The 57,671-nt window shown below is 48.6% G+C and carries 61 protein-coding genes (1 of these 61 running past the window's edge); 20 read left to right on the plus strand and 41 right to left on the minus strand.

Going from position 1 to position 57,671, the window contains the following annotated elements; genetic code table 11:
• Nucleotides 1–114: 114 nt before the first annotated feature.
• A complete protein-coding gene (locus tag XMG59_RS10745) occupies nt 115–936 on the plus strand; it encodes a response regulator (protein ID WP_173498698.1) in 822 nt (273 codons plus the stop codon).
• Here XMG59_RS10745 and XMG59_RS10750 read toward each other — a convergent pair.
• Entirely contained in the window at nt 933–1,604 is a 672-nt protein-coding gene (locus tag XMG59_RS10750) for a FadR/GntR family transcriptional regulator (protein WP_173494501.1), read from the minus strand. The two genes, XMG59_RS10745 and XMG59_RS10750, sit on opposite strands and share 4 nt — an antisense overlap.
• A gap of 83 nt (nt 1,605–1,687) precedes the next feature.
• On the opposite strand from XMG59_RS10750, the gene XMG59_RS10755 reads away from it, so the two are divergent.
• Nucleotides 1,688–2,836 carry an alpha-hydroxy acid oxidase gene (locus XMG59_RS10755; protein WP_173495475.1) on the plus strand — a complete coding sequence of 383 codons (1,149 nt, stop codon included), beginning with the start codon at nt 1,688–1,690 and terminating at the stop codon, nt 2,834–2,836.
• A gap of 22 nt (nt 2,837–2,858) precedes the next feature.
• Here the strand turns inward: XMG59_RS10755 and XMG59_RS10760 are convergent, their stop codons facing one another.
• The 26 genes from XMG59_RS10760 to XMG59_RS10885 all read right to left on the minus strand — a co-directional run bounded on the left by XMG59_RS10760 (nt 2,859) and on the right by XMG59_RS10885 (nt 26,882).
• Nucleotides 2,859–4,190, minus strand: coding sequence for a hypothetical protein (locus tag XMG59_RS10760; RefSeq protein ID WP_173482064.1), 1,332 nt, complete (start codon nt 4,188–4,190; stop codon nt 2,859–2,861).
• The gene (locus XMG59_RS10765) at nt 4,184–4,915 is read right to left on the minus strand and encodes a hypothetical protein (RefSeq protein WP_173482065.1); all 732 of its coding nucleotides are present in this window, start codon (nt 4,913–4,915) and stop codon (nt 4,184–4,186) included. The genes XMG59_RS10760 and XMG59_RS10765 overlap by 7 nt, the downstream gene beginning before the upstream one ends.
• Nucleotides 4,908–5,894 (minus strand): VWA domain-containing protein, encoded by a 987-nt coding sequence (locus XMG59_RS10770; RefSeq protein ID WP_173482066.1) that lies wholly within the window; start codon nt 5,892–5,894, stop codon nt 4,908–4,910. The genes XMG59_RS10765 and XMG59_RS10770 overlap by 8 nt, the downstream gene beginning before the upstream one ends.
• Nucleotides 5,894–6,868 carry a VWA domain-containing protein gene (locus tag XMG59_RS10775; protein WP_173498699.1) on the minus strand — a complete coding sequence of 325 codons (975 nt, stop codon included), beginning with the start codon at nt 6,866–6,868 and terminating at the stop codon, nt 5,894–5,896. The genes XMG59_RS10770 and XMG59_RS10775 overlap by 1 nt, the downstream gene beginning before the upstream one ends.
• Nucleotides 6,869–6,875: 7 nt before the next feature.
• Nucleotides 6,876–7,202, minus strand: coding sequence for a hypothetical protein (locus XMG59_RS10780; RefSeq protein ID WP_173483491.1), 327 nt, complete (start codon nt 7,200–7,202; stop codon nt 6,876–6,878).
• A complete protein-coding gene (locus tag XMG59_RS10785) occupies nt 7,195–8,097 on the minus strand; it encodes a DUF58 domain-containing protein (protein WP_173498700.1) in 903 nt (300 codons plus the stop codon). The genes XMG59_RS10780 and XMG59_RS10785 overlap by 8 nt, the downstream gene beginning before the upstream one ends.
• A 10-nt stretch (nt 8,098–8,107) precedes the next feature.
• A complete protein-coding gene (locus tag XMG59_RS10790; protein WP_173498701.1) occupies nt 8,108–9,070 on the minus strand; it encodes a MoxR family ATPase in 963 nt (320 codons plus the stop codon).
• 118 nt (nt 9,071–9,188) lie between these two features.
• Nucleotides 9,189–10,589 (minus strand): Si-specific NAD(P)(+) transhydrogenase, encoded by a 1,401-nt coding sequence (gene sthA / locus XMG59_RS10795; RefSeq protein ID WP_173498702.1) that lies wholly within the window; start codon nt 10,587–10,589, stop codon nt 9,189–9,191.
• A gap of 39 nt (nt 10,590–10,628) precedes the next feature.
• Nucleotides 10,629–10,862: a (Na+)-NQR maturation NqrM gene (gene nqrM / locus XMG59_RS10800; protein WP_173482072.1), complete on the minus strand. Its 234-nt coding sequence runs from the start codon at nt 10,860–10,862 to the stop codon at nt 10,629–10,631.
• Nucleotides 10,863–10,865: 3 nt separating this feature from the next.
• Complete coding sequence (locus tag XMG59_RS10805; protein ID WP_173489147.1) at nt 10,866–11,912, minus strand: FAD:protein FMN transferase; 1,047 nt, start codon at nt 11,910–11,912, stop codon at nt 10,866–10,868.
• Between the two features lie 3 nt (nt 11,913–11,915).
• The gene (nqrF, locus tag XMG59_RS10810) at nt 11,916–13,145 is read right to left on the minus strand and encodes an NADH:ubiquinone reductase (Na(+)-transporting) subunit F (protein WP_173498703.1); all 1,230 of its coding nucleotides are present in this window, start codon (nt 13,143–13,145) and stop codon (nt 11,916–11,918) included.
• Between the two features lie 30 nt (nt 13,146–13,175).
• A complete protein-coding gene (gene nqrE / locus XMG59_RS10815; RefSeq protein ID WP_173498704.1) occupies nt 13,176–13,784 on the minus strand; it encodes an NADH:ubiquinone reductase (Na(+)-transporting) subunit E in 609 nt (202 codons plus the stop codon).
• The gene (locus tag XMG59_RS10820; RefSeq protein WP_173498705.1) at nt 13,784–14,443 is read right to left on the minus strand and encodes an NADH:ubiquinone reductase (Na(+)-transporting) subunit D; all 660 of its coding nucleotides are present in this window, start codon (nt 14,441–14,443) and stop codon (nt 13,784–13,786) included. The genes nqrE and XMG59_RS10820 overlap by 1 nt, the downstream gene beginning before the upstream one ends.
• Before the next feature lie 2 nt (nt 14,444–14,445).
• Nucleotides 14,446–15,228, minus strand: coding sequence for a Na(+)-translocating NADH-quinone reductase subunit C (locus tag XMG59_RS10825; RefSeq protein ID WP_173498706.1), 783 nt, complete (start codon nt 15,226–15,228; stop codon nt 14,446–14,448).
• Entirely contained in the window at nt 15,218–16,426 is a 1,209-nt protein-coding gene (locus XMG59_RS10830) for an NADH:ubiquinone reductase (Na(+)-transporting) subunit B (RefSeq protein WP_173482078.1), read from the minus strand. Before XMG59_RS10830 ends, XMG59_RS10825 begins: the two co-directional genes overlap by 11 nt.
• A gap of 13 nt (nt 16,427–16,439) precedes the next feature.
• The gene (locus XMG59_RS10835; RefSeq protein ID WP_173482079.1) at nt 16,440–17,780 is read right to left on the minus strand and encodes a Na(+)-translocating NADH-quinone reductase subunit A; all 1,341 of its coding nucleotides are present in this window, start codon (nt 17,778–17,780) and stop codon (nt 16,440–16,442) included.
• 308 nt (nt 17,781–18,088) lie between these two features.
• Nucleotides 18,089–19,399 (minus strand): Tol-Pal system beta propeller repeat protein TolB, encoded by a 1,311-nt coding sequence (tolB, locus tag XMG59_RS10840; RefSeq protein WP_173482080.1) that lies wholly within the window; start codon nt 19,397–19,399, stop codon nt 18,089–18,091.
• Nucleotides 19,393–20,340, minus strand: a complete 948-nt coding sequence (gene tolA, locus XMG59_RS10845) for a cell envelope integrity protein TolA (protein WP_173483482.1) — start codon at nt 20,338–20,340, stop codon at nt 19,393–19,395. Before tolA ends, tolB begins: the two co-directional genes overlap by 7 nt.
• A gap of 4 nt (nt 20,341–20,344) precedes the next feature.
• Nucleotides 20,345–20,761: a protein TolR gene (gene tolR / locus XMG59_RS10850; protein ID WP_173482082.1), complete on the minus strand. Its 417-nt coding sequence runs from the start codon at nt 20,759–20,761 to the stop codon at nt 20,345–20,347.
• Nucleotides 20,762–20,770: 9 nt separating this feature from the next.
• Nucleotides 20,771–21,448, minus strand: coding sequence for a protein TolQ (gene tolQ, locus XMG59_RS10855; RefSeq protein WP_173482083.1), 678 nt, complete (start codon nt 21,446–21,448; stop codon nt 20,771–20,773).
• A gap of 12 nt (nt 21,449–21,460) precedes the next feature.
• Nucleotides 21,461–21,877: a tol-pal system-associated acyl-CoA thioesterase gene (gene ybgC / locus XMG59_RS10860; RefSeq protein ID WP_173482084.1), complete on the minus strand. Its 417-nt coding sequence runs from the start codon at nt 21,875–21,877 to the stop codon at nt 21,461–21,463.
• Between the two features lie 6 nt (nt 21,878–21,883).
• On the minus strand, nt 21,884–22,897 hold the full coding sequence (ruvB, locus tag XMG59_RS10865) for a Holliday junction branch migration DNA helicase RuvB (RefSeq protein WP_173482085.1): 1,014 nt from the start codon (nt 22,895–22,897) through the stop codon (nt 21,884–21,886).
• 1 nt (nt 22,898) lies between these two features.
• Nucleotides 22,899–23,531, minus strand: a complete 633-nt coding sequence (gene ruvA, locus XMG59_RS10870; protein WP_173482086.1) for a Holliday junction branch migration protein RuvA — start codon at nt 23,529–23,531, stop codon at nt 22,899–22,901.
• A gap of 45 nt (nt 23,532–23,576) precedes the next feature.
• Nucleotides 23,577–24,095, minus strand: a complete 519-nt coding sequence (gene ruvC, locus XMG59_RS10875; protein ID WP_173484071.1) for a crossover junction endodeoxyribonuclease RuvC — start codon at nt 24,093–24,095, stop codon at nt 23,577–23,579.
• Between the two features lie 341 nt (nt 24,096–24,436).
• Nucleotides 24,437–26,200 carry an aspartate--tRNA ligase gene (gene aspS / locus XMG59_RS10880; protein ID WP_173489143.1) on the minus strand — a complete coding sequence of 588 codons (1,764 nt, stop codon included), beginning with the start codon at nt 26,198–26,200 and terminating at the stop codon, nt 24,437–24,439.
• Nucleotides 26,201–26,438: 238 nt separating this feature from the next.
• The gene (locus XMG59_RS10885) at nt 26,439–26,882 is read right to left on the minus strand and encodes an HIT domain-containing protein (RefSeq protein WP_173482089.1); all 444 of its coding nucleotides are present in this window, start codon (nt 26,880–26,882) and stop codon (nt 26,439–26,441) included.
• A 53-nt stretch (nt 26,883–26,935) separates the two neighbouring features.
• On the opposite strand from XMG59_RS10885, the gene XMG59_RS10890 reads away from it, so the two are divergent.
• Both XMG59_RS10890 and XMG59_RS10895 read left to right on the plus strand, forming a co-directional pair.
• Nucleotides 26,936–28,063 (plus strand): GNAT family N-acetyltransferase, encoded by a 1,128-nt coding sequence (locus tag XMG59_RS10890; protein ID WP_173482090.1) that lies wholly within the window; start codon nt 26,936–26,938, stop codon nt 28,061–28,063.
• A 47-nt stretch (nt 28,064–28,110) separates the two neighbouring features.
• Entirely contained in the window at nt 28,111–28,479 is a 369-nt protein-coding gene (locus XMG59_RS10895; RefSeq protein WP_173498707.1) for a hypothetical protein, read from the plus strand.
• An 8-nt stretch (nt 28,480–28,487) separates the two neighbouring features.
• Here the strand turns inward: XMG59_RS10895 and XMG59_RS10900 are convergent, their stop codons facing one another.
• The 3 genes from XMG59_RS10900 to fabV form a co-directional block, all read right to left on the minus strand.
• A complete protein-coding gene (locus tag XMG59_RS10900) occupies nt 28,488–28,673 on the minus strand; it encodes a hypothetical protein (protein ID WP_173482092.1) in 186 nt (61 codons plus the stop codon).
• An 85-nt stretch (nt 28,674–28,758) separates the two neighbouring features.
• Nucleotides 28,759–29,844, minus strand: a complete 1,086-nt coding sequence (gene hemH / locus XMG59_RS10905) for a ferrochelatase (protein WP_173482093.1) — start codon at nt 29,842–29,844, stop codon at nt 28,759–28,761.
• 168 nt (nt 29,845–30,012) lie between these two features.
• A complete protein-coding gene (gene fabV, locus XMG59_RS10910; protein ID WP_173482094.1) occupies nt 30,013–31,206 on the minus strand; it encodes an enoyl-ACP reductase FabV in 1,194 nt (397 codons plus the stop codon).
• A 146-nt stretch (nt 31,207–31,352) separates the two neighbouring features.
• On the opposite strand from fabV, the gene XMG59_RS10915 reads away from it, so the two are divergent.
• From XMG59_RS10915 to XMG59_RS10945, 7 genes are all read left to right on the plus strand, one after another.
• A complete protein-coding gene (locus XMG59_RS10915; protein ID WP_173483480.1) occupies nt 31,353–31,787 on the plus strand; it encodes a MaoC family dehydratase in 435 nt (144 codons plus the stop codon).
• A 141-nt stretch (nt 31,788–31,928) separates the two neighbouring features.
• Entirely contained in the window at nt 31,929–32,414 is a 486-nt protein-coding gene (locus tag XMG59_RS10920; protein WP_173482096.1) for a DUF523 domain-containing protein, read from the plus strand.
• Between the two features lie 79 nt (nt 32,415–32,493).
• The gene (locus tag XMG59_RS10925; RefSeq protein WP_173482097.1) at nt 32,494–34,212 is read left to right on the plus strand and encodes a proline--tRNA ligase; all 1,719 of its coding nucleotides are present in this window, start codon (nt 32,494–32,496) and stop codon (nt 34,210–34,212) included.
• 12 nt (nt 34,213–34,224) lie between these two features.
• Entirely contained in the window at nt 34,225–34,569 is a 345-nt protein-coding gene (arsC, locus tag XMG59_RS10930; RefSeq protein WP_173482098.1) for an arsenate reductase (glutaredoxin), read from the plus strand.
• Nucleotide 34,570: 1 nt separating this feature from the next.
• The gene (wrbA, locus tag XMG59_RS10935; protein ID WP_173498708.1) at nt 34,571–35,149 is read left to right on the plus strand and encodes an NAD(P)H:quinone oxidoreductase; all 579 of its coding nucleotides are present in this window, start codon (nt 34,571–34,573) and stop codon (nt 35,147–35,149) included.
• A gap of 10 nt (nt 35,150–35,159) precedes the next feature.
• Nucleotides 35,160–35,534: a DUF2069 domain-containing protein gene (locus XMG59_RS10940; RefSeq protein WP_173482100.1), complete on the plus strand. Its 375-nt coding sequence runs from the start codon at nt 35,160–35,162 to the stop codon at nt 35,532–35,534.
• Entirely contained in the window at nt 35,534–37,153 is a 1,620-nt protein-coding gene (locus tag XMG59_RS10945) for a SufS family cysteine desulfurase (protein WP_173498709.1), read from the plus strand. The genes XMG59_RS10940 and XMG59_RS10945 overlap by 1 nt, the downstream gene beginning before the upstream one ends.
• Here the strand turns inward: XMG59_RS10945 and dnaQ are convergent.
• The 3 genes from dnaQ to XMG59_RS10960 are packed head-to-tail and all read right to left on the minus strand — an operon-like array spanning nt 37,141 to nt 39,058.
• The gene (gene dnaQ / locus XMG59_RS10950) at nt 37,141–37,860 is read right to left on the minus strand and encodes a DNA polymerase III subunit epsilon (RefSeq protein WP_173482102.1); all 720 of its coding nucleotides are present in this window, start codon (nt 37,858–37,860) and stop codon (nt 37,141–37,143) included. The two genes, XMG59_RS10945 and dnaQ, sit on opposite strands and share 13 nt — an antisense overlap.
• Entirely contained in the window at nt 37,860–38,294 is a 435-nt protein-coding gene (gene rnhA, locus XMG59_RS10955) for a ribonuclease HI (RefSeq protein ID WP_173483475.1), read from the minus strand. Before rnhA ends, dnaQ begins: the two co-directional genes overlap by 1 nt.
• On the minus strand, nt 38,291–39,058 hold the full coding sequence (locus XMG59_RS10960; protein WP_173482104.1) for a class I SAM-dependent methyltransferase: 768 nt from the start codon (nt 39,056–39,058) through the stop codon (nt 38,291–38,293). Before XMG59_RS10960 ends, rnhA begins: the two co-directional genes overlap by 4 nt.
• A 79-nt stretch (nt 39,059–39,137) precedes the next feature.
• On the opposite strand from XMG59_RS10960, the gene gloB reads away from it, so the two are divergent.
• From gloB to ahpF, 9 genes are all read left to right on the plus strand, one after another.
• A complete protein-coding gene (gene gloB / locus XMG59_RS10965) occupies nt 39,138–39,911 on the plus strand; it encodes a hydroxyacylglutathione hydrolase (protein WP_173498710.1) in 774 nt (257 codons plus the stop codon).
• A gap of 121 nt (nt 39,912–40,032) precedes the next feature.
• On the plus strand, nt 40,033–41,634 hold the full coding sequence (locus XMG59_RS10970) for a LysM peptidoglycan-binding domain-containing protein (protein WP_173484075.1): 1,602 nt from the start codon (nt 40,033–40,035) through the stop codon (nt 41,632–41,634).
• The gene (locus XMG59_RS10975; RefSeq protein ID WP_173484076.1) at nt 41,634–41,882 is read left to right on the plus strand and encodes a hypothetical protein; all 249 of its coding nucleotides are present in this window, start codon (nt 41,634–41,636) and stop codon (nt 41,880–41,882) included. The genes XMG59_RS10970 and XMG59_RS10975 overlap by 1 nt, the downstream gene beginning before the upstream one ends.
• Before the next feature lie 69 nt (nt 41,883–41,951).
• Nucleotides 41,952–43,754 (plus strand): extracellular solute-binding protein, encoded by a 1,803-nt coding sequence (locus XMG59_RS10980; RefSeq protein WP_371731515.1) that lies wholly within the window; start codon nt 41,952–41,954, stop codon nt 43,752–43,754.
• The gene (locus XMG59_RS10985; protein WP_173484077.1) at nt 43,754–44,845 is read left to right on the plus strand and encodes a microcin C ABC transporter permease YejB; all 1,092 of its coding nucleotides are present in this window, start codon (nt 43,754–43,756) and stop codon (nt 44,843–44,845) included. The genes XMG59_RS10980 and XMG59_RS10985 overlap by 1 nt, the downstream gene beginning before the upstream one ends.
• Before the next feature lie 3 nt (nt 44,846–44,848).
• The gene (locus XMG59_RS10990; protein WP_173498711.1) at nt 44,849–45,874 is read left to right on the plus strand and encodes an ABC transporter permease; all 1,026 of its coding nucleotides are present in this window, start codon (nt 44,849–44,851) and stop codon (nt 45,872–45,874) included.
• On the plus strand, nt 45,871–47,466 hold the full coding sequence (locus XMG59_RS10995; protein ID WP_173482110.1) for an ABC transporter ATP-binding protein: 1,596 nt from the start codon (nt 45,871–45,873) through the stop codon (nt 47,464–47,466). The genes XMG59_RS10990 and XMG59_RS10995 overlap by 4 nt, the downstream gene beginning before the upstream one ends.
• 115 nt (nt 47,467–47,581) lie before the next feature.
• Nucleotides 47,582–48,148 (plus strand): alkyl hydroperoxide reductase subunit C, encoded by a 567-nt coding sequence (gene ahpC, locus XMG59_RS11000; RefSeq protein WP_173498712.1) that lies wholly within the window; start codon nt 47,582–47,584, stop codon nt 48,146–48,148.
• 83 nt (nt 48,149–48,231) lie between these two features.
• Nucleotides 48,232–49,779: an alkyl hydroperoxide reductase subunit F gene (gene ahpF, locus XMG59_RS11005; RefSeq protein ID WP_173494515.1), complete on the plus strand. Its 1,548-nt coding sequence runs from the start codon at nt 48,232–48,234 to the stop codon at nt 49,777–49,779.
• Nucleotides 49,780–49,988: 209 nt separating this feature from the next.
• Here the strand turns inward: ahpF and adk are convergent, their stop codons facing one another.
• The 8 genes from adk to era form a co-directional block, all read right to left on the minus strand.
• Nucleotides 49,989–50,642 carry an adenylate kinase gene (gene adk, locus XMG59_RS11010; RefSeq protein WP_173482113.1) on the minus strand — a complete coding sequence of 218 codons (654 nt, stop codon included), beginning with the start codon at nt 50,640–50,642 and terminating at the stop codon, nt 49,989–49,991.
• A 260-nt stretch (nt 50,643–50,902) separates the two neighbouring features.
• Nucleotides 50,903–51,724, minus strand: coding sequence for a nucleoside triphosphate pyrophosphohydrolase (mazG, locus tag XMG59_RS11015; protein WP_173482114.1), 822 nt, complete (start codon nt 51,722–51,724; stop codon nt 50,903–50,905).
• On the minus strand, nt 51,724–53,988 hold the full coding sequence (gene relA, locus XMG59_RS11020) for a GTP diphosphokinase (protein WP_173482115.1): 2,265 nt from the start codon (nt 53,986–53,988) through the stop codon (nt 51,724–51,726). Before relA ends, mazG begins: the two co-directional genes overlap by 1 nt.
• A gap of 90 nt (nt 53,989–54,078) precedes the next feature.
• Entirely contained in the window at nt 54,079–54,984 is a 906-nt protein-coding gene (gene cysM / locus XMG59_RS11025; protein WP_173482116.1) for a cysteine synthase CysM, read from the minus strand.
• Nucleotides 54,985–55,055: 71 nt separating this feature from the next.
• Nucleotides 55,056–55,430: a holo-ACP synthase gene (gene acpS, locus XMG59_RS11030; RefSeq protein WP_173482117.1), complete on the minus strand. Its 375-nt coding sequence runs from the start codon at nt 55,428–55,430 to the stop codon at nt 55,056–55,058.
• Nucleotides 55,431–56,174 (minus strand): pyridoxine 5'-phosphate synthase, encoded by a 744-nt coding sequence (gene pdxJ / locus XMG59_RS11035; protein WP_371731474.1) that lies wholly within the window; start codon nt 56,172–56,174, stop codon nt 55,431–55,433.
• Nucleotides 56,174–56,878 carry a DNA repair protein RecO gene (gene recO / locus XMG59_RS11040; RefSeq protein ID WP_173482119.1) on the minus strand — a complete coding sequence of 235 codons (705 nt, stop codon included), beginning with the start codon at nt 56,876–56,878 and terminating at the stop codon, nt 56,174–56,176. The genes pdxJ and recO overlap by 1 nt, the downstream gene beginning before the upstream one ends.
• On the minus strand, nt 56,879–57,671 hold the 3' portion of the coding sequence (era, locus tag XMG59_RS11045; protein ID WP_173482120.1) for a GTPase Era. It continues 110 nt past the right edge of the window; the window shows 793 of its 903 coding nt (coding positions 111–903); its start codon lies beyond the right edge, outside the window — the gene reads right to left on this strand; its stop codon occupies nt 56,879–56,881.

Here is a 57,671-nt window from a genome sequence, read left to right on the forward strand (position 1 = left end):
CGGATAAGAGGATTTAATCTGCTGACCTTGGTGGTCAACAACGTACCGTTCAAGGACGGTGAGCAAGTACAGGATCAATCAGACAGGAATGCCGCCTGATGCCGTACACCAGATTTGACAATATCTCACCTCTGTAACAATGCCATCAAATTTACTGAGCAAGGCAGTGTCACCTTAAAAATAGATCTGCTAGACGATCGAGAAGCGGATATCAGTGTAGAAATCTCTGTATCGGATACTGGCCCAGGCATGGCCCAAAATGACATTGAACGTCTGGCCAAACCCTTTGTCCAACTGGACGACTCGCTCTCACGAAAAGGAACAGGTACGGGGCTCGGGCTCAGCATTGCCTCATCGTTAATCGAAAAAATGGGAGGGCGACTTCACATTGAGTCTACACTAGGTGAAGGCAGCCGATTCAGCTTTAGAATCTCTCTACCCAAAGAGAGAATACCGGTGCACCATCACCAGACACCCAATATAAATGAGCCTGAGGGCACAGCATCAGAACTGAACAACTTTGAGCAACGAGCAAAAGTGATCGTCGCAGAGGACAACCCGATCAACCGAATGGTCATCGATAAGCTACTGCAAAAATTGCCCATTGATCACCTGATTGTTGAAAACGGACAAGAGCTGGTCAATGAAGTTGAACGTCAGTCTTATGATCTGATCATTACCGACATCCAGATGCCTGTTATGGATGGTTTTGAAGCAGCTGCATTAATTCGGACCAAAGGATCAATGGATAGAGTCCCTATTATCGCTCTGACTGCGGCAGCCTTTGAGGATGACATTAAACGCATGCGACAGGCCGGTATGGACGACTACGTTGCCAAGCCGATCGACCAAGATAAGCTAAACTCAGTACTTGAGCTTCATCTAACTCGGGCCATCCGAGGCGAGTCAGTCTCCAATCAACTCGGGGAGAGTTAGCGAGCGAGTTCCAACAGAGAGCGTGTGTAAAGCACATGCTCTCTTGCCGCCTCCTCAGCAGCTAACCGATCCCCCTGTTCAAGAGCCGAGAATATCTGCTGATGCTGGGGATTAATCCGCTCAGGATATCGCCCATAACGTTTAAGTGTTAGATCTAAAGCCTTGTAAATAGAAGAGAAATAACGGTTGTAGAAGAGTTCACTTAAACTAGCGACTACTAAGTTGTGGCTGTATTTAGCGATCAGCATATGAAACTGAAGATCCGCTTTTGCCCGAATCAATGTCGTGTTCTTTTGACTCCGCAGCTGCATCATCTCGAACTCAGATCGAATGATTGCAATCTGCTTTTTCGAAGCGTTTTCAGCACAACATCCAGCGGCCACAGATTCAATAAAAGCTCTTAACTCAAGCACATCCCTAACGTCATTCAATGTCGGCTCCGCTTTCACCGGTAAATTAAGAACCACACTCTCTAAGGGGTTAACCAGACGAGTAAGACGTCCCTGCTGTTTAATGAGCAGACCGGCGGCAAGCAACTCTGACATAGCCTCCCTAATCGCACTTCGCGATACTGAAAAGTGAGCGGCCAACCTCGACTCAGACGGAAGGGTTTCACCTGCTCGAGTGGTATCCATCAATAGCGATAACAGAGAAGAAGTGATCGACATAACTGGTCTGACAAGTGGTGTTTATTTTCTGCAAGAGTACTCTGCAACAGGATAGAGTGCAAAAAAAGTTAAGGAGCCCTTCAATGAGTATCATTTGCGAACTATCTGATCTACGTCGTCTCTACCACAAACGTGTCCCTAAAATGTTCCAAGGCTACTGTGAGTCTGGATCATGGACGCAACAGACGTTGGCAATGAACGACTCTGACTTTAACAAAATTCTGTTCCGTCAACGGGTGGCGCGTGATCTTGCACCCCGCACTCTAGCGACTCAGATGGTAGGACAAGATGTCTCCATGCCGGTTGCGATGGCTCCGGTTGGACTTCTGGGTATGCAGCACGCTGATGGTGAGATCAAAGCGGCACAAGCTGCCGAGGCATTTGGTGTCCCTTTTACTCTGTCTACCATGAGCATCTGTTCTATTGAAAAGGTCGCTGAAGCAACCACCAAGCCTTTCTGGTTCCAGCTCTATGTTCAGAAAGATCGTGAATTCACTAAGAAGTTGATCGAACGCGCTAAAGCGGCAGGCTGTTCCGCTCTGGTCGTTACACTGGATCTGCAGATGATTGGTAAGCGCCACGCAGATCACCGCAACGGTATGACCGCACCACCCCGCCTGACTATCCCCAATATTTTAGATATTTCACGTCGTCCACGCTGGGCATTCGGCATGTTGGGGACTAAAAATCGTGAGTTTGGCAACATTCAAGGCTGTGCGACCGGCGTTGATGACATGAACGATCTTATGAAATGGACCGCTGGATCCTTTGATCCCAACCTAGATTGGGACGACTTGAAGTTCTTCCGTGAACTTTGGGATGGCCCTTTGATCATCAAAGGCATTCTAGAAGCTGAGGATGCGAAGAAATGTATCGAGCTAGGTGCCGACGCCATTGTCGTCTCAAACCACGGTGGCCGTCAGTTAGATGGTGCTCGCTCATCGATCAGTGTTCTCCCAGAGATTGTTGATGCTGTTGGTGATCAGATCGAGGTCTGGATGGATGGTGGCATCCGCTCTGGCCAAGATGTGATTCGTGCTCGCGCACTGGGTGCTAAAGGCGTGTTGGTCGGCCGTCCTATGGTCTATGGCCTAGGCGCTATGGGTAAAGCGGGTGTGACAAGAATGTTAGAGATTTTCCATGAGGAGGCTGAATTGACTATGGCCTTTATGGGACATCGTGACATTGCTTCTGTGTCTAAAGATGACATTGTCATCAAAGGCGAACTCTAAAAAGAGCGATCAATTGGTAAACCTAAAGAGTTAATCGATTGATCAATGCTCGTTTTATCTCTTCAAGAGGCGCTTGATCGCTTTTAGAAAAAGCCAATTGGTTAATGCTGTGAGCTAGCCAAGTCGCCTCTTGATCACCTTGCGCATCGGCCCAGTGTTGTAGGGTTTTATAACGCTCGCTACCCTCTGCCCCAGCACAACCACTCGCTAACACGAGTGATCTAAGCTGATCAGCCGTCGTTGCTGAGTAGATCGCACGTTTAAACGCCTGTACTCTTGCTCTTCTTTGCCTAAATGCTCCCGCTAAAAGAGTCACTTTAATGAGGATAGCGACAGCGATTATCGATAAGAGCACAATGGCGGTCATTGGCAATTTCCAGGGCGCTTTAAGCAGCAGATCAACTGTGTCTAATCGCCCCGTTAGTGTATTAAAGAAAGGGAGTTTTACTGTGACAATCTGGCCAAACGACCAGCGCTTATAGGGGACAAAAAATTCACCCTCAGAATCTATGATTTGATCTGTAGAAATAGCCATCGCTCTGGCTAGCGCACTTCTTACACCCCATAAGGTTTGCGCCGAAGACCCTGCAACCACCTGGACACTGATTCGCCAACCAAGCTCACCCTGCTGTACCTCAATATTCGGCTTGCCGATACTGATGCTGTTTGGCAGATAGCTTGGCAGAGGTAAGACTTCAATAACCTGAGCTGGTAGATAGAAAGTCCACCGGCCACGCCCTCGTTGGATAATGGGTGGTAACTCAATGAGGTAATTTCCAGACTGTTGGGCAGAGAAGCGCCAACACCGTTTTGCGATGAGCTGCTCCTCAAATAAACCTGTTCTGGATAGTGTCTGCACTGCAGAGATTCCCGGAATTTCCAGCGACTCAATCTTAATACGGTTGCGTTGCTCAGATAACGGCATACTCACACAACTCTCAATGGATTCGCCTTGCCAGATCTGTTCCGGCAGTGTGTCCCAGATAGGTGTAATGTCTACATTATTAACCACCGCAGGTGTCACCATCAGATTAAAACGCTGCGATTTAGCCCCACCCAATGCTAGGGGGCCCAAGGTTAGCAGACCTGATTGTCTTGGAAAGAGTGTAAGGCGCTGCTTTACTTCTACCTGCCCATCGGGCAATTCTCTCTCTTTACGATAACCTTTTTCTGTAAACACCTGAGTTTGCCAACGCTTAACATTCAACTCATCTGGCGAGGTGGGGCCAACATAGAGGATATTGACTATCACAGAGCGGCCCTGCTCGATCTGATCTTTTTCAGGCAGGATAGACAAGTTGGCCGCATGAAGCTGCCCGATGCTGAAGACGAGCATCAATAACAGTTTTACCACGGCCGTTCCCCCTCCACTTTGATAGGAGTTGGATCGATGCTATTAGGTAAATCTAACTCAAGGCGCATCACACGACTCAATAACTCTGCAGTCGTTCCGGAGTCGGTCGATTCAGTTCTGATCCAGCGTGGCTGGTACTCCAGCTCGCTCTGCCTGCCTAAATGCTGATCGATGGAGGCCATTAACAGGGGTTTGACCTGATCGGCCGATAGGTTAAGTATATTTTCCGGAAGCTCCTGACTGACACCAAGGTAGACACCTTCGGCCACCTGATCCAAAAGGTCGATCGGTAGGTTACCTGAAGCGTTATGCCAATCGGCTTTATCGGCACTCTTTTGAATATCCAATAACAGCTGCTTCATTGATGCTTCGAGTGAACGCGCAAAGGCTAGGTTCACCGCTATTTTTTTCGCATCCACCCCAAACTCTTCTGCCTCTTGGTAGAGCAACTTAGCTTGTGTGTATTCGCCTCGGTAGAAGTGAGTATTCGCCAGGTTAAACAGTGCAATCCCACGATCAATATTCGATTCAGAGGACCAGACAGCCGACGCAAAATTGAGCTGCGCGCACTCCCAATCTTGCTGACGATAGCAGGCTTCTGCTTGCTGAAACTGTGATTCATATTTCGAAGGTTCAATAAACTGCGGAACCACCCAATAGGTCAGCATCACTAACAGCAAAAGTAAGCCATAACCGAATAGCGCAGCTCGTTTTAGACTAACCATTCGACCACCTCGTTGGTGAACGATGAATGAGAACGACTATGAGCAGAAGTGCTATCAATAGCGGTATCGAAAACCACTCAGACCAGACAACTCGGGCGTAGTTCTCTGGAGTGATACGCCTAGACTCAATATTGAGCCACTTTAGCAAGGGCTGCCCTAACAAGGATTCCGGTGTCCTGTAGCTAAAATCAGGATGCAGTGACGCCAGCGATTTAAGAAAGGTGATGTTCATTTGAGTGTTTGCCGAAGGGTGACCGGGTACTTGAGTAGGCTCTCCACCGCCCAACCCGATTAGATTCAGTGTCATCGGCATAGAGGCATGCAGGGATACTAGAGCGGACTCTATGCTCTCGCTGTTTTCCAGAGCCACATCTCCATCCGTTAAAAGCACTATATGGCTTTTTGTATCAGGCCCCCTTGGCAGAGACCGAATGGCCGACAATGCCTCAACTAGGTTACTCCCAAGAGTGGGCAGATAAAACTCATCACCTTGAGCTAGAAAATGTTGGATTAGATGACTGTCCATGGTCGGTTTTAATAGCCAGTGTGCACTGCCAGAAAAAGCTAATAGACCTGTCTCAACGATCTGTACATCAGGGTCCAGCCAAGAGTTTGCCAGCTCGGTGGCTGCAGTTATGCGAGGCACCACACCCTGAAGACCTCGCGCATCTATCGCTCGCATGGAGTCTGAATAATCCAACAGGATAATGACTCGATCCTGCGCTGATGTAAGATCATTTGGTATGAATTGGGGGGTTCTAGGTCCCGCTAATGAGAGGATCAAAAGCGCCCAAACCGATGACAATAAGAGCGGCTTTAACCCCTCCTGTCCAGAGCGACTGGGTGGCTGAACCCAAGGGAGCAGCTCATCATCGACCAGCTGTGTCAGTCTCCTTTTTTCTCTAACAGTAGAGATAACGAGAATCGCCAATGGCAATAGCATTAGCCATAGCAGAAGAGGTTCGCGCCAATAAACCATCAGACGCTCCTCCTAACAAAGATCAGTATCAGCAGCGTGAGTCCAGACAGAATAAACCAGGGGTAGAGCGGCTCCACCAAGGGCAATGTATTAATCGATCGATTCTGAGTCGTCTGCTCACGTGAAATGGTTTGCAGAGCCTCTTCAAAAGCATCGATGTTCAGAGCGTGAAACATCTTGCCGGCGCCCGCTTTAGCCACTTCATCCAACAGAGCGAGGTCCACGGGATCATAGACAAATCCGGCACGCGCTTTCTGTTCCTGAGAGAGCTCAGTCGAGCCTATCGCAATGACATAGAGGGTATAGCCGGCATCAGCTAGGGCTTTCGCAGCGGCTTGTGGAGAGGTTTCACCCAACTGAATACCACTGTCGGTCACCATCACAACGACAGGATTAAGATCCGTTGGATAGTTGTCACTGACCAGCTTGAGTGACGCCGACATGTCGCTTAAACGCCCGCCGAGTGTCACCCTAATACGAGCAATGGCCTGTGTCACAGCGTCTCGATCATCGGTAAACGGCAACCAATGATAGGGAGGGTTACCCATAATACTTAGGCCAATACGATTACCCTGAAAGCTATTAACGAACTCTGATAAGAGCTCTTTGGTAAGGCTCATTCTTTCAATCGACTGTTGACCGTCAAAATAGTCTTTCAGCACCATCGTGATGTTAGTGTCCACCAATAGCACTAGGTCTACAGGATCTTTCTGATCTGGTAGCTCAATGGTGTCACGGTAGATAACGGGTTGCGCCAAAGCCAATACGAATAATGTCATCGACATCAACAATAGCCGTTCACGACGAGGCTGGTATTGCGATGCTTCCGGCTGTTCATTAGTCAGTTCGCCATAAAGAGGGTAACGAACTCTCTCTCTTTGCAGTAGGTCTGGCCAAGGCGCATCAGAGTCTCTTCGACGCCAAAAGAGAATCAAAATCAGAGGCGTTAGTAACAACCAAAGAGGTTGTAACATTCCCCAATCAGAGAACATGTCGCGCCCTCTTGATCAATGTTTGAACTTCATCAAGTGTCGGTTCAACAGGTTGAAACCGCAACCTGTTCAGTTCCTGTAGTAAGGCAGTGTCAATGACCATGATTCCCGCTAATTGATGACAGCCCTGACGCGGCGTCATTGATTGATTAGATAGTGCGCGCTGCAACTTTGCCAGCGGTGTAAAAAAGCGGTACCAAATTGCAATAAATAGGGTAAATAGTACTGTCAGAGAGAGTATAGCCGTCAGTGCCAGATTGGATGAGTGGTCAACCATTGGCAAAATATCGAACAGCCTTAACGGTGCTTCATTCATGATACTCACCACCTAACAGGCTCAGGGTAAACTGATCGAGCGAACTACAGACCTCAATCAGTGGGATGCCTGATTGTGACATTAGATCCTGAATCTCTAACAACCGATTCGAGTAGGCTTGATGAATACGAGCGATGGACTCTTGGTCATCGACACAGAACCTCTTAGGACCCCAGATCAAATCACGACCTAACAGCGCCTTTGGATCTCTCTCCATGGGGTCTGAAATGAGGAACGCGCTCAATGATCTCTTTTCTGATAGTTCAGTTAAAAGCGCTCGGTGATCTGAGTTCAACGATCTAAAATCTGAAATCAAAATGACTTTAGCACCGGTGGGTGTATCAGAAACAAGTTGCGTTAAAACAGCATCCCAGTTGATCGCTGAATTCTGCGAAGGCGGTGCAGGCGAGACCAAAGCCTCACAGAGAAGGTTGAGCCAGTCATCCCCCACCCTAGAGTCAAACACAGTGGCATTCTGCTCTAATAAAAACGCACCCAGTGCATAATCTTGCTGATGGTAAATACCTGCTAACCAGAGTGACAATCTAGCCGCTTGAGTGACTTTCAGACGCTTCTTTGTGCCAAACCGCATGGTTGAGTTGCGATCAACGACCAACTGAAGAGGTTGCTGAAATTCACTGCGGTAGGATCTAACTAACCTCTCTTGAGATCGAGCAGAGGCGCGCCAATCGATCTTTCGAGGGTCATCCCCAAACTGAAACACCCTTAGGTCATCAAATTCCGTACCACTGCCTAATAATGCTGCTTTATTAGCACCACTGTTTAGACGTTGATTAATCTGACCTACTACCTGTGAAGCCAAGGCAGCGCCAGAGGCAATCAGTTGTGCTATCTCATCAGGAGTCAGCAGTGGTTGGTCAACTAAGCTGTTCACAACAGACCTGTTAAACCGCGGGGAGCGTCTCTAAAAGACGATGAATCACTGCCTCTTCAGTTACCCCGTCGGCCTTAGCCGAGAAGCTGAGTACCAAGCGATGACGAAGTACATCAACGGCAAGCGCATGAATATCCTCAGGTAACACAAAATCACGCTGATTCAGTAGTGCTCTTGCGGTCGCCGCCTGAAGCAGAGCAATCGACGCGCGGGGCGACGCACCCGCTTTCACATAACCACACCACTCTGGGATGTATTGATTTAATCGACGAGTGGCAGAGACCAACTCTATCGCAAACCGCTCTACCCTTTCTTCAATAAAGACACTGTTTAACGTCTCTCTTAAGGCAAGAAGTTCACTGGGTGTCAGTAGGGCCTGCATGTCGGCCTCGACATGCCCCTCCTGGGCGGCACGAGCTCGACGAGTGATCTCGATCTCTTCATCGATGCTTGGGTAGTCCAATACGATCTTGAATAGGAAACGATCCAGTTGAGCTTCAGGCAGAGGGTAGGTACCCGATTGTTCTAGGGGGTTTTGAGTTGCCAACACCATAAAGACAGGAGGCAGAGGATAGGTTTTACCGGCCACCGTGATTTGATGCTCGGCCATGGCTTCCAACAGTGCAGATTGCACCTTAGGTGGCGCACGGTTGATCTCATCAGCCAGTAACACCTCATGAAACAGTGGTCCTTCGATAAAACGGAAGCTGCCACTATTGGCATCGAACACTTCACTGCCAGTCAAATCGGCTGGCATAAGATCCGGTGTAAATTGAACACGCTGAAAACGGGCATTCATTCCCGCGGCGAGAGAATGAACCAGAGTTGTCTTAGCTAGACCCGGTGGGCCTTCAAGGAGCACGTGCCCGCCACTGAGTAACGCAATAAGAAGACGATCGATCACAGACTCTTGGCCGACGATGATCTCTTCGATTTTAGACCTTAACTCATGCAGTGGTGTCAGCTCGCTCACGGTTCAAACCCCTTCGGTGAAGTAATGAACCATTGTAGCTAATTTAGTTATACCGTTATAGATCTTTGGCTTAAACAAAAAGAGCGCCCTAAGGCGCTCTTAACAACCATAGAATAGTTTATTTACTCTCTAATCGGTTTAGGCCCGCAAGAGCAGCAACACGGTAGGCTTCAGCCATGGTTGGGTAGTTGAAGGTGGTGTTTACAAAGTACTTCACAGTATTCGCTTCACCCTCTTGTGCCATGATCGCTTGACCGATGTGGATGATCTCGGATGCTTGGTCACCAAAGCAGTGGATACCCAGAATTTCCAGAGATTCACGGTGGAACAAGATTTTCAGCATACCAACGGGTTCACCGGAAATCTGAGCACGCGCAGTATCTTTAAAGAAGGCTTGACCCACTTCGTAGGGTACCGCTGCCGAGGTAAGCTCCTCTTCGGTTTTACCGATCGAGCTGATCTCTGGAATGGTATAGATACCTGAAGGCACTTCACTGACAAAACGGAAATCATCGGCATCCAACATATCTTCTGAAGCGGCACGCCCTTGATCAAGCGCTGCTGATGCCAGGCCAGGCCAGCCGATCACATCACCTACAGCGTAGATACCATCGACTTCCGTACGGTAGTGATCATCAACATCCAACTGTCCGCGACCGTTGGCTTTCAAACCGACCTTATCAAGATCAAGTTGTGCGGTATTGCCGGTACGACCGTTACACCATAGGAAGGCATCCGTACGAAGGACCTTACCAGACTTCATGGTGATTACGACACCGTTCTCTGTCCCTTCAATCTTGTCATACTCTTCGTTGTGACGAATCATGACGCCGTTGTTGCGTAGGTGGTAACTCAACGCATCAGAGATCTCGCCATCTAGAAAAGATAGAAGACGATCACGATTGTCGATCAAATCCACTTTCACCCCTAACCCACTGAAGATAGAGGCGTATTCACAACCGATAACACCGGCACCGTAGATCACCATATTGCGTGGTGTATGGCAGAGTTTAAGCACAGTGTCTGAGTTGTAGATACGTGGGTGGTTAAAATCAACATCCGGTGGACAGTATGGGCTGGAGCCCGTTGCGATGATGATGTTTTTCGCTTTGAGCGTATCAGCACTGCCGTTATTACCTTCAATACTGACTTCACTGTTTGAAACCAGCTTGGCTTCACCAAAGAAGAGATCAACACGATTGCGCGCATAGAAGTTAGTGCGTAGCATGACCTGATTAGAGATCACCTTCTCGGCACGACTTAACACTTTAGGAAATGAGAACCAGCGTGGTTCACCGATATCACGGAACATTGGGTTGGTGTTGAACTCGATGATCTGTTTAACGGAGTGACGCAGCGCTTTAGAAGGGATGGTACCTTTATGAGTACAGTTACCGCCGACTGTGGACTGCTCTTCGATCACCGCTACACGGCGACCTTTTTTAGCTGCATTCATTGCAGCACCCTCACCCGCAGGACCCGAGCCAATTACCACTACATCGTATTCGTAGGCTGCCATTTAGTACCTCAACTTTCCTTGTCGTTATCGTCGATCGATCTACTTAACTTCGTAAGCTAGATCGTCTTTATTAATCTCTTTCTTTTGGACCGCGTCTTGCTCGCCATCACAATCTTCGGGACGACCGCCACAGATATCACAAACGGTATCCATGCCGAGTGCACTCATGCCACCACAAGAGCCCTTAATTGGCTTATTCGAGAAGATCACGCCTACTGACATACCAACGATGACAACCAGTAGAACAATAAATGTAATGACCATAATTTCCATGGCTTACTCTCCTTCTTGAACAAAGGCTTCAAACTCTGCTGTTGCCTGTTCGATAAATGTATCACCCTGCTCTGACTTATATAAGAAGTAGGCTGCTATCCCCTCTTCTTTGGCGAACTCAAAGCCTCTGTTTTCGCCCATGACCATCAGGGTCGTTGCTAATGCATCCGCCTCAGCACAGGTCGGCGTTAATACGGTTACTGACGCTAAGCGGTGAGTAATCGGTTTACCCGTCTCAGGATTAATGGTGTGCGAAAAACGGACACCGCCTTCCTCAAAGTAGTTTCGGTAATCACCGGATGTAGCAATCGCCGTATCCTTAACATTAATGATTCGTCCGATACTGCGCTCCATCGATGCCGGTGACTCAATGGCAATGCGCCAGTGTGAACCATCTGGCTTCAAGCCTTTCGCTCGAAGCTCACCACCTATCTCAACCAAATAGTTGTGAATACCTTCGGCTTCGAGAATCTCAGCCAACTGATCGACACCATAGCCTTTAGCGATGGCAGAGAGATCAACATACTGCTGTCCTAATTTTCTCAGACGAGAGGGGTCTTTTAAAACCTCGACTTTTTGGTAACCAATACGCTCTTTCAATGAAGCGATCTCAGCCTCGGTGGGTGCCTTTTCGATGCGGCCATTAGGCCCAAAACCCCAAAGGTTAACCAGTGGACCTACTGTGACATCAAACGCCCCGCCCGAACGCTCACTGATCGCTAGTGACTGCTCTACAACCGCCGCTAGCGCATCGGAGACTTCCATCTCACTGCCCGCAGGAAGTTTGTTAAAGGTCGAGAGTTCACTATTAGGAATGTAGGTCGACATCTGCTGATTAACGGTTGCAAGAACCTTACCGGCACGATTGCGAATATCGTTGATTCGATCTTCATTAAGGTCAACCCAGCGCATACTGAAGGTAGTGCCCATGGTTTGACCATCAATGCCAACCACCTTCTCATTTTCAAAAAAGTTACAGCCCGTTAGAACAAAAACGGCCAGTAGCATAGCTACCGGCCATTTAATAAGGCTTTGAAAACCTGAAATCATCTATTAGCCACCGAAGTCGTCAAGCATGATGTTCTCACGTTCAACCCCTAGGTCGAGCAGCATGTCGATCACCGCTGCGTTCATCATTGGTGGCCCACACATGTAGTACTCACAATCCTCTGGTGCTTCGTGATCCTTCAGGTAGTTTTCTAGAAGGACATTATGAATGAAGCCTGTCAGACCATCCCAGTTATCTTCAGGAAGTGGATCAGAGAGCGCTAGGTGCCATTCGAAGTTTTCATTCTCTTCAGCCAACTTATCGAACTCTTCTGTGTAGAAAGCTTCACGAACAGAACGTGCGCCGTACCAGAAAGAGATCTTACGCTTAGAGTTTAGACGCTTAAGCTGATCGAAGATGTGTGAACGCATAGGTGCCATACCTGCACCACCGCCAATGAAGACCATCTCGTTTTCAGTATCACGAGCGAAGAACTCACCGAATGGGCCGTACACATCGATCGTATCACCTGGTTTTAGGTTAAACACGTAAGATGACATGATGCCCGGTGGCACATCGTCACGACCTGGAGGCGGTGTTGCAATACGGATATTGAACTTAACCACACCACGCTCTTCAGGGTAGTTTGCCATTGAATAAGCGCGGATCGTTGTTTCGTCTACTTTAGAGACGTAACGCCAGATATCGAACTTATCCCAATCTGGGTGGTACTCCTCTTCGATCAAGAAGTCTTTGTAGTTGACTGTATGAGGTGGACACTCAAGTTGAACGTAACCACCAGCACGGAAATCAACATTTTCACCCTCAGGAAGACGCAACGTCAGCTCTTTGATGAAAGTTGCAACGTTCGGGTTAGACTCGACCGTACAGGTCCACTTCTTAACGCCGAACACGTCATCTTCAACATGAATCTTCATGTCCTGCTTAACAGGCACCTGACAACTTAGACGCCAGCCCTCTTTCGCTTCACGCATTGTGAAGTGTGACTCTTCAGTCGGTAGCATTGAACCGCCACCCTCATGAACTTCACACTTACACTGGGCACAGGTACCGCCACCACCACAAGCCGATGCAAGGAACACGCCCTTATCTGCCAGTGTATTCAGCAACTTACCGCCTGCAGGGACAGTGATCGTTTTTTCAGGATCACCATTGATTTCAATTGTTACATTGCCGGAGCTAACCAGCTTAGCGCGGGCAGCCAAGATGACAGCAACAAGTGCTAACACCACGACTGTAAACATCACCACGCCTAGGATGATTTCTGCATTCATAGCTAATTCATTCCTCTCCTAGTAGACCAGTTACAGAGACACGCCAGAGAAAGACATAAAGCCTAGTGACATCAAACCAACAGTAATGAAGGTGATGCCAAGACCACGAAGACCCTCTGGGACATCTGAGTACTTCAGCTTCTCACGAATACCAGCCAACGCTGTAATCGCGAGCGCCCAACCGATACCTGCACTTGTGCCGTAGACAACACTCTCACCAAAGGTGTAGTCACGCTCAACCATGAACAATGCCGCACCCATGATTGCACAGTTAACGGTAATCAGTGGTAGGAAGACACCCAGCGCGTTGTAAAGCGCTGGAACGAATTTATCTAGGAACATCTCTAGAATTTGTACAAGGGCAGCGATAACGCCGATGTAAGAGATGTAGCCTAGGAAGCTAAGATCAACCTCTGGGTAACCTGCCCAAGCCAACGCGCCTTCACGTAAAAGGTTGTTGTAGATTAGGTTATTGACGGGAGTCGTGATCGACAATACGACGATGACAGCTACACCCAGACCAAAAGAGGTTTGAACCTTTTTAGAGATCGCCAAGAAGGTACACATTCCCAAGAAGAATGCGAGCGCCATGTTCTCAACGAAGATCGCCTTTACGGCAAGACTGATCATCTGTTCCATTAGTGAGAACCTCCTTTAGTGTTAGCCGCCATCTCAAAATCTGGCGCCTCTACCTGTTTTGGATCCCATGAACGGATGATCCAGATGAAGATACCGATCAGGAAGAAAGCACTTGGAGGAAGCAACAACAGACCGTTGCTCTGGTACCAACCACCGTTAGTCACTAGCGGAAGAATTTCGATACCGAACAGTGACCCTGCACCAAGAAGTTCGCGGAAGAAGCCGACAAACATCAGTACTGCACCGTAACCAAGACCGTTACCAATACCATCTAGGAAGCTTGGCAGTGGTGGGTTCTTCATAGCAAATGCTTCTGCACGACCCATAACGATACAGTTAGTAATGATCAGACCTACGAACACCGAAAGCTGCTTAGAAATATCGTAAGCGAAGGCTTTGAGGAACTGGTCAACGACGATTACCAATGATGCAATGATGGTCATCTGCACGATGATACGAATGTTGCCAGGTATATGGTTACGAATGATCGAAACAAACATGTTTGAAAACGCTGTAACCACGATAACAGCCAATGACATAACCAATGCCGTTGACATGTTTGACGTCACTGCCAGTGCAGAACATACACCCAATATTTGCAGTGCAATTGGGTTGTCCTTAAATATAGGGGTCGTCAAGATCTCTTTTGACTTAGCCATGATTAAGCATCTCCTGCACGAAGGTTAGCCAAGAACGGAGCGTAGCCGTTTTTGCCCATCCAGAATTGAACAAGGTTAGTGACACCGTTAGCAGTTAACGTTGCACCTGATAGACCATCAACTTTGTACTCAGCGTTTACCGTTGAAGAATCAACCTTACCTTTGATTAGCTGAAGCTCAGGCTTCTGCATATCGTCAGCATAGACTTTCTTACCGGGCCAAACGGCTTTCCAAGCTGGGTTATCGACCTCACCACCAAGACCCGGAGTCTCTGCGTGTGAGTAGAAACCTAAACCAACAACGGTATTTAGATCGCCTTCAAGTGCTAGGAAGCCATAAAGTGTCGACCACAGACCGTAACCGTGAACAGGTAGAATGATCTTATCCATACCACCGTTACTGCCCTCTACAACGTAGACCGGCATGTAGTTAGGCTGACGCTTAATCGACGCTTTATCGTCTTCACGTGGAAGTGCTTTCGATAGCGCTGGATCTTTTGCAGCTTTCTGAATATCAAACTTGGCGCCATCTACTGCATCAGTAAATTTGCCTGTTTCAAGATCAACCACTTTAGTTGTGATCTGTGCGAACAGTTCATCAACCGATTTACCGGGTTGAAGAAGACCGGCTGCCGCAAGAATATTGGTCTTACGGTCAAGATCTTTATTGGCAACCTGTTTTGGTTTAAGGATGACAGCCGCTGCTGACACCACAACCGAACAGATTACACATAGCAGAACAGTAACCGTGACTGTTTTACTAATTGTATCGTTATTAGCCGACATTACGTGCGATCCTCCGTTTGATGTTCGCTTGCACCACGAAGTTGTCGATGAGCGGTGCAAAGAGGTTCGCGAATAGGATCGCGAGCATCATACCTTCTGGGAATGCTGGGTTAACCACGCGGATAAGAACAACCATCACGCCGATTAGAGCACCAAAAACCCACTTACCTTTATCCGTCATTGAGCCAGAAACTGGGTCGGTCGCCATAAAGAACATACCGAACGCGAATCCACCCATAACAAGATGCCAGTAGAAAGGAACGCTGAACATTGGATTGGTTTCAGAACCGATCGCATTGAACAGTAACGTGGTCGCAACCATGCCGAGGAAAACACCGGCAACAATTCGCCACGCGGCAACACGAGCAAACAGCAACACTGCACCACCAATCATGATCGCCAATGTTGAGGTTTCACCCACTGAACCTTGAATCGAGCCTAGGAAAGCATCCATCCAAGTCACGTTTGCAGCAAGAACGCCCTCGATACCACCTGCAGCGGCTAGACCAAGCGGTGTTGCACCTGAGAAGCCATCAACTGCGGTCCAGATCGCATCACCTGACATCTGTGCTGGGTAAGCAAAGAATAGGAATGCACGGCCTGTCAGTGCTGGGTTAAGGAAGTTTTTACCAGTACCACCGAACACCTCTTTACCGATAACAACACCAAAGCTGATGCCCAGTGCGACCTGCCATAGCGGAACAGTCGGAGGAAGAATCAGTGAGAAAAGGATCGAAGTTACGAAGAAACCTTCGTTCACTTCATGGCCACGCTTCATTGCAAATAGGACTTCCCAGAAGCCACCTACAATAAAGGTCGTTGCATAGATGGGTAGCCAGTACATGGCACCATGTAGGATGTTATCCCAGGCGCTTGTTGCGTCGTAACCTGCAAGAGCAGAAATTACAGCACCCCGCCAGCCTTCCGCTTCGGTCAGGCCAAGCACTTCCATTGCGCTGTTTGCTTGGAAGCCAACATTGTACAGGCCAGCAAATACCGCAGGGAAGGTACACATCCAAACCAGGATCATCATACGTTTTAGGTCAACCGCATCACGAACGTGTGAGGCTGTCTTAGTCACGGCACCTGGCGTGTAGAAAATGGTATCTACCGCTTCGTAGAGTGCGTACCAGTTCTCGTACTTACCACCTTTGTGGAAGTGAGGTTCTAAAGAATCAAAAAAACCACGTAAGCTCATAATCTTCTCCTCCTTAGGCTTCTTTCTCTATACGAGAAAGGTTGTCACGAAGGATCTCGCCGTACTCATATTTACCTGGGCAGGCAAAAGTACAGAGCGCCAGATCTTCCTCTTCCAGCTCAAGACAACCAAGGTCCATAGCAACAGCGATATCGCCGACAACCAGTGAACGAAGCAGTTGAGTTGGAAGAATATCTAGGGGCATCAAACGTTCAAACTGACCAGTAGGAACCATGGCACGTTCTGAACCGTTTGTTGTTGTAGTAAAGGCAAACTTTTTACCCGGCTTGAACATAGATACAAACATGTTCATCACAGAGAATTTCTCTGTGCCTGGTGCTACCCAACCCATGAATTCACGTTCTGTGCCTTCACGAAGAACGCTTACCTGGTTGGCGTAACGCGCAAGGTAAGCGGTTGGACCAGACGCTTTAGCACCATTCCAAACAGAGCCATTGATCACACGGTTATCGCCAGCTTTAAGCTGACCAGCCGTCAACTCATCAAGTGACGCACCAACACGTGTTTTAAGCAGCGTAGGCACCTCAACTTGGGGACCCGCTAAAGATAGGTAACGCTCAGTGCTCAAACGACCCGTTGTAAATAACTTACCGATCGCGATCACATCTTGGTAACCCAAGTACCATACCTGCTTGTTACGGTGAACAGGATCAAGGAAGTGAATGTGTGTACCTACGTTGCCGGCAGGGTGAGTACCTTCAAAGGTTTCTGTTGTAACACCAGATACGGAAGGTAGCTCTGTACCTGGAGCTGCACAGAGATAAACGTTGTTGGCTTGGATGCGAGTCAGAACGGTTAGACCCTGTTCAAACGCCTCTTTTTCGGCACTTAGAACAACGCTAGGGTCCATCGCTAATGGATTGGTGTCCATCGCAGTCACAAAGATCGAACTTGGTACCGCATCGACTGCTGGTACCTTACCGAAAGGACGAGTTCTTAGAGAAGCCCACAACCCTGAAGCAATTAGGTTTTCACGAACCTGAGACTCTTCCAAAGAGGCAAGCTCAGAAGCTGCGTAACTAGAAAACTCAACTGCGTCTTCGTCTGAATCCAATTCAATGACGACTGACTGTAGCACTCGACGTTCACCGCGATTAATCGCAGTAACAACCCCTGCACCAGGAGCTGTGAATTGAACGCCATCATTCTTCTTATCAGTAAAGATCACCTGACCGAGTTTTACTCGATCCCCTTCCCGAACCATCATTGTTGGTTTTAGACCAACGTAATCGGCTCCTAGAAGCGCCACAGTTTTAACATCAGCTGAAGGGGATACCTTCTGTTCTGGTGCACCTGTGATAGGCAGATCTAGACCCTTTCTGATCTTGATCATTCGCTTTATTCCAATCCGCTAAAAATTTTTAAAGCCTCGTACTGAAACCATCTCGCTCTTTTGAAGCTCAATCGTACAGACGGACCTTTCCCAAAATCGCGCAAATTATACCTGACAGAGGTTTATTGCCGCTACAGAGGGAGAGGGGCTTTCAGTGATTATGTAGTTAATTTACAGGACAAACAGCTAACTAATTTTGAATAAACAGTTAACGGTTTGTTATATAGATGCTTTTTAAAACCGAAGGCGGGGGTGTTTATGACGGACAGGAATAACCTGTCCGGTTATGTGGAATTATACTACCAACATTAATAAAGGTAGGGACTCCATGCAGGAGCGCGAACATCACCACGAGTATTCGGCATTCTAAATCGTACCTGACCATCCAAAGAGACTGCTGATAGCACACCTTGATTACCCTCTTGCGTTGCATAAAGGACTACGCTTGCATTAGGCGCAATGGTGGGAGACTCTTCCAAACCGGTCTCTGTCAGAATATCGAGTCGATCAGTCTTTAGATCCAATACCGCAACAGAGAAGCGATTACCTGACCCACCTGAGCGGTGAATCAACGCTAGGAAGCGACCGTCAGGGGTCATGCTGGCACGGGCGTTGTAGTTTCCTTCGTAGGTTACTCGAGTCATTTGACGTGTCGCCAAGAATAGACGATAGATCTGTGGCGACCCTCCTCGGTCAGAGGTGAAGAAGAGCGACTCACCATCGGGCGCCCAGCTTGGCTCGGTATCGATCCCATAGTGATTAGTCACTCGTTGCAACTGACCCGAGGTCACATCCAACACATAGATCTCGGCATTACCGTCTTTAGAGAGCACCAGTGCTAGCTTATTGCCATCAGGTGACCAAGCCGGCGCACCATTCAAGCCGGAGAATGATTGGATTCGTTCGCGTTTCCCGGTTGCCAGGTACTGAACATAGATTGATGGACGACCCGTTTCAAACGAAACGTAAGCGATCTTCTTGCCATCCGCGGACCAGCTCGGTGACATGATCGGTTCGCGTGACTCTAAAATTACACGCGGACGGTTGCCATCCCAGTCAGCCATCTCAAGACGGTAGCGAGAGGTTTGACTGGTCAACTGTTCAGCGGTGACGTAGACGATGCGAGTTGAAAAAGCACCACGATTGCCTGTCAGTGCCTGATAGATCTGATCCGCAATAAAGTGAGCCGCATCTCTAAGTTGGTTAATGTCACTCTCTAAAGGCTGGATCATGATGTTCTCCTCTTTAAGAACATCATAAAGTTCATAGCGAAGGCTGACGCGTGTCGCGGAGATCGGCTCGATTTTACCGACCACAAGGAAGTCACTCTTCGTCATTCGCCAATCACGGAAGAAGACCTGGCTGCGCTCAGAAGGCAGGCTTAACATCGCTGATCTTGGTAAAGTAGTGAATAGACCTGAACGTGATAGATCTTGATCGACAATCTGCGCCACATCTTCTGGGAGCGCACCCTGCCCTGTCCACTTAAAAGGGACAACCGCTACCGGTGTTGGCTCAGAAAGACCCTGTGTCACTTCGACAACCAATTCAGCTTTAACGATTAGTGGCGCCCACAACAGAACAAATATCAGGCTTTTAAATTGGTTAAGATTTACCATCTCAATCCCTCAGGTCTAAATTCAATTAACACTCTACGCAAATTACGCTCAAACGTAATCGGGTCGACGCTTGCAATCAACTCATACTGCCCTACACGCTCAATCGCCTGAAGTACTGATCGATCGTAAGCCATGTCACCACTGCTTTTAATAATCTCTGCCAGATCCACTTCACCCGATGGGAAGAAGTGAATCCGCACGGTCGCTGTCATCCCGTTACGTGCTGTAGAGGGCAGACGCCAGTTATCTTCTGTTAGCGTTCGAATGTAGGCACCTACATCAGCGACCGTTTGTGCTGCTCTTTCAGCTGCTGCGGCACGCTGCCTTGCCAGCTCTTCGCGACGTTTTGCTTCAGCCTGCTCCTGGGCTTTACGCTCTGCATCCGCTTTTCGTTTGGCCTCTTCTGCAGCTTTGCGTTTAGCCTCTTCCGCTTGACGCTTCTTAGCTTCCGCCTTTTTCTTAGCCTCTTCAGCGGCTTTTAATTTGGCTTTTTTAGCCTCTGCATCAGCTTTTTTCTTAGCCGCTTCAGCTTTTTTACGCTCTGCAGCTTTACGTTCAGCCTCTGCTCTCTTTTTCTCTTCAGCCGCTTTTTTGCGCTTAGCGTCATCGGCTTTTTTCTTATCAGCGGCTTTTTTAGCATCCGCTTTACGTTTAGCGTCCGCTGCTTTCTTGCGCTTTGCCTCATCGGCTTTGGCTTTCTTGGCTCGTTCCGCGGCTTTTTTCTTCGCAGCCTCTGCAGCTGCTTTATCTTTCATCAATTTCTCTTCAGCGGCTTTCTTTTCAGCCAGAGCCGAAAGATCGACCATTCGAGCCTCGATATGTCGCGGCTGCGCTTTACGATCCACCTCTTGACCGATCCAAACCCCTGAAATAACCACCAACACCAGTGCATGAACCAGTGCAGCAAAAAGGGTTGGCAGAAGATAACTACGATCGAACAAGGATCTACTCCGTCACCAAACCGACTCGTTCAGCTCCAGCACCCTGTAACAGCACCATTAACTGAACCACCTGATCATAGCTCGCTTGACGATCACCTCGAACCAACATCATTTTTCCAGGGTTAACCGAGAGTATCTGCCTGATCTGACCCGCTATCTGTTCGGCACTTTTAGGAACCGTCTCATCTTCACCCAAATTGATGTAGTAAAGTCCTTCTGCATCAACCGTCACGATCAATGGCTCTTCATCTTGAGTCTCTACAGGCTCAGAGGAGGCTTTCGGGAGTTCCACATCAACGCCTTGAGTCAACATAGGAGCTGTCACCATAAAGATAATCAGCAGAACCAAGGTCACATCGATATAGGGTACGACGTTAATCTCTGCATTCAATTTGCGCTTTGTGCGCTGACGCCTAATCATCTTTTACCCTTAACGAGCATGAACGCGACGGTAAAGAATGCTAGAGAACTCATCGGCAAAGGTTTCGTAACTGTTCAACAGAGAATCCACCGATGCTGAGTAACGGTTGTAGGCCACCACGGCCGGAATCGCAGCAAACAGACCTATAGCCGTCGCGACCAAGGCTTCTGAAATACCCGGCGCTACCGAGGCAAGGGTCGCCTGCTGAACGTTAGCCAGACCACGAAACGCATTCATGATACCCCACACGGTTCCAAACAGACCGACATAGGGGCTGGTAGAACCCACCGTTGCAAGGAAAGGAAGGTGCGCTTCGAGCTTCTCCTCTTCACGTGCCATTGCGACACGCATGGCTCGCTGCACACCGTTCATCACCATATCCGGATCAGCATTTGACTGCTGTGTCAGACGTGTAAATTCTTTGAGTCCAGCACGGAAAATATTTTCAGCTCCGCTCTCTGAATTAGGTTCAGCATTGGCTTCGCGGTAGAGCTGACCTAAATCAGCACCCGACCAAAAACGCTCTTCAAATGCTTTAAACGCTTTTTGTGCACCGCTAATGACGCGGCGACGTTGAAAGATAACAACCCAAGATAAAAACGAAGCCGCCAAAAGCGACAACATAACTAACTGGACGACGAAACTCGCACCAAATACGAGACTCCAAATCGACAGCTGATCTTCCACACTCAACTCCTGTTAATCCCAAGCTTCCGGATGCGCTTGGGTGATTGATGTAATTAACTCTTTTGGCCAGCGTTTCGGACGCATGGCTCCAGTGACGGATATCACTTCAACTTCTGCTTGGCAGAGGACTCTATCAGATCCCTCCTTAACAACAGCTTGCAGAAATTTAACACGTGCACCTTGCGGTTTTTTGACGGTTGTTCTGACAATTAACGAATCATCAAGCCTAGCCGGCGCTAAATATTGCGCCTCCACCGAACCAACCACAAAAATCAAATTTTGCTGTGACAGTTCGTGCTGCGACCAACCCGCCGAACGCAACAACTCCGTCCGAGCACGCTCCATAAATTTTAGATAATTAACGTAGTAAACAATACCGCCAAAATCGGTATCTTCTATGTAGACTCTGACAGGCCACTGAAACGCCATAATAAACTAGTTTCCTTCAGGCTTATCGACACCAAAGTATCGGTAAGCATGGTCGGTTAGCACCCGCCCTCTTGGCGTGCGCATGACAAAACCTTGCTGAATCAAATAGGGCTCGAGAACGTCTTCGATGGTGTCACGCTCTTCGCTAATGGCTGCCGCAAGACTGTCCACACCAACAGGACCACCACCAAACTTTTCGAGCATGGCGAGCAGCATTCGACGGTCCATGTGATCAAAACCATGTTGATCGACATTGAGCATATTCAATGCCAGATCAGCCATCTCTTCGGTGATACGCCCATCCCCTTTCACTTCAGAGAAGTCACGTGCACGGCGCAGGAGCCGGTTGGCAATACGAGGAGTACCGCGAGAACGACGTGCAATCTCGTGCGCACCACCCTCATCGATTTCAGAACCACTTAAACGTGCCGTTCGCATGACAATATTGGTCAGATCGGCAATCGAATAGAACTCTAACCGCTGCACAATACCGAAACGATCACGCAGTGGTGACGTCAATAAGCCGGCACGTGTCGTAGCACCGACTAACGTAAAGGGGGGCAGTTCCAGTTTGATCGATCGTGCAGCTGGGCCTTCACCGATCATGATATCGAGCTGGTAGTCCTCCATCGCGGGATAGAGTACCTCTTCGACACTGGCACTGAGTCGATGAATCTCGTCTATGAAGAGCACATCTCCCGGCTCAAGATTGGTCAGAAGAGCTGCAATATCACCCGCTTTCTCTAAAACAGGGCCAGAGGTGGTTTTAATTTCACTGCCCATCTCATTGGCAATAATATTGGCCAGTGTGGTTTTACCCAATCCTGGCGGGCCAAAGATCAGAGTATGATCCAGTGCTTCATTACGCTTGCGAGCGGCATGGATGAAGATCTCCATCTGCTCTCGAACTTGCGGCTGACCTTCATAGTCTTGAAGTGTCTTAGGGCGAACCGCGCGATCATGCACCTCTTCATTGGGTGTCTTAACCGGCGATATAAAACGATCAGGTTCAATCTGCATCTTAGCTTGCCACCATCATCTTAAGTGCCTGACGAATCAACGATTCTGTATCGGCCGTCTCACCCAATTCGGTGACCGCTTTTTCAATCGCCTTAGTTGCTTGCAGCGGTTTATAACCCAATGCGACCAGTGCCGTCTCTGCATCTGCTCTGTAATCGACGGTAGGCTTCGCATCCACGATGGGCATTGCAAAATCACTCAGTTCCGCTTCAACACGGGTCGGTAGCTCAAGTCGATCCAGCTTATCCTTCATCTCGATGATTAAACGCTCAGCGGTTTTTTTACCGACACCCGGCAGACGTACCAGGGCTGTACTGTCCTCATGCTGAACCGTTCGAATGAACTCTTGGACGGAGATACCCGAAAGAATGGTCAACGCCAACTTAGGCCCCACCCCATTCACCTTGATCAGGGTTCGAAACAGAGTGCGTTCGTTTTTGTCGGCAAATCCATAAAGAAGCTGTGCATCTTCACGCACAACGAAGTGTGTATACAGCGTTACAAAGGTGCCGACATCCGGCAATTTGTAGAAGGTATTCATGGACGCTTCCAGTTCATAACCGACACCGGAAACATCTATCAGCAACTCTGGAGGTGACTTCTCTACCAATTCACCTGTTAAACGACCTATCACAATCTGACCTCAATAAAGTAACGCATTGATATTATTCGAAAGCATCTACAATCTCCATCGCCCTTTTACTGAACGACGAGTTCCCGCTGTCGCTATTAAGCCTTGACGGGTATAGGCATGACAAAGTGCGATGGCCAACCCATCAGCCGCATCGATCTGTGGCAACCCCGGAAGTGACAAAATACGTTGCACCATCATCTGGACCTGCCCCTTATCCGCAGCGCCAGTTCCAGCTACTGCCTGCTTCACCAGGCGTGCCGCATATTCATGAACCTCTACGCCTCGATTGACGGCCGCTACGATAGCTGCCCCTCTAGCCTGCCCGAGCTTAAGCGCAGAGTCAGCGTTACGAGACATAAAGACCTGCTCTATCGCACACTCTTGAGGCTGGTAGCGCTCAATCAGTTCAGAGACACCGCTAAAGACTTGGTTTAACTTATCAGGAAGGGTCGCATCTGCGATTTTGATACAACCACTGGCAACGTACTCAGCCTTATTACCCTGAGCATTGATGATGCCGTATCCGGTAATTCTTGAACCTGGGTCGATTCCCAATATCAGCATCGGTCGCCTGTCGTAGAGATTGTTTTAATGCTGTATATACTAACAGTAGTTGTGATTGAGACCAATACCTTAAACAGACAGCGGTTGACAGGCTAAAGCCAGTCACCGGAGCATTAAATTCGATTAGCAAGTCCAATCGATCGCGGTTTGGCGCGGGGCGCCAATACGCTCCTATAGTAGGACTTTGCAACGATCTCTCTGCGTAGCTCGACTGTAGGAGCGAATTTGAGCGCAGCGAAAAACCGCGATCAACTCGCATCTGCGAGTTGTAAGTCTTTCAGCATTTTCCAGAGACACAAAAAAACCGGCTTACTGCCGGTTTTTTTTAATCAAACACTCGATTAAGGTGTTTTACGCAACTTGATGTTTAGGTCACGCAGTTGAGCCGCGCTCACTTCACCCGGTGCTTCAGTCATTGGACAAGCCGCTGACTGAGTTTTAGGGAAGGCGATCACTTCACGAATCGAAGTAGAACCCGTCATCAGCATAATCAGACGGTCAAGACCAAATGCCAGACCCGCGTGTGGTGGCGCACCAAACTTAAGCGCGTTCAATAGGAATCCAAACTTCTCGTCCGCCTCTTCATCACTGATACCCAGTACTTTGAAGACCGCTTTCTGCATCTCTTGATCGTGGATACGAACCGAACCACCACCAAGCTCACAACCGTTAAGAACCATGTCGTAGGCACGTGACAGCTGACCTTCAGGCTGAGCAATCAACTCTTCTGGTGAACAGCTCGGTGCTGTGAATGGGTGGTGAAGCGCTGTCATGCTGCCATCGGAGTTCTCTTCGAACATTGGGAAGTCGACAACCCATAGTGGCGCCCACTCACGCTCAAGCATGTTAAGGTCTTCACCCACTTTGATACGCAGCGCACCCAAGGCTTCGTTAACGATGTTGGCTTTATCCGCACCGAAGAAGACAAGATCACCATCTTTCGCTTCAAGGCGCTCCATAATCTGCAGCGCAATCTCTGCACCCAAGAACTTAACAATTGGAGACTGAAGGCCTTCAGCGCCAGCCGCTAGATCATTCACTTTGATCCACGCCAAACCTTTCGCACCGTAGATTGATACATACTTAGTGTACTCATCAATCTGCTTACGAGTCAGCTCAGAACCGCCCGGTACTTTAAGAGCCGCGACGCGACCTTTTGGATCCGTTGCTGGGCCAGCAAACACTTTAAAGTCGACACTTGCGACCAGATCTGCAACATCAACCAGCTCCATAGGAATGCGCAGATCTGGCTTATCAGAACCAAAACGCTGCATCGCCTCAGAGTATGGCATGTGCGGGAACTCGCCTAGATCGATGTTCAATTGATCTTTGAACAGGCCACGGATCATGTTTTCAGTGATTGCCATCACCTCGTGTTCATCAAGGAACGAGGTCTCGATATCGATCTGAGTGAACTCTGGCTGACGATCCGCACGCAAATCTTCGTCACGGAAACACTTAGCAATTTGGTAGTAGCGATCAAAGCCAGAGACCATAAGGAGCTGTTTAAATAGCTGTGGTGACTGAGGCAGTGCAAAGAAGCTACCTTCATGAGTACGGCTTGGAACTAGGTAGTCACGAGCACCCTCTGGGGTGGCACGAGTCAGGATCGGCGTTTCGATATCTAGGAAACCTTGATCTTCAAGGTAAGCACGAACCTGGTGAGTCACTTTAGAGCGGAAACGAAGCTTCTCTTGAATCTCTGGACGGCGGAGATCGACGTAGCGGTGACGAAGACGAACATCTTCACCCACTTGCTGGTGCTCATCCAACTGAAAAGGAGGAGTTTCAGCCTTGTTCAGGATGATCAGCTCTTTACCCAGCACCTCGATAGCACCCGTTGGCATATCCGGGTTGGTAGTACCCTCTGGCCGAGCACGAACAAGGCCTTTAACCTCAACTACGAACTCGTTACGGCAGCTATCCGCCAACGCGAAACTCTCTTCGCGATCTGGATCAAACACAACCTGTGTCAAACCCTCACGATCACGAAGATCTAGGAAGATTACGCCACCGTGGTCACGACGACGGTGCACCCAACCTGCCAGGGTAATTTCTTGTCCAATATGTTCTTCACGAAGATCGCCGCAATAGTGGCTGCGCATAACTCTGCTGTCCTATCTACTAAAACCCGCTGAAACGAGTATTAACTAAAATGGTTAGGCCTATGGCCGAAAGGCGGGAATTATACCTGAATTAACAGGCTATTACAGGGCAATTTTTGGTATTTCAAAGAGTATCTTGTGGATTCTAGAGCGGGTGACAGGCTTAAGGCCTGTCACCTTTGGGACGTCAAACTATCTACGAAGAGCGGTAACTGGTTTTCAACCTGTCAAACGCTGATTATACCGCTCTAAACTCAACTTCACCGGTTAACAAGGCATCCAAACGCTCTTTGACAGAGGCTAGCTCATCTGAGCTGTAAGGCTGTGCTGGCACTTTCCCCCAGACTGGTCCTGGCCAAGCAGGATCACTCTCTAACCGGGCGATAACATGTATATGCAATTGGGAAACCATGTTACCTAGATTCGCAACATTCATCTTTTTGGCCGCGAAGATATCGGATAACGCTTGAGCCAGTGCACTGGTCTCCAGCAGCATCTGCTGTTGATCCTCTGCACTGAGATGGTAGATCTCTGTCATACCCGCACGACGAGGTACAAGAATCAGCCAAGGATATTGGCTATCATTCATCAGCAAAACCGAAGAGAGCGGGAAATCACCCAACTTAATCGTATCCGCAGCAAGTTGAGCATCTAACTGAAATTCGAGTTCTAGTTCATCCATTTCTATATACTCCTCGTAACGACCTAACCTTTTCTTAAATATAGACCAAGCAGATGGAAATTAGGACTCATCAATCCATTAATAGTATTGATAAGCATCGTTGGAATGAACTTAAGGATTCCGACTATCCCTTTCTGCGTCATGAATTCTTGGCCGCGATGGAACATTCAGGGTCTGTTTCGACGGAACAGGGTTGGCAACCCTGTCACTTAGAATTAATTGAGGAGGGTGAGACGATTATCTATCTCCCTCTCTATATTAAATACCACTCTTGGGGTGAGTATGTTTTTGATCAGAGTTGGGCAAACGCTTTCCATCAATCCGGCTTAAACTACTATCCAAAGCTTCTAAGCGCAGTCCCTTTTACGCCATCAACCGGCCCGAGATGGGTAGGTAAACTGAAAGCTGAAGAGTCTCTACAGAGAATATCCCAAGCGATTAAAACCTTTGCTAGCGAGTACAAATTAGAAAGCTGGCACCTTCTCTTTCCAAACGACTCATCGATAAAAAGCGCTCTGCCTAGGGATTTGTTAATCAGAAGCGGACTGCAGTATCAGTGGTTTAATAGAGATTATCGTGACTTTAACCACTTCCTAGAAGGGCTCACTTCTCGAAAACGCAAAGAGCTGCGTAAAGAGCGCGAAAAAACCGAGGCGTTTAAATTCATTCACCTCTCAGGTTCAGATATTACCCAAGATCAACTTCAGCAGTTTTACGAACTCTACTCACTCACCTACCTTAAACGGGGACGTGAGCCCTACCTAAATGAGAGTTTCTTTACCGAATTAGTGCACACCATGCCCGAGCAGATGCTGTTTGTCTTTGCACAACTTGACGGAAAAATCGTTGCGGGCGCCCTATCCTTCCATGACAGCAGTACGCTCTATGGTCGCTATTGGGGCTGTTATGAAGAGTATGACGCGCTGCACTTCGAGACCTGCTACTACCAGGGGATCGACTACTGCATTGCACGACAGCTCAAGCGCTTTGACTCAGGTGCACAGGGAGAACATAAGATTAAGCGCGGTTTTGAACCTATATTTACTCACTCTGTACATTGGGTTAATCACCCAGAATTTCACAAAGCGATCGCTAACTTCGTTGATGAGGAGCGGGACTATCTGTCATCACAAAAATCTTACTTATCTGAAAGACTTCCGTTTAAGAACACAGATTTATAGTCTACTCTTATGAAAAGATTCCAGACAATCCATTTAACGGACTAAACATGACACCGCTCAACCAGCTCAAAGACGCTTATCTTATTCGTGACCTTGTAGAAGGAAAGATACGTTACTTTTGGGAATTCCCCTCTGGAGAGCGCGCCAGCGAACTACTGGTCTCTTATGATGCGGCTTATGACTGGTGGCGACAGGCGATTCATGATGCCTATGAAGGCCCCGAACGTCGTACTTCACCTTTTGATCGACGCGCTAACAGTGTTAAACGCGCCAGCGAGGTCAAACATGGGCAAGTGACCGTTCAGTCTTACGGTGGGCGACGCACAACTGATACGCCACCGAAAATTAGAGAGGATCGAGCTGAAGCTAAAATTGAGAGGTTAAAGTCCCAGCTGTCGCATTGGAGTGATCAATAAACGAGCAATCAGTGCAGTGGGGTTTCGTACTTTTTCTGAATCGCAATCAATTGAGGCTGAATATCGAGTGGGGCGTACTTGATCGCTTGATCAAACAGCTCTTTGTTCGCCTCTGATAATCGCTCATCTTCGTCCATCTGTGACAACTGACTCATCGCTTCAAGAAATTTAGGGTGCGGTTTCGTAGCAGACATCACAGACCTCCTGATCCAATAGATTAGATTCTATTGTGGCCTAAAGTATTCACTAGGCAAAGTGCTTTTTAGCGCAGAACAAACTCTACTGTTCCGCGCCTTTAGCTTTGGCTTCGGATGCTCGTAATTGATAATCATCTTCAGGTTTGGAGATCCACCCTTGAAGTTCACGATCAATCAATCCACACAGCATGTTAATGTGTGATGCATCAGAGTTTAGCGCTTCAATGTATTCATAACGCTCACCACCCGCCTCTTCGAAATATTCGCGGTTCTCTTCACCGATCTCTTCAATGGTCTCAAGACAATCAGACGAAAACCCAGGGCAGACCACCTGAACAGATTTCACACCCTGGCCAGGTAGGGATTTAAGCGTCTCATCAGTATATGGCTTCAACCACTCTTCGCGACCAAATCGAGACTGGAAGCAGGTCATATACTCCCCCTCTTCTAACCCCAAACGATCGGCAATCAGTCGTGTCGTTTTATGACACTGACAGTGGTACGGATCGCCATTTAAAAGGTATCGTTTTGGTACACCATGATAAGAGAGAATGAGTTTATCCGCTCGCCCATGCTCAGCCCAATGAGCTTGGATCTTCTCTGCTACCGCCTCAATGTAAGCAGGTTCATCAGCGTACTGCTGAATAAAACGGAAATCTGGAATCAGACGGCGTTTTTGAAAATCACTCGCTACCGCATCAAAGGTAGAAGCGGTCGTTGAAGCGCTGTATTGCGGATAGAGTGGCAACACTACTAACTTTCGAACACCCGCTTCTTGCATGCGATCTAGCACTGATTCAATCGATGGATTGCCATAACGCATCGCAAAATCAACCACGACGCGATCGCCATACAGCGATTCAAAATGGTTACGGATAGCTTCTGTCTGATTTTTAGTATGAGTAAGAAGCGGTGAGCCTTCGTCCGTCCACACGGTTGAGTAGGCTTCAGCAGAACGCTTCGGGCGTATATTTAAGATGATAAGATTGAGAACCATCCACCAAATTGGACGCGGAACTTCCACGACACGAGGATCCCAAAGAAACTCCTTAAGGTAGCGTTTAAGCGCTTTGGGAGTCGGTGCATCCGGTGTACCCAGATTGGTCACAAGGACGCCGATTTTATCTTTCTGGCTATGAGAAAATTTTGGAAAGCCTTTGTATTTCATCTAAAAAACGCTCTAAATGTTTGATGGTGACAGTGTAGCCAATCTTATGTGAGTGCACCAAGACTGAAATCAGAAAAATCCATACGCACTCTATGGGCTTTACGATCACCTGTAGCAACTGACAATAAAAAACCGGCACATAGCCGGTTTTTTTTGAGTTGACTTGTATTAAGACAATTCGAGTGGCTTGAACGGAACCAAAGTATCCACTTCAGCGTCGTAATCAACACCGTCAATACCGAAGCCGAACAGCTTCAAGAACTCATCTTTGTAGAGTTGGTAATCGGTCAATTCAAACAGATTTTCAGAAGTGACATCTGGCCATAGGGCTTTACACGCCGTTTGAATACTGTCACGAAGCTCCCAATCATCTAGACGGAAGCGGTTGCCTTCGTCCATTTCGCAGCTGTCACCGTAGAGACCGGTGCGGAATAGTCGGTCAATCTGCTCTTGGCACCCTTCATGAACACCTTCAGCACGCATGATTTTGAACACCATAGCTAGATAGAGTGGCATCACAGGAATAGCAGACGAGGCCTGTGTCACAACGGACTTAAGAACCCCTACGTTTGCTTGACCACCCTTTTTCGACAAGCGCGCATTCAATTCAGAGGCAGCACGATCCAAATCCTGCTTCGCTTTACCAAGGGTACCGTGCCAGTAGATCGGCCAAGTGATATCGGTACCAATGTAGCTGTAAGCAACGGTTTTAGCACCGTCAGCCAAAACTCCTGCTTCATCCAGAGCTTCGATCCAAAGCTCCCAATCCTGACCGCCCATCACTTTGACGGTTGCGTCGATCTCTTCTTGATTGGCTGGTTCGACTTCCGCTTCGATGATGACATCTTTGTTAGTATCGATCGCTGTTGAACGGTAGACCTCACCGATCGGCTTCAAGGCAGAACGAATCACCTCACCAGAGTCTGGCATTTTACGAACAGGAGACGCCAGCGAATAGACCACAAGATCAATTTGACCTAAGTCCTCTTTGATCATCTCAATGGTTTTCGCTTTCGCTTCATGAGAGAAAGCGTCGCCGTTAATCGATTTAGCGTAAAGCCCTGCTTCGTGGGCCAGCTTTTCAAAACTCGCCGAGTTATACCAACCCGCGGTACCTGGTTTCTTCTCGGTTCCCTCTTTTTCAAAGAAGACACCAATGGTAGAAGCACCCGCACCAAAGGCTGCTGTTATACGTGAACTCAAACCATAACCCGATGATGCACCTACAATAAGTACACGCTTAGGACCATCAATCGTTCCTTGCGCTTGAGTCTTCGCAATTTGCTCGCGAACGTTTGCTTCACAGCCTGTTGGGTGAGTTGTTGTGCAGATGAAACCGCGAATTTTTGGTTTAATGATCATGGTAGAAAGTTTAGTCCATTCAATATAACGAAACGCAAAGATACCTGATTTATCCCCACTGGGGAATCTTGAAACCTCTCTTGCACCCCATGAAAAAGTGAGTAACCTGTTGCAAAAACCCAATTCCACACTGTTTAGGATGATTTATGGATAATTTACACGGCTACTACTTAGAAGACCTTGAAGTTGGTATGAGCGACAGTTTTGCAAAGACCATTTCTGAGGCAGATGTCTATGGCTTTGCAGGCATTTCGGGTGACACCAATCCTGTACACATCAACGAAGAGTATGCGGCGACAACTCCATTCGGCCAGCGCATTGCCCACGGCATGCTAAGTGCGGCATTAATCTCTACTGTGGCCGGTACGAAACTTCCTGGACCTGGAGCGATCTATGTTGATCAGCAGATTAAGTTCAAGGCACCCCTTTTTATCGGGCAAACAGCGAGAGCAGAAATCACCGTTAAAGAGATCAATGAACGCCGTCGTCGTGTCCTTTGTGACACCAACGTTTATGTTGGCGACAAGGTAATCGCAACGGGTGAAGCAACCTTTATGGTGGACGCCCGTCCAGAGGCTTAAACAGCCTAACAGCCTGTGTAAGACCATTGATTGAGACTCACAGGCTGACTTCCCCTTTCCACTTCTGTATGATCGCCAACCACTAAATCGTCGTACAGCGACATCTACGACACAATAATAAAAAAACACGGTCACACATTTATGAATAAAGTGCTTATCAGCGCCTGTCTTTTGGGCGAAAACGTTCGATACGATGGACGTCACAACCTCATTAATCACCCCCTGCTAGAGAGGCTACAAAACGAAGATCGCCTCGTTAGGATCTGTCCCGAGGTCGCCGGTGGTCTCACTGTCCCTCGCCCCTACGCCACTATTGCTCGTCGTATTCCGGTTGAAGTCATCACAGATGAAGGCGAAGACGTTACTCCGCAGTTTGTTCTTGGCGCCGAGCTCACAGCAGAACTGGCAAAGCGAGAGGGGTGCGTTGCGGCTTTGATGAAAGCAGATAGCCCAGCCTGTGGTAATCGCGACATCTCAGGCGCTGCCTTCAGTGGTAAAGAGGCGTCTGGCGCTGGTATTGCAGCGCAAGAGGTCATTGAGTCTGGCATCCCAGTCTTTAATGAGACGGAAATTGATCGCTTAGAAGCGATGTTAGAAGAGCTAGATTTAGTATCTGAAACCGCATAATTGTTTTTAAAACTTGTAGCCGAAAGAGCCCATCCTTAAACTATGGGCTCTTTTTATTTGAGCTGGAAACAATTTCACCATGCGTGCTAGTCAATTTCTTATTGCGACCGTCAAAGAGACTCCTGCTGATGCAGAGGTTATCAGTCATCAGTTAATGCTTCGTGCGGGCCTCATCCGCAAACTGGCATCAGGCCTATACACCTGGCTACCGATGGGTCTTAAAACACTGCGCAAGGTTGAAAAGATCATTCGCGAAGAGCTCGATGCTTCGGGTGCTCAGGAGCTACTGATGCCTGCGATTCAGCCGGCTGAATTGTGGCAAGAGTCAGGCCGCTGGGAACAGTACGGACCTGAACTGCTCCGTTTGAAAGATCGTCACCAGCGTGATTTCTGTGTTGGACCGACTCACGAAGAGGTGATTACCGATCTGGTTCGCAACCAGCTTAAGAGTTACAAACAGCTACCGGCTAACTTTTACCAAATTCAAACCAAATTCCGTGATGAGATTCGTCCGCGTTTCGGTGTAATGCGCTCACGTGAATTTGTTATGAAGGATGGCTACTCCTTCCACATCAACCAAGAGTCACTACAGAAGACGTACGACGACTACTTTGATGCTTACGTTCGCATCTTCGACCGCCTTAACCTAGATTACCGTCCAGTCATTGCCGATAACGGTTCTATTGGGGGTACCGGCTCTCATGAGTTTCACGTTCTTGCCGCTTCTGGTGAAGATGATATCGCCTTCTCTGACAGCAGCGATTACGCAGCCAATGTTGAAATGGCGGAAGCAATCGCACCTAAAGCCGCTCCGGATGCACCTACAGAAGAGATGCGTTTGGTTGACACGCCTGATGCTAAAACCATTGCCGCGCTCGTTGAACAGCACAACCTACCGATCGAGAAGACGATTAAAACCTTAATGGTCAAAGCGTCGGACGAGGTTGATTCAGAGATCGTTGCCCTTCTGGTTCGTGGCGACCATGAGTTAAATGAGATTAAGGCGGAGAAGCAGCCTGAAGTTGCCTCTCCTCTGACCATGGCAACTGAGGAAGAGATCCGTGCAATTGTGGGCGCCGGCCCTGGCTCCCTTGGTCCAGTCAACCTTCCTATTCCGATCGTTATTGATCGCGCAGTGGCTTGTGCGTCTGACTTTGGTGCCGGTGCTAACATCGATGGTAAACACTACTTCGGAATTAACTGGGAGCGTGATCTTCCTACCCCACGCGTTGCAGATCTTCGCAACGTGCAAGTTGGCGACCCAAGTCCAGACGGCAAAGGTACGCTGAACATTCGTCGCGGTATCGAAGTGGGACACATTTTCCAGTTGGGCTTGAAGTACTCCGAAGCGATGAATGCAACGGTATTGGATGAAAACGGCAAAGCGGTGCCAATGACCATGGGTTGTTACGGTATCGGTGTTACTCGTGTCGTTGCAGCTGCCATTGAGCAGAATCACGATGAGAACGGCATCATCTGGCCAGAATCTCTAGCACCTTTCACCGTTGCTCTAGTACCACTGAACTACGATAAATCTGATGACGTAAAAGCGCTATCGGACAAACTCTACTCAGAACTGAAGGCAAAAGGTGTTGATGTACTACTAGACGACCGAAAAGAGCGCCCAGGGGTTAAATTTGCCGACATGGAGCTAACAGGCATTCCACACCGCCTAGTGATCTCAGACCGAGGCATTGCAGCCGGTCAACTTGAGTACAAAGGTCGACGTGATGCTGAAGCCTCGGATCTTCCACTGGATAACGCAGTGGACGCGCTGATCGCGAAACTGGGCCAATAAGGAACTATTTCAATGAGCATCACTATTCTTCACAACCCTCGCTGCTCTAAATCACGTCAAACTTTGGCACTGGTTGAAGAGCAAGGGGCTGAACTCACCGTTCGTGAGTATTTAAAAGAGCCTCTATCCGCTGATGAGCTTCGTCAATTGATTGCCGCACTGGGTGTAACACCAATCGACCTAGTGCGCACCAAAGAGGATGAGTTCAAGTTGGCCGGTCTGACTAAAGAGTCCTCAGCTGATGCATTGATCGACGCTATGGTTGAGTACCCAAAACTGATGGAGCGTCCCGTTGTGATCAACGGTGACAAGGCGCGCATTGGCCGCCCTCCTGAGCAAGTATTAGAGATTCTGTAATATGTCTGCGCCGTACGTACTGGTTCTATTCTACAGTCGTCATGGCGCGACCCGTGCGCTGGCTGAATCGATCGCACTGGGCATTGAACAATCTGGTATTAACGCTCAAATAAGAACCGTTCCGGCTGCAGAAACGTCTGACCTCGCAGATAGTGAAGGGACACTCTATGTCACACAGGACGATTTAAGAGAGTGCTCAGGCCTAGCATTAGGAAGTCCAACCCGGTTTGGTCATATGGCCAGTGCGTTAAGCGCATTTATCGAGACGACCACGTCAGAGTGGCTGTCTGGCTCGCTGATCGATAAACCGGCAACACTGTTCACCTCATCCAGCTCACTGCATGGCGGTCAAGAGAGTACGCTGCTCTCTATGGCTCTGCCTTTGATCCATCAAGGAATGCTGTTAGTCGGTGTTCCCTATAATGTTGCTGAACTGCACTCAACCACCCGTGGTGGCACACCTTACGGTGCCAGTCAGGTATCGCAAAACAGTCACCGCCTATCACAAGACGAACAGAGAATTGCCGTCGCTCAGGGTAAACGTTTGGGTACCCTAGCGCAGCGTTTGAGCAGTCGTTAAAGGAGTTAACATGTCTCTACAACGCAAAGCGTCAATCAGTGGTTTAATTACCCGTGTCAGCTTTATCGCCCTTTTAATCTTCTACACTCTACGTTTCTTATGGTTAGCACCGAGTTCTGGAGATAACCCTTGGGTGATTTGGCTGGTTCACTTACTGCCACTGATCGGTTTTACACCCGCTATATTAAAGGGCACACCGCGTCCTCACGCTTGGCTCTGCTTCGTATTGCTGCTCTATTTCTTGGGCAGTGTACTGACGGCTATCCAACCCCATTTAGCCCTCTATGGTGTGATTGAAGTGTTGTTGATTTCGACTCTGTTTACCGCTGCGATGATGTATACACGCTGGCAGAGTCGCTGGCTGCGTGAGCAAACCAGTCACTGATGGACAGCCAAACCCTGCGACGAATACGTTCGAGCTTTCCTATCCTCAATACACGAGTTGATGGGAAACCCCTGATCTACTTCGATAACGGGGCTACCACTCAAAAACCGCGCGAAGTGATCGATGCAATAACTCAGTTTTATCGGAAAGAGAATGCCAATGTTCACCGTGCGGCTCACCACCTGAGCAGCCTAGCAACCGCACACTTTGAACAGGCTCGAGGTCAATTAGCACAGTTCATTAATGCTAAACCCAATGAAATTGTCTGGACTCGAGGTGCAACCGAAGGTCTCAATCTCGTCGCCGAGAGTTACCTAAGACCCATTCTCAAGGCAGGTGATCGCATTGTTATCGCTATCTCTGCTCATCACGCTGCGATTCTTCCGTTTCAGCGATTAGCGCAGCAGGTTGGCGCCCACTTAGACGTCATCGAACTGACAGCGTCAGGTGAACTCAATTCAGATCAGTACCAAAGCTACCTTAAACTCAATCCAAAACTGGTGGTACTACCCCACGCCTCCAATGTCCTAGGCACCGTCTACCCCATTAAAGAGATGGTAAAACTGGCCAAGAGAGAGGGCCTAACGACTCTGATAGATGGGGCTCAAGCGGCACCGCACCTGGTCTTGGACATGCAGGATCTTGACGCTGATTTTTATGCGTTTTCGGGTCACAAGATGTTTGGTCCGACCGGTATTGGGGTTCTTTACGGGAAAGAGGCTCTGCTTAATGCGATGCCCCCTTGGCAAGTTGGCGGCGAGATGATTGAGTCGGTCAGCTTAACTGAGACCCAGTATGCCGAGGCGCCGCTGCGCTTTGAAGCGGGCACGCCCGATATTGCCGGCGCCATTGGATTGGCAGCTGCCGCTGAGTACCTAAACAATCTAGACCGTGCAGAGATAGAAGAGCACGAGCAGCAACTGACCAGTCACCTCTTGCAGGGACTCAAATCCATAGAGGGGATTAAAATACTCCCTGCTGGAGAGTTCAGCTTACCCATTGTGAGTTTCTATCATGAGACGATCAATGCCGACGACATAGCCGCTCAACTCGATGCACAGGGCATCGCTGTTCGTGCCGGTAGCCACTGCGCGCAACCGCTCATGCAGTCATTTGGATTGCACTCTTCTGTGCGCATCTCTTTAGCGTTTTATAACACAATTGAAGAGCTAGACACTTGTATCGCCCTTTTGCGTTCACTCTGTAGCCATCAACCTGTGACGAGTGATGAGACATCGAATAGCGATTCAGCAAAGCTTTGGATAGAACAGGTTGAGCAAGCGAAAGATTGGCCAACACGACTGAATGCACTGATGAGTTTGGGATCAGTCTCAATAGACCCAAGCCTAAAGCGACCAGAAAATCTCGTCACCGGTTGTGCCAGTCAGACTTGGATAAAACTGAGTAGTGAAAAGGGTTTTATTCAGTTCGATGGGTGCTCAGAGAGCCGTCAGATTACTGCTCTGATTCAGCTTTTTAAGCACCAGATTGATCAGGGATCCACTGTCGAACAGATCAAGACTTACCTAACGGACCTTGGCTTGGAAAGGCAGTTGAGTCGCACGCGTGGCAACGCCATTCAACGTTTGATTGAATGGCTAGAGTCTCACGACTCCTGAGAAAGGTTTCGCCACACAGCGCCGTCTGATTTCTTATCCAGCATATCCAAAAAACGTTCGTGCTCAGTGAGGTCATCTTCACTCGCTTTCAACACTTTAAGACCAGAAACCTGTTCAGGAGTAAGGCGTCTGATTCGCTGTCCACCACCCTCTTCATCTTGCCCATCCACCGATAGACTCAAGGCGGTTTGACCACCCGTAATCGCCAAATAGACATCGGCTAGGATTTCAGAGTCGAGCAAGGCGCCGTGCAATTCACGGTGCGAGTTATCTATAAAGTACCGACGACAGAGAGCATCTAGGTTGTTCTTCTGACCAGGGTGTTTTTTACGCGCTAAGGCTAAGCTGTCGGTAATCGTACAGAACTCTTCGATGCGCTCTTTAATCCCGTTGCGCTCAAACTCCTTATTAATGAAGCCGACATCGAACGACGCGTTATGGATGATCAGTTCGGCACCACGCACGTATTCAATGAATTCGTGCATCACAACATTGAACTTAGGCTTGTCTGCCAAAAATTCATTGGTAATGCCGTGGACCTGCATCGCCTCAGCATCAACCTCACGATCGGGCAGAATGTATTGATGGTAGTTGTTACCGGTTAAGCGGCGTGCCACCATCTCCACACAACCGATCTCGATGATGTTGTGACCCTCTTCGGGCTCAAGACCGGTGGTTTCAGTATCGAGTACAATTTGACGACTCATTAGAGCTGTTCCTCATATCCGCGATTAGCCAACTGATCGGCTCGTTCATTACCTGGATCACCACTATGGCCCTTAACCCATCGCCACTCAATGTCATGTTGTTGTGTCGCCTGATGAAGTCGCTGCCAAAGCTCGGCATTTTTAACCGGCTTGCCCTGGGAGTTTTTCCAATTTCGCTTCATCCAGCCGTGGATCCACTCTGTGATCCCTTTGCGCAGGTATTCCGAATCTGTGTAGAGAATTACCTTAGAGGGTCGTTTTAAACACTCTAGCGATTCGATAGCCGCCATGATCTCCATGCGATTATTGGTGGTTTCATGCTCCCCACCCCACATCTCTTTCTCAGCACCGCCATAACTTAATAGCGCACCCCAACCACCAGGCCCAGGATTACCTTTACAGGCCCCGTCGGTATATATCGTGACTACTTTCAACTCTTATTTCGCCTTACACCAGCACTTGTTGCTTTAGATTCTATCACTTGTAACTTGCCAAGTAGACGACGATTCCACTGCGGTTGCAGTGGTGTGAGACCCGCTACATCTTTTCTTGCTGTTATTGTGAATAGATTGCCGGATTTAAACGGCAACGCCTTAATCACCTTGGCCACAGGCCTGATCCGTTGCCGCCACTGGTTACTCTCCAGAGGGTAGTTGAACTCTTTAGAGTCCCCACCTAAGGATGAGAGCTGCAGCAACTTAAACCAATCGCCTAAACGGTGTTGCGAGATAAATTGGGCACGCCAAGGGGCGCCCTGATTTCTCTTAAACTGTGAGTGCAACCCTAACCAGGAGGTCGGATTAAAACCCAACAAAATCAGATGACCACCAGGGCGAAGGATACGGGCCGCTTCACGAATAACTTGGTGTGGATCCGCAGAAAACTCATGAGCATGGTGCAATACCAAAATATCAATGACCGCCGACTGCACGGGCAGCTCTTCTGGCGTTGCAATTAGGGTTCGTTCTTCCATCCCTAGCTCAACTCTAGGAGCAACCAATACAGCGTGCTGAGCTCTGGCTGTATCACAGAGCCACTGACGACCGTCCAAAGTAACCTGTAATAGACGACTGCCCTGCACGGAGAGCAATGCACGCTCGATCATCTGGCGCTCTTGTGCCAAAAACTGCTGCCCCAACTCTGAGTCGTACCAGGCTTGCAGTTCGCTGACTGCGTTCAAATCAGTCACACTACTCATCGTTTTCACCTTCAAATGAGGTTCTCATTGATCTCTATTCTAGGTAACCTGAGGGGAAATTTCAGCCTCGGAGTTCAGGATGTTTAAGCTAACCCCATTACCCGCATTTGACGATAACTATATCTGGGTCATCGAATCACCTGATGACTCATCCATTGCCGTTGTCGATCCAGGTGATGCGGATGTGGTTGAACAGCATCTGACTCAATCCAACAAAACATTGTCTGCTATCCTAGTCACCCATCACCACCGAGATCATACTGGCGGTGTTGACGCCTTGAATGCGCGATACTCAGTGCCTGTTTACGGCTCATCTGACTCAAAGTTTCCTGGTGTAACACACCCTCTATCTGACGGAGACTCCATTGAGCTGTTTGGGGCGTCTCTATCTATCAAAGCTGTCCCTGCACACACTCTGGATCATATCGCCTACTTAGTTAACGGCGATACACCACAGATGTTCTGTGGCGATACACTGTTTTTAGCTGGCTGCGGTCGCCTGTTTGAGGGAAGTGCAGATCAGATGCAACAAGCAATGGACTACTTTGCAAGCCTACCGGATGCGACCGAGGTCTACTGTACGCATGAGTACTCTCTAGCCAACCTGGCCTTTGCCAAAGCCGCTGACCCAGAAAATAGTGACATCGACCAAGCGATCACTCGATGCGAACAGCTAAGATCCGATAACAGACCGACACTGCCAAGCAGCATCGGATTAGAACGCCAGATAAACCCCTACATGCGAACGCGTGAAGCGGCATTAATTCAGAGCGCCAGCCACTATTCCAACCAAACACTCTGTGCTGGAGTCGAGACCTTGGCGGCACTGCGAGAATGGAAGAACAGCTTCTAAATAGTGATCTATGAAGTGGACTTTTTATTCCTTAACAGAAAATTAATGAAATTGACCCAATAGCCCCTCACAGGTAGAATTGCGGCTTTAAATTTTCGGTATAAATGTCCAGAAAGGCACTATGGCAAAGTTGAAATCGACACTGATGGTTGGCGCCCTTGCGATCACACTCGCAGGCTGTCAGACCGTCGCGACACAACAGAGCGCACAGCAGAGTCCAACCGAGCCTGTCCAGGTGCTTGAGAGCGAGCCTGTTCTTGTTCAGCGTACCGAACCCAAAGTGAAGCCAGAGTGGGATGAAGCCCCGATTAAATCGGTACTTCTAGAACTTGAGAAAGATCCAAAGAAAGCAGACTTGTGGGAAATAACCCGCAACAACATGCGACTCAACCACAACCTGGACAAAAAGGTCGTTCAACAGCATATCGATTGGTATGTTGAGCACGACAAATATTTGAACCGCTTAACAGGCCGCGCCTCTCGTTACTACCACTTTGTACTGCATGAAGTGATCAAACGTGGCATGCCGGCAGAGATCGCTCTAATACCAGCAGTAGAGTCCTCTTACGACCCATTTGCCAAATCACCGGCTAAAGCGTCTGGAGCATGGCAGTTCATGCCAGCAACCGGCGATCATTTCGGTCTTAAGCGTAACTGGTGGTACGACGGTCGACGCGACATTGTTGCATCAACGCATGCGGCATTGGACTACCTAGAGTATCTGCACGACTACCTCGATGGGGATTGGTTGTTGGCCATGGCCGCTTACAACGCCGGTGAGGGAACCGTAGGTCGTGCAGTTAAACGCAATAAAAAAGCCGGCAAGCCAACCGATTTTTGGAATCTAAAACTGCCGCGTGAGACTCGCCACTACGTCCCTAAAATTCTAGCGATCTCTGAGGTGTTCAAAAACCCAGACAAGCATGGTCTTGCTTTAGCGCCTCTTGCAGACAAACCCTATTTTGAAATCGTCGATACTGGGGGGCAGATCGATCTGTCACGCGCTGCTGAGTTGAGCGGAGTGGAACTGGATGAGATCTACAAGCTCAACGCGGGATTTTCACAATGGGCTACGGACCCAGAGGGCCCGCACCAGCTATTGGTTCCAGTTGATAACGCGGCGCGCTTTAAAACCGAACTAGCATCACTCGCCCCTTCAGACAGAATCAACTGGGCTCGTTACGAAGTTAAGCCTGGCGATAGCTTATCGGTCATCGCTAAGCGCTTTAACACAAACATTTCGACCATTCAGACCTCGAATGATTTGAAAAGTTCTCTGATTCGCGTTGGCCAATCTCTATTGATCCCATCAGCGCTGGTTGATGCCAGCCAGTACCGCTTGAGTGATACGCAACGTCGCACCGCCAGTATCCGCAAGAGCGCACCCGCAGGCAGTAAAAAGATTCTTCACACGGTTAAATCCGGTGATTCGCTCTGGAAAATTGCGAAAATCTACGGCGTTGATCATAAGTCGATCGCTCGCTGGAACAACTTTGGCACCTCTAAGACGCTTAAAATTGGTGAGCGTTTAGCGATTTTCAAAGCCGATGCTCAAGCCTCTTCAACTGCACAGTACTTGGTCCGCAAGGGTGATAACCTCAGCGTCATTGCGCAGCGCCACAACATCAGTGTTCAGCAACTGCTTAAATGGAACGACATCAGCATCGATACCCTATTGATGCCAGGCCAACCCCTTCGCGTTAAACAACCTGAGCAGGGCTAATGGATACTTTAGGCATTGCAATCATCGTCATCTCGGTGGTTCTAGCTGTGGTCTTCAAAGTAGTTGTGATGAAACGCATCCGCGAATGGGTTGATCAAGACCTCATTCGCAGTCTCTCGATGGGCGATCAAATCAAGCTGACTAAGCTGATGGAGTTGGATCAGCAGCTTAAAAGCCAAGAGACGCCTCGTGGCGAACGTCATCAGCAACTGGAAAAGCTTGCTGAGTCACTCAATTCAACAAAATAAGTTGAATTTTTAACCCTAGCACCCTATTTCTAACGTATAGTTTTATAAACTGTTTCGTTGGAGGTTTCCGTGGCTTTGGGTTCTATTCAAAAAAATTCCATAAAAAAAATAGGCGCCATTCTCTCATTCGCCGTTGCACTGACGGCTCATGCCAGTGTCGAGTCTTCGCACGGGATCGCGATGCACGGCGACCTGAAATACGATGCAGGGTTTAGTCATTTTGAGTACGTTAACCCAGAAGCACCTAAAGGCGGAGTTTTTAAACAGGCCGCCAACGGCACTTTTGATAGCTTTAACCCTTTTATTATCAAAGGCACAGCAGCGGATGGTACCGGATTAACCTTTGACACCCTGATGGCTCGCTCTTACGACGAACCCTTCACTCAGTACGGCTTACTAGCCGAAGCGGTCCGTATGCCTGAATCCAGAGCCTGGGTTGAGTTTGATCTTCGTAAGCAGGCACGTTTCAGCGATGGTACCCCTGTGACAGCAATCGATGTCATCGAGACCTTCAGACTATTGCGTGAACAGGGCTCACCCTTCTACAAAGCTTACTACCGCGACATCCGTTCAATCACCGCTATTACAGACCATACTGTCCGTTTTGAGTTTGGCAGTGAAGAGAACCGCGAATTGCCATTGATCATTGGCGAGGTCCCTATTCTCTCTGCGAACTATTGGAAAGAACGAGACTTCACCAAGCCTTCGCTGGACCCTATCTTGGGTTCAGGGCCCTACGTTGTAGACTCTTTTGAAGCGGGTAGAACCATTACCTACAAGCGCAACCCAGATTATTGGGGAACCGACCTTCCGGTTAACCGCGGTCGCTACAACTTTGATGCCATGCAGTTTGATTACTACCGTGACAGCACCGTCGCACTGGAGGCATTCAAAGCTGAAGAGTATGACTTTAGAGAGGAGAACTCCTCTAAAAACTGGGCGACCAGCTATACGGGCCCGGCATTTGATGAGGGTCGTATTAAGAAGGAGCTGATTGCTGATGCCAACCCGGCTGGTATGCAAGCCTTTATCATGAATACGCGCCTCGACAAGTTCAGTGATCCTCGTGTTCGATCAGCCATCGCACACGGCTTCGATTTTGAGTGGACCAATGCCAACCTGTTTTACAGCGCATACACTCGCAGTCACAGTTTCTTCTCTAATTCAGAGATGGCCGCCACTGAACTACCCAGTGAAAAAGAGTTGGCCATTTTAGAGCCGTTCAGAGGCCAGATTCCGGATGAGGTGTTTACAACCGTTTACCAAGCGCCAACCACCAAAGGGGATGGGCGCAACCGAACTCAACTTCGCACAGCACTTAAACTTTTAAAAGAGGCTGGCTGGACACTAAAAGATGGCAAATTGGTTAATGATGCCGGAGATTCATTCAATTTCGAAATACTACTGGTGCAAAAGGATTTTGAACGCGTCGTTGCACCCTTTATTCAAAATTTAGAGAAACTGGGGATGCAGGTCAGCATCCGCATCGTTGATGTATCCCAGTATATTAATCGTCTTCGTTCAACTGACTTCGACATGATCGTCGGCAGCTTTGGACAGAGCAGCTCACCAGGCAATGAGCAGCGCGAATTTTGGGGATCGGAAGCCGCCGATCAACCCGGTAGCAGAAATCTAATCGGCATCAAAGATCCCGCGATTGATCAGTTAGTGGAGCTTCTGATTCAAGCTCCGGATCGTGAGCAGCTTGTGCTGCGTGCTCGAGCACTGGATCGAGTATTGCAGTGGAACCATTTTGTGGTGCCTCAGTTCCACATCGACTCACACCGTGTCGCCTACTGGGATAAATTTGAGTTACCTGCGATTCGCCCCACCTACACCATTGGACTGGATACCTGGTGGGCTAAGCCATAATGGCAGCGTACATTGTTCGACGATTACTGCTCATGATACCGACGCTGTTCGGTATCTTGCTGTTGAACTTCCTAATTATTCAACTGGCGCCTGGTGGACCGGTTGAACAAGCTCTCGCTCACCTACAGGGTTTTTCGGTTGATGCGACCAGTCGTATTGGTTCAGGAGAGCGTTCAGATATCAGCGCCGATGCACAAGGCGGCGATTCAAAATATCGGGGTGCCCAAGGCATGGACCCCGCACTGGTTGCTGAGATCGAACAACTCTATGGCTTTGACAAGCCGGCCCATGAGCGGTTTTTTAAGATGCTGACAGACTATCTAACCTTCGATTTTGGCCGTAGTTTTTTCAGTGATAAACCGGTGGTTGATCTGATTATCGAAAAGATGCCTGTCTCGATCTCTCTTGGGCTATGGACCACACTGATCACCTACCTAGTCTCCATTCCTTTAGGCATTCGAAAAGCGGTTCGAGATGGCTCCCCTTTTGATATCTGGAGTTCCAGCATCATCATTGTTGGCTACGCGATCCCAAACTTCTTGTTTGCTATTTTACTGATCGTACTATTTGCCGGCGGCACCTACTTTGAGTGGTTTCCGTTGCGAGGCTTAACTTCACCCGGATTTGAAGAGATGACTCTGATCGAAAAAATCGGGGATTACTTCTGGCACCTTGCTCTACCAATCCTAGCGTCCGTTATTTCCAGCTTCGCAACGCTGACCATGCTGACTAAAAACACCTTCCTTGATGAGATCCATAAGCAGTATGCACTGACCGCTCGGGCTAAGGGTTTAACCGAGCATCAGGTTCTTTACGGCCATGTATTCCGAAATGCCATGCTACTGATCATAGCGGGTATGCCTGCTGCATTGATTGGTATTTTCTTCACAGGATCGATGTTGATTGAGGTGATCTTCTCACTGGATGGTTTAGGGCTGCTTGGCTATGAGGCGGTTATCAACCGAGATTACCCTGTTATTTTCGGTACGCTCTACATCTTCACCCTAGTGGGGCTTCTATTAAAGCTGGTATCAGACATCACCTATACCCTTGTCGATCCTCGTATCGATTTTGAGAGTCGAGAGGGTTAAACGATGGCATCACCCATTACTCAGCGACGCATTGCACAGTTTAAAAGCAACCGACGAGCCTACTACTCGTTTTGGATCTTTATGTTGCTGTTTACCCTGTCGCTCTTTGCTGAATTGATCGCAAATGACAAACCGATCCTAATCAAAACGGATCAAGGGCTGTTCTATCCGTTAATGGAAAACTATACAGAGACCGATTTTGGCGGTGACTTTGATGCACCGGTCGACTACCGCGATCCCTATATTACTGAACTGATTGAGGAGCAAAACGGCACTCTATGGTGGCCCGTTATCCCGTTCAGCTACGACACAATCAATTTTAACTTGGACCAACCGGCCCCCTCTCCGCCTACTACCGACAACTGGTTAGGCACTGATGACCAGGGGCGTGATGTCGCGGCAAGATTGATCTACGGTTTTCGTATCTCGATACTGTTTGCCACGGTCCTGACCCTTGCCAGCTCAGTTATTGGCGTTGTGGCGGGTGCTTTACAGGGGTATTACGGAGGCAAGGTCGATCTATTGATGCAGCGTTTCATTGAGATCTGGTCCGGTCTGCCGGTTCTCTTCCTATTGATCATTCTAGCCAGCCTAGTGGAGCCTAATTTCTGGTGGTTGCTAGGGATTATGTTGCTCTTCTCATGGATGAATTTGCTGGATGTGGTGCGCGCTGAATTCTTGCGTGCACGCAACCTAGAGTATGTCAGAGCAGCAAGGGCTCTAGGGCAACCGAACTCAGTCATCATGTTTAAGCATGTCCTTCCCAATGCTATGGTTGCGACTCTGACGTTTATGCCCTTCATCTTTAATGGTGCACTGGTGACATTAACCGCGCTCGACTTTCTTGGCTTTGGCCTACCACCCGGTTCGCCATCCTTAGGTGAACTTGTGGCACAGGGCAAAGAGAATCTTCATGCACCTTGGTTAGGTGTGACCGCTTTCTTATCACTCTCTATCATGCTGACGTTACTGATCTTTATTGGTGAAGGTGTTCGTGACGCGTTTGATCCCAGGAAACAGAGCCGATGAAACCGATTCTAGACGTAAAACATTTATCGATTCGATTTCCTGATCAGCCTGAAGCAGCTGTAGAGAATCTAAGTTTTTCTCTACACGCAGGTGAAACACTGGCGATTGTTGGCGAATCGGGTTCAGGCAAATCGGTCTCAGCCCTGTCGCTATTGAAACTGCTGCCTGAGCAGACAGAGATACAAGCAGACTCGATCGTTTTCCAGGGGAAAGATCTTCAGGACGCAACAGAAGCCGAACTTCGATCAATAAGAGGCCACCGAATCAGCTACATTTTTCAGGAGCCGATGACCTCTCTTAATCCGCTTCATAGCATCGAGAAACAGATAGCTGAATCGCTTAAACTGCATAAGGGATTATCGGGCTCTAAGGCCCGTACACGAGTGATAGAGCTTCTAGAGCTGGTGGGTATCCCATCACCTGAATCCCGTTTGAAAAGTTACCCCCACGAGCTATCAGGCGGTCAGCGCCAGCGTGTCATGATTGCGATGGCATTAGCCAACGAACCCGAGATTCTAATTGCCGACGAACCCACCACTGCGTTGGATGTCACGATACAGAAGCAGATATTAGATCTGCTGATGGCACTGCAACAAAAATTGGGAATGGCCATACTGATCATCACTCACGATCTGAATGTTGTGCAGCGTTACGCCGATCGAATTCTCGTCATGCAACAGGGAAAGGTCGTTGAGCAGGGCGATACTCTTACACTGTTTAATGCACCCAACCACCCCTACACAAACACACTGCTCAATGCAGAACCTGTGCGCGACCTCGCTGCTGTTGAAGCAGACGCTAACACCTTGTTAGAAGCTAAAAACATTCGAGTCTGGTTTCCTAAAACTCAGGGCCTTCTAAAACGCGTTTATGATCACATTAAAGCGGTTGACGGCATCGATCTGCAGATCAAAAAGGGCGAGACATTGGGTATTGTCGGTGAATCAGGGTCAGGTAAATCAACCCTGGCCTTTGCCCTTCTGAAACTGACCAAAAGCGAAGGTGAGATATGGCTAGATGGCAGACGTGTTGATTCGCTCAACCAAAAGGAGATGCGACCTCATCGCCGTGTTGCCCAGATCGTTTTCCAAGATCCCTTCGGTAGCCTCAGCCCGAGAATGACTGTGGCAGAGATCATTAGTGAGGGGCTGGAAGTACAACAGAGTTTCTCACCTGAACAGAGAGAAGCCGCTGTCATTCAAGCCCTTCTGGATGTGCAGCTAGATCCAGAATCTAGACATCGCTACCCGCATGAGTTCTCAGGTGGCCAGCGACAACGAATCGCCATCGCGCGAGCACTGGTATTAAAGCCTAAATTAATCGTGTTAGATGAGCCGACCTCTGCCCTCGACAGAACGGTTCAAAAACAGGTCATTGATCTACTTCAATCCCTGCAACGCCAATATAAACTAAGCTATCTTTTTATTAGCCACGATCTCGCTGTCATAAAAGCGTTAAGTCACCGCGTTATGGTGATGAAAGGTGGCAAAGTGGTTGAATCTGGCACTGCAGAGGCTATTTTTAATGCCCCTTCGACGGATTACACCCGCGAATTAATTTCTGCATCAGCCCTTGAAAAAGAGACTGCCTGATAGCATTTATTAATAACATCATTAGTTACAATTAATTTTACCTTTTTGTCGGCGAACTTTAAGATTCGTCGCATTCTTGAAACATGACAATTTAACCAACCAAGGAGAAGACAGAATGTCTGCTTACATTAACCAGGAAGTTAAACCATTTAACGCAACAGCATTCCACGCTGGCGAATTCGTAGAAGTTTCAGAAGCTGACCTTAAAGGTAAGTGGTCTGTTGTTTTCTTCTACCCAGCAGATTTCACGTTCATCTGCCCAACAGAGCTAGGTGACCTTGCAGACAGCTACGCTGAGTTCCAGAAGATCGGTGTTGAGATCTACGCAGTATCAACTGATACTCACTTCACTCACAAAGCATGGCACGACTCTTCTGAGACGATCGGTAAAATCACTTACCCAATGATCGGCGATCCAACTGGCCAGATCTCTCGCAACTTCGACGTAATGATCGAGGAAGCAGGTCTTGCTGAGCGCGGTACTTTCGTTATCGATCCAGAAGGTAAAATTCAGATCGTTGAGATCAACTCTGGTTCTGTAGGCCGTGACGCATCAGAACTTCTTCGCAAGATCAAAGCTGCACAGTACGTTGCTGCTCACCCAGGCGAAGTATGTCCTGCTAAATGGAGAGAAGGCGCTGAGACTCTAGCACCATCTTTGGATCTTGTTGGTAAGATCTAATCGGACCTAAGTCCTTTCCCGAGGCTGCACTCGCAGCCTCGTTTCTCTCTAAAGCTTAGTTATTTTTTATTCATGAGGTCATCATGCTAGAGCCAAATATTGTCCAACAGTTGGACCAGTACCTTAGCTACATCAAACAACCGATTGAGCTTAAGTTAGCTGCTGACGACTCAGCAAAAGGTAACGAACTTAGAGAGCTCGCGACAACGCTCGCTGAGCGTAGCGACAAAATTACGCTAACTGATTGGGATCATCACCGAGTGCCAAGCATGGCCATTCTTGGTGAAGCCGATGCTGAACCACGTGTTGTGTTCTCCGGTATTCCAATGGGTCACGAATTTACAACTCTGATTCTTGCTCTTCTTCAAGCCGGTGGACACCCAAGCAAAGAGCCTGAAGAGGTTCAGAGTCAGATTAAGAGCCTTGAGGGTGAGTTCCATTTTGAAACTTACATCTCGCTCTCTTGTCAAAACTGTCCGGATTTGGTGCAAGCTCTAAACCTGATGGCACGCCTAAATCCAAACATCACCAGCACGATGATCGATGGCGCACTCTACCAATCTGAAGTAGAAGAGCGTGAGGTGATGGCCGTACCCGCTGTATTCCTGAACGGTGAACTATTTACCCAAGGGCGTACTGAGCTCAAAGAGATTCTAGCGAAGCTTGATACTGCCGGTGCTGAGCGCGAAGCAGAAGCGCTATCGGAACGCGACCCATACGATGTACTCGTTGTAGGTGGCGGTCCTGCAGGTGCAGCCGCTGCTATCTATGCAGCTCGCAAAGGGATTCGCACCGGTTTAGTCGCCGAGCGATTTGGTGGTCAGGTTCAAGACACCATGGGCATTGAGAACCTAATCTCAGTTCCCTACACAGAGGGACCAAAACTGGTCTCTAACATGGAACAGCACGTTAAAGAGTACAACGTAGATATCATCACGGCGCAACGCGCAGCGGGCCTCTCTGAAGCCGATGGCCTACATCAACTGAACTTAGAGAGCGGTGCAAACCTACAGTCGAAAACCATTATTATGGCGACGGGCGCCCGCTGGCGTGAGATGGGTGTCCCAGGTGAAGCGGAATACAAAGGCAAAGGCGTTGCCTACTGTCCACACTGTGATGGCCCACTGTTTAAAGGTAAGCGCGTAGCTGTTATTGGTGGCGGCAACTCAGGCATCGAAGCAGCTATCGATCTTGCCGGTGTGGTCAGTGAAGTAACCGTTTTAGAATTTGGTGACACACTTCGTGCAGACCAAGTGTTGCAAGACAAAGCAAACTCGCTCTCTAATGTCACCATTATCAAGAACGCGCAAACCACAGAGATCACTGGAGCGAATGGTAAGGTTAACGGCTTGATCTATACCGACCGCACCTCTGGCGAATCTCACAGCGTTGAGCTAGAAGGTGTATTTGTTCAGATCGGCTTAGTGCCAAATACTGAGTGGTTAAAAGAGAGTGCCGTTGAGCTAACCAAATTTGGTGAGATCCAGATCGATGATCGCGGTGCTACCAATGTACCAGGCGTATTCGCAGCGGGTGATGCAACCACCGTGCCTTACAAACAGATCATCATCTCGATGGGTGCCGGTGCTACAGCCTCTCTATCCGCCTTTGATCACCTGATTCGAAACTAAGTCGAAGAGGCTAGCAAATAAAAAAAGGAGAGTTTAATGCTCTCCTTTTTTGTCTCTTAACGGCACAAACTCCCCACTGAACTTAATAAGTATCGCAGAATCAATCAACCCGTTGCACTAGCGAGTTGAATCCGTGTCAGTATTTAAACCCTTAAGAGCATAAAAAACCGCACTAAGTAAGTGCGGTTTAATTTACCTTAGCTTTGATATCAAGCCAGGCCCTCGAATACCCGATCACGGATCTGGTCAACGCTACCCACACCCTCTACGTATACGTATTTTGGTGCAGTTGCAGCATCTTCATCTGCCCAGCCGCGGTAGTAACCGATCAGAGGTTTAGTCTGATCATGGTAAACGTTTAGGCGAGCGCGAACTGTCTCTTCTTGGTCATCTTCACGCTGTACAAGGTCTTCACCTGTTACGTCATCTTTACCCTCTGTTTTAGGTGGGTTAAATACGACGTGATAAGTACGACCTGAACCAGGGTGTACACGACGACCCGACATACGCTTGATGATCTCTTCATCTGCGACGTCAATTTCAACGACTGCATCTAGAGCAACGCCAGCTTCTTTCAGAGCATCTGCTTGAGGAATAGTGCGCGGGAAGCCGTCGAATAGGAAACCGTTAGCACAATCTGATTCTGCAATGCGCTCTTTAACTAGGCCGATGATGATGTCGTCTGATACCAGACCACCTGCGTCCATAACCTTCTTGGCTTCAACACCTAGAGGCGTACCCGCTTTTACGGCTGCACGTAGCATGTCCCCAGTAGAGATCTGTGGGATACCGTATTTCTCAGTGATGTACTGAGCCTGAGTACCCTTACCGGCACCTGGTGCACCGAGAAGTATCATTCGCATTAATTTTCTCCTTAAAAAAATACGCTGCGCCTGGGCGCAGCATTAAAATTCTTACCGCTGACATTAATTTAGGTGTGGCTATTACACAATTCGACCATAGCCGTGCGGTGTCACCTTTAGCACTTTATAAAGCTGTTTAAAGTGCGCTCAAGGGAATCACTTATCCCGAGCAAGCCACGCATATTAGCATGGCTGTATAGAGCTTGAGAACTGAATCACTATTAGGCTTTAAGCGAATAGTGCCAAAGACTCTATCAAACCTATTTTTTAGATTTCTCGATCTTTTTGGCTTCATCCCACCAAGCGTCTAGCTCTTCAAGCGTAAACTCTCTCCAATCCTTACCACTGGCTAGCACCCTATCCTCGACATGGTTGAAGCGACGTTCAAATTTAAGGTTGGTATTACGAACAGCCTGCTCGGGATCGACTGATAATTTTCGTGCAAGGTTGGCGTTAACAAATAGTAGGTCGCCTAACTCTTCGCGAACCGCATCCAAATCACCTTGCTGCATCGCTTCGCGGAGCTCTTGGATCTCCTCTTCAATCTTATCCAGCACGCCGGTAGCATCATCCCAATCAAACCCTACCTTAGAGGCACGCTTGGTTAGCTTTACGGCACGACTCATAGCCGGCAGTGTCGTTGGTACCTCATCTAAAACACGGGCGCGATCTTTGCTTTCGCGCTCCTGCTCTTTGATCCGCTCCCACTGTGCATTCACAGTTTGCTGATCTATTTCGATCGACTCTGCACTGTCACGTAACTGACCTGTTGGAAAGACGTGAGGGTGGCGACGCAGCAGCTTACTGCAGAGTTGATCAACCACTTCATGAAGATCAAATAGGGATTGTTCTTTACCCAGTTGCGAATAGAAGATGACCTGAAACAGTAGATCGCCCAACTCATCTTTTAGATGAGGCCAATCCTGTCGTTCGATGGTATCAGCGACTTCATAAGCCTCTTCGAGGGTATGAGGCACGATTGAAGCAAAGGTCTGCTCCAGATCCCATGGACAACCGGCTTTTGGGTCACGCAAACGCTCCATCAGGTAGATGAGGTCATCCAGGGTATAGCGATCACTCATTAATGAACCCCTGAGCGTTCACGGCGAACGTCACTGACATTCGGAATTTGATTGATCTTATCCATCACCTTGCCAAGCTTATCGAGTCGACCGATCTCTAGGGTCAGCGCCAAATTCGCTTCGTTGCTACTCTTATCCGTCAGTGTGTTAGCCGACAATATATTGATTCGCTCGTTCGCTAAGATGGTCATAACATCGCGCAACAGTCCTGATCGGTCAAAGGCCTCTATGACAATATCGACTGGGTAGGTGGCTTCAGCCTCCTCTTCCCAAGCCACTTGAACAATTTTACTGGGCTCCACCTCGCGCAGGTGTTGTAGCTCTTTACAATCTTCACGGTGGATCGAGACGCCGCGGCCCTGTGTCACGAATCCAGCAATGGCATCGCCGTGAATCGGCTTACAACAACTAGCAAATTGAGTCATCAAGCTGCCGACGCCAACAACATGGACACCAGAGTCACTCGACCTACTCTGTTTTGGTGACGAAGCAGGAACATCCAGATCCAATTGTGATTCACGTTCGGCCTGCTCTTCACGCGCTTGTGCAGCTGAGATCACTTGCGAGATTCTTAGATCGCCAGCACCGAGTGCCGCAAACATGTTCTCATTGGAAAGGAACTTAAGACGTTGTGCGATATCCGATAGGTCTACCTCAGTGGCGTCTAATGCCAATCGCTTAAACTCACGCTGAATCATCTCTTTACCCGCATCCACATTTTGATCACGAGCCTGAGTCTTAAACCAATGAGCAATCTTAGCTCTACCCTTAGAGGTTTTTACATAACCTAGGTTGGTGTTGAGCCAATCACGACTTGGGCGCTCTTCTGGGCCTGTCATGATCTCAACTTGATCACCAGTCTGCAGCGCGCGGTTGAGCGGAACAATACGACCCGAGACACGTGCACCTCGACAGCGGTGACCGATTTCCGTGTGCACACGGTAAGCAAAATCAACTGGGGTAGCGCCAGCAGGAAGATCAATGACGTGCCCTTCTGGCGTGAATACATAGACACGATCCTGGGTCACATCGGAGTGGAGAATATCACCCAATGATTCAGTATCGCCCAGTTCGTCATGCCACTCGAGAACCTGGCGTAACCAAGAGATCTTCTCTTCATAGCCATCGGCGCGACTCGCTGTATCTGTCCCTTTGTAGAGGTGGTGAGCACAGACACCTAGCTCAGCCTCTTCATGCATGTCAAAGGTGCGAATCTGAATCTCTACTGCCTGTGATTCAGGACCGAATACCGCGGTATGCAGTGAACGATAACCGTTGGGTTTTGGTGATGCGATGTAGTCATCAAATTCGTGCGGGATATTTCGCCATGCGCCATGAACTATGCCCAGCACGGTGTAACAATCACGAATTTCTGGCACCAATATACGCAGGGCACGGACATCGTAAACCTGATTGAATTCGATATTCTTACGCTGCATCTTTCGCCAGATACTGTAGATGTGTTTAGCGCGGCCAGAAACCTGACCATCAATACCTACCTCTACAAGTTTCTCTTCGAGCAGCTTAATGACACTGTCGATGTACTCTTGACGCGCAAGACGCTTTTCAGCAAGTAGCTTTGCTATGTGTTTGTAATCATTAGGTTTTAGATATCGAAATGAGAGATCTTCTAATTCCCATTTGATGTGGCCGATACCCAACCGATGCGCTAATGGGGCGTAAATATCGAACACTTCACGTGCAACGATGTAACGTTTACGTCGATCCGCATCTTTTACTGCACGAATCGCGCAGGTCCGCTCAGCCAGTTTGATGAGTGCAACGCGAACATCGTCCACCATGGCGACCAGCATCTTACGAACGTTGTCGACCTGACTGCCGCCAGTGCCTAACACGCCCTCTTCATCACGTGGATTTTTGCGACTGCCAATTGCAGCCATCTGCAAGACACCGCGCAGAAGACGAGCGATTTCAGCACCGAATTTAGCTTTAACCCGGTCGATTGATAGTCGCTCTTCTCGCACTGCACGGTAAAGCACACCGGCTACCAGAGCCTCTTCTGTCTGCTGCAGGTCAACGAGGATCTGGACCATCTCCAGACCAGTAAGATAGGCGTTTTGCCCCAGTGACCAGACATCATGAGTTGAGCTCTCTTCATTCAAGGAGGCTTCAACTAATTCGCATGCCTGACGGAAACGCGCTTCATCTTCGAATGTATAACGGTTAGATAGAATCTCTAACCAACGATCCAGATCAACGGATCCATCTTCACGGACCGGTTGATCGTCACGAACCTTAACCAATTTAGGCTACTCCTGTATTGCGAGTAGCGAGCTGATACCCTAGCTCAAACTCATAAAAACGGCGTCAATATTAGAACGACGGGGCTTAACCTAGGATGACTTAGAGAAGACACCTGTCGAAAGATAACGATCGCCTCTATCACAAATAATGGCGACGATTACTGCATTTTCAACCTCTTGAGCCAATCTTAGCGCGCCAGCAACGGAACCACCTGACGAAACACCACAGAAAATACCCTCTTCGGTCGCTAAACGACGCATCATGACTTCAGCATCCGCCTGATCAACATCCAATACACGATCGACACGACTCTCTTCGAATATCGTTGGTAGATACTCTTTTGGCCAACGACGTATGCCAGGGATTTGAGACCCTTCAGAGGGTTGAAGACCAACAATTTGAACGCTTGGATTCTGCTCTTTAAGGTAGCGCGAGGTCCCCATGATGGTACCTGTAGTTCCCATAGAGCTGACAAAGTGTGTGATAGTTCCTGAGGTTTGTTGCCAGATTTCAGGCCCTGTTGTGCGGTAGTGCGCTTCAGGATTATCTAAGTTACCAAACTGATTTAGAACCTTGCCTTCACCACGCGCTTGCATTGCCTCGGCCAAGTCTCGAGCACCTTCCATGCCCTCCTCTTTTGTCACCTCAATCAACTCTGCACCATAAGCACTCATAGCCGATTTACGCTCTTCGCTCATGTTATTCGGCATGATCAGTTTAAGCGTATACCCCTTGATTGCAGCGGCCATCGCCAACGCGATACCGGTATTGCCAGAAGTCGCCTCGATCAATGTATCACCTGGTGCGATCTCGCCTCGCTCTTCGGCTAGAGTGATCATACTCAAGGCAGGACGATCCTTAACGGAGCCCGCAGGGTTATTACCCTCTAATTTACAGAGAATGGTGTTGTTATTTGGCGCTTCGATACGTTGCAGTCTGACTAGCGGTGTATTGCCAACCAGCTCAGCGATAGTAGGGTATTGAGTTGAGCTCATCTCTAATCCGTTATAAGAATTGATTTTATTATTCGATTATATCAGGGGAATTCCACCATCGAAATGGTGAATTAAGCCTGAGCGATTACTTGAGCAACCACATAGTGCTGCTCATCACTGTAGCTTAAAAACCACCGGGTAATGCCAAGCACCTCGGCGTGTTCTAGAGCTTTGTCAGTCACCAACAGATCAGGGCGACCTGCACTGTTCTTAACCACCTCGAGGTGCTGCCAGCTAACGCCTTTAGCGATACCTGTACCCAAGGCTTTAACGGCCGCTTCCTTCGCTGCAAAGCGTTTAGCTAAAAAACGCGCGGGTTGGCTAGATTGGTTGAACGCTTCCAACTCAGTGGGGGTCAATATTCTCTCAGCAAAACCGGGAGTTCGCTCAAGTGCGCGCTCCACTCTAGAGATTTCAAGAATATCGACACCGGTTCCAACAAGCATTTAACTGGCCATCGCTCTGGCATTAAGCATCAGATCACGCATTTCACGAACCGCTTGATCCAAGCCGACAAAGAGTGAACGGGCGATGATCGCATGACCAATGTTTAGCTCATTGAACTCTGGAATTTCTGCAATCGGCTCTACGTTATGGTAGTGCAGACCATGACCAGCGTTGACCACCAGACCTATTGAGTGAGCATAGGTTGCTGCCTCTTTAAGTCGTTCAAGCTCGTCTAACTGCTCTTGGCCTTCTGCCTCAGCGTAAGCACCAGTATGCAGTTCAATCACTGGAGCTCCCACACGTTTAGCCGCATCAATTTGTGCCTGATCAGGATCGATAAAGAGTGAGACTTCGACTCCGGCTCTCGCCAAGCGCTGACACGCCGACTGAATGTGAATTTCATGACCAAGTACATCCAGACCGCCTTCAGTCGTTAACTCTTCGCGTTTCTCTGGCACTAAACAGGCGTGTGCAGGTTTGATCTCTTCAGCAAAACTGACCATTTCATCAGTAACCGCCATCTCAAAATTCATACGAGTCTGAAGCGTTTGCGCCAATAGACGAATGTCACGATCTTGAATGTGGCGACGGTCCTCACGAAGGTGCACCGTAATACCATCGGCGCCAGCGTGCTCAGCAATAGACGCTGCATAGACAGGGTCTGGGTATTGAGTACCACGAGCTTGACGAAGAGTCGCAATGTGATCGATGTTCACACCTAATAAAATACGATTTGGCTGGATCACTCACTCTCTCCTTTTCTCTCTTTAGATCTCGGTTGAAACAACTCTCTTGATCGCAACGGCTTGTCACCTAACTGCTCTTTTAAGAGCTCTCTCATTAAATACTTTGCCGCTTTCTTAACGCTGGGATCAGTATACTCACCTTGTTCAATGGAACGAAGCTGATCACCTGTGAAATGCGCCGAGGCAACCTCATCTACCGCACTTATCCCCTGCACAACATCATAACGGTAGTACGGCTGATGACAGCCTGACAGATCGCTCCAACTCCCTAACTCCTTCAGTAGCGCCTGCTCAAATAGCCGTAAACTCACCTCGTGATCTTGAGATTGAAGCAGATCATTAAGCAGCACTTTGTAATTGAGGAATAACTTAGGTGTCGCCTCTAAGGGTTGAAGCAAACGCTCCAGTAGTTCATTGGCGTACAAGCCACACATTAACGCTTTGCCAGTCAAAGTGGGGAGTAGTTCTGCCAATTCGGCTTGATGAAGCGTTTTAAGCTCTGACTGGCCTGAAAATCGAACGGCCAATACTGTAAAGGGTTGAAGCGTATGGCGTAACTTTGAGCCTGGCCTGCGCACACCTCGAGCAACTACTGATACTTTGCCATACTCGAGTGTAAATAGATCGACAAGTGCACTGGTTTCACGATAGGGACGCGAGTGAAGAACAAACGCTGCGACCTGTTCAGTGCGACTGTTCATTTAGTCGTGATGATATCCAAGGCTTGCTAGGGCACGTTCGTTGTCTGCCCAGCCGCGTTTCACTTTAACCCAAAGGTTCAGCATGACCTTGGCATCAAACATGCGTTCCATATCGATGCGAGCGTCACGACCGATCACTTTAATTCGCTCACCCTTATCACCGATAACAATACGTTTTTGCCCCTCTCGCTCAACAAGAATCAGTGCACTGATGGTCAACAGACCACGTTCATCTTGAGTAAACTCTTCGATCTCAACCGTGGTTCCGTAAGGGACTTCATCCCCTAGATTACGCATCAGTTTTTCACGCACAAGCTCTGCCGCGACAAAACGGGAGCTACGGTCGGTGATCTGATCTTCAGGGTAGAAGTGCATCCCTTCCGGCATGTAGGATTCAACGGCACGCTCTAGTTGATCGACGTTATGCCCTTTGTGAGCAGAGATAGGCACGATCTGATCAAAATGGCGTTTGCTATTGAGCGTTTCGATCCAAGGGAGAAGCGACTCTTTATCCTTGAGTAGATCCACTTTATTAACCGCCAATATGACTGGGCAACGAAGCTTCTCCAACTTAGAGAGTACGATCTCATCCTCTTCGGTCCAAGCGGTACGATCGACAATAAAGACGACTAGATCGACATGACGCAGCGCCTCAGAGGCGGCTTTGTTCATGTAACGGTTCAGTGCTTTACCTGTAGCGTCGTTGTGTAGCCCGGGTGTATCAACGTAGATAACCTGCAGATCCTCTTCGGTTTTAATACCAAGAATCTGATGACGAGTCGTTTGAGGTTTT

Origin of the sequence: Marinobacterium sp. xm-g-59 (genome assembly GCF_013283315.1) — a bacterium.
Classification (GTDB): domain Bacteria; phylum Pseudomonadota; class Gammaproteobacteria; order Pseudomonadales; family Balneatricaceae; genus Marinobacterium_E.

Coding starts and splice junctions, on each gene's coding strand:
- XMG59_RS10750 (WP_173494501.1), bottom strand. CDS start 1,604: ATGTCGATCACTTCTTCTCTGTTATCGCTATTGATGGATACCACTCGA.
- XMG59_RS10755 (WP_173495475.1), top strand. CDS start 1,688: ATGAGTATCATTTGCGAACTATCTGATCTACGTCGTCTCTACCACAAA.
- XMG59_RS10765 (WP_173482065.1), bottom strand. CDS start 4,915: ATGGTTAGTCTAAAACGAGCTGCGCTATTCGGTTATGGCTTACTTTTG.
- XMG59_RS10770 (WP_173482066.1), bottom strand. CDS start 5,894: ATGGTTTATTGGCGCGAACCTCTTCTGCTATGGCTAATGCTATTGCCA.
- XMG59_RS10775 (WP_173498699.1), bottom strand. CDS start 6,868: ATGTTACAACCTCTTTGGTTGTTACTAACGCCTCTGATTTTGATTCTC.
- XMG59_RS10780 (WP_173483491.1), bottom strand. CDS start 7,202: ATGAATGAAGCACCGTTAAGGCTGTTCGATATTTTGCCAATGGTTGAC.
- sthA (WP_173498702.1), bottom strand. CDS start 10,589: ATGGCAGCCTACGAATACGATGTAGTGGTAATTGGCTCGGGTCCTGCG.
- nqrM (WP_173482072.1), bottom strand. CDS start 10,862: ATGGAAATTATGGTCATTACATTTATTGTTCTACTGGTTGTCATCGTT.
- XMG59_RS10805 (WP_173489147.1), bottom strand. CDS start 11,912: ATGATTTCAGGTTTTCAAAGCCTTATTAAATGGCCGGTAGCTATGCTA.
- nqrF (WP_173498703.1), bottom strand. CDS start 13,145: ATGAATGCAGAAATCATCCTAGGCGTGGTGATGTTTACAGTCGTGGTG.
- nqrE (WP_173498704.1), bottom strand. CDS start 13,784: ATGGAACAGATGATCAGTCTTGCCGTAAAGGCGATCTTCGTTGAGAAC.
- XMG59_RS10820 (WP_173498705.1), bottom strand. CDS start 14,443: ATGGCTAAGTCAAAAGAGATCTTGACGACCCCTATATTTAAGGACAAC.
- XMG59_RS10825 (WP_173498706.1), bottom strand. CDS start 15,228: ATGTCGGCTAATAACGATACAATTAGTAAAACAGTCACGGTTACTGTT.
- XMG59_RS10830 (WP_173482078.1), bottom strand. CDS start 16,426: ATGAGCTTACGTGGTTTTTTTGATTCTTTAGAACCTCACTTCCACAAA.
- XMG59_RS10835 (WP_173482079.1), bottom strand. CDS start 17,780: ATGATCAAGATCAGAAAGGGTCTAGATCTGCCTATCACAGGTGCACCA.
- tolB (WP_173482080.1), bottom strand. CDS start 19,399: ATGGTAAATCTTAACCAATTTAAAAGCCTGATATTTGTTCTGTTGTGG.
- tolR (WP_173482082.1), bottom strand. CDS start 20,761: ATGATTAGGCGTCAGCGCACAAAGCGCAAATTGAATGCAGAGATTAAC.
- ybgC (WP_173482084.1), bottom strand. CDS start 21,877: ATGGCGTTTCAGTGGCCTGTCAGAGTCTACATAGAAGATACCGATTTT.
- ruvB (WP_173482085.1), bottom strand. CDS start 22,897: ATGCAGATTGAACCTGATCGTTTTATATCGCCGGTTAAGACACCCAAT.
- ruvC (WP_173484071.1), bottom strand. CDS start 24,095: ATGCTGATATTGGGAATCGACCCAGGTTCAAGAATTACCGGATACGGC.
- aspS (WP_173489143.1), bottom strand. CDS start 26,200: ATGCGCAGCCACTATTGCGGCGATCTTCGTGAAGAACATATTGGACAA.
- XMG59_RS10885 (WP_173482089.1), bottom strand. CDS start 26,882: ATGGATGAACTAGAACTCGAATTTCAGTTAGATGCTCAACTTGCTGCG.
- XMG59_RS10890 (WP_173482090.1), top strand. CDS start 26,936: ATGGAAATTAGGACTCATCAATCCATTAATAGTATTGATAAGCATCGT.
- XMG59_RS10895 (WP_173498707.1), top strand. CDS start 28,111: ATGACACCGCTCAACCAGCTCAAAGACGCTTATCTTATTCGTGACCTT.
- XMG59_RS10900 (WP_173482092.1), bottom strand. CDS start 28,673: ATGTCTGCTACGAAACCGCACCCTAAATTTCTTGAAGCGATGAGTCAG.
- hemH (WP_173482093.1), bottom strand. CDS start 29,844: ATGAAATACAAAGGCTTTCCAAAATTTTCTCATAGCCAGAAAGATAAA.
- fabV (WP_173482094.1), bottom strand. CDS start 31,206: ATGATCATTAAACCAAAAATTCGCGGTTTCATCTGCACAACAACTCAC.
- XMG59_RS10915 (WP_173483480.1), top strand. CDS start 31,353: ATGGATAATTTACACGGCTACTACTTAGAAGACCTTGAAGTTGGTATG.
- XMG59_RS10920 (WP_173482096.1), top strand. CDS start 31,929: ATGAATAAAGTGCTTATCAGCGCCTGTCTTTTGGGCGAAAACGTTCGA.
- XMG59_RS10925 (WP_173482097.1), top strand. CDS start 32,494: ATGCGTGCTAGTCAATTTCTTATTGCGACCGTCAAAGAGACTCCTGCT.
- arsC (WP_173482098.1), top strand. CDS start 34,225: ATGAGCATCACTATTCTTCACAACCCTCGCTGCTCTAAATCACGTCAA.
- wrbA (WP_173498708.1), top strand. CDS start 34,571: ATGTCTGCGCCGTACGTACTGGTTCTATTCTACAGTCGTCATGGCGCG.
- XMG59_RS10940 (WP_173482100.1), top strand. CDS start 35,160: ATGTCTCTACAACGCAAAGCGTCAATCAGTGGTTTAATTACCCGTGTC.
- XMG59_RS10945 (WP_173498709.1), top strand. CDS start 35,534: ATGGACAGCCAAACCCTGCGACGAATACGTTCGAGCTTTCCTATCCTC.
- dnaQ (WP_173482102.1), bottom strand. CDS start 37,860: ATGAGTCGTCAAATTGTACTCGATACTGAAACCACCGGTCTTGAGCCC.
- XMG59_RS10960 (WP_173482104.1), bottom strand. CDS start 39,058: ATGAGTAGTGTGACTGATTTGAACGCAGTCAGCGAACTGCAAGCCTGG.
- gloB (WP_173498710.1), top strand. CDS start 39,138: ATGTTTAAGCTAACCCCATTACCCGCATTTGACGATAACTATATCTGG.
- XMG59_RS10970 (WP_173484075.1), top strand. CDS start 40,033: ATGGCAAAGTTGAAATCGACACTGATGGTTGGCGCCCTTGCGATCACA.
- XMG59_RS10975 (WP_173484076.1), top strand. CDS start 41,634: ATGGATACTTTAGGCATTGCAATCATCGTCATCTCGGTGGTTCTAGCT.
- XMG59_RS10985 (WP_173484077.1), top strand. CDS start 43,754: ATGGCAGCGTACATTGTTCGACGATTACTGCTCATGATACCGACGCTG.
- XMG59_RS10990 (WP_173498711.1), top strand. CDS start 44,849: ATGGCATCACCCATTACTCAGCGACGCATTGCACAGTTTAAAAGCAAC.
- XMG59_RS10995 (WP_173482110.1), top strand. CDS start 45,871: ATGAAACCGATTCTAGACGTAAAACATTTATCGATTCGATTTCCTGAT.
- ahpC (WP_173498712.1), top strand. CDS start 47,582: ATGTCTGCTTACATTAACCAGGAAGTTAAACCATTTAACGCAACAGCA.
- ahpF (WP_173494515.1), top strand. CDS start 48,232: ATGCTAGAGCCAAATATTGTCCAACAGTTGGACCAGTACCTTAGCTAC.
- adk (WP_173482113.1), bottom strand. CDS start 50,642: ATGCGAATGATACTTCTCGGTGCACCAGGTGCCGGTAAGGGTACTCAG.
- mazG (WP_173482114.1), bottom strand. CDS start 51,724: ATGAGTGATCGCTATACCCTGGATGACCTCATCTACCTGATGGAGCGT.
- cysM (WP_173482116.1), bottom strand. CDS start 54,984: ATGAGCTCAACTCAATACCCTACTATCGCTGAGCTGGTTGGCAATACA.
- acpS (WP_173482117.1), bottom strand. CDS start 55,430: ATGCTTGTTGGAACCGGTGTCGATATTCTTGAAATCTCTAGAGTGGAG.
- recO (WP_173482119.1), bottom strand. CDS start 56,878: ATGAACAGTCGCACTGAACAGGTCGCAGCGTTTGTTCTTCACTCGCGT.